The 57,671-nt window shown below is 38.6% G+C and carries 48 protein-coding genes, 5 tRNA genes and 2 riboswitches (1 of these 55 running past the window's edge); of the genes, 15 read left to right on the forward strand and 38 right to left on the reverse strand.

Annotated elements, in window-relative coordinates:
* Positions 1-191: 191 nt before the first annotated feature.
* Positions 192-264 (reverse strand) — tRNA-Phe (locus ELS83_RS15025).
* 252 nt (positions 265-516) lie between these two features.
* Between ELS83_RS15025 and ELS83_RS15030 the strand changes: the two genes are divergently transcribed.
* Positions 517-1,815, forward strand: a complete 1,299-nt coding sequence (locus ELS83_RS15030) for a S41 family peptidase (protein ID WP_171596379.1) — start codon at positions 517-519, stop codon at positions 1,813-1,815.
* A gap of 56 nt (positions 1,816-1,871) precedes the next feature.
* On the opposite strand, the gene ELS83_RS15035 is transcribed toward ELS83_RS15030, so the two are convergent.
* Positions 1,872-1,944 (reverse strand) — tRNA-Phe (locus ELS83_RS15035).
* A gap of 29 nt (positions 1,945-1,973) precedes the next feature.
* Positions 1,974-2,046 (reverse strand) — tRNA-Phe (locus tag ELS83_RS15040).
* 127 nt (positions 2,047-2,173) lie between these two features.
* On the opposite strand from ELS83_RS15040, the gene ELS83_RS15045 reads away from it, so the two are divergent.
* Positions 2,174-3,394: a M16 family metallopeptidase gene (locus tag ELS83_RS15045; protein ID WP_171596380.1), complete on the forward strand. Its 1,221-nt coding sequence runs from the start codon at positions 2,174-2,176 to the stop codon at positions 3,392-3,394.
* 2 nt (positions 3,395-3,396) lie between these two features.
* On the forward strand, positions 3,397-4,038 hold the full coding sequence (locus ELS83_RS15050) for an O-methyltransferase (RefSeq protein WP_171596381.1): 642 nt from the start codon (positions 3,397-3,399) through the stop codon (positions 4,036-4,038).
* A gap of 46 nt (positions 4,039-4,084) precedes the next feature.
* Here the strand turns inward: ELS83_RS15050 and ELS83_RS15055 are convergent, their stop codons facing one another.
* Positions 4,085-4,834 (reverse strand): histidine phosphatase family protein, encoded by a 750-nt coding sequence (locus tag ELS83_RS15055; RefSeq protein WP_171596382.1) that lies wholly within the window; start codon positions 4,832-4,834, stop codon positions 4,085-4,087.
* Positions 4,835-5,044: 210 nt separating this feature from the next.
* Here ELS83_RS15055 and selD point away from each other — a divergent pair, with 210 nt between their 5' ends.
* The 4 genes from selD to ELS83_RS15075 all read left to right on the forward strand — a co-directional run bounded on the left by selD (position 5,045) and on the right by ELS83_RS15075 (position 9,250).
* A complete protein-coding gene (selD, locus tag ELS83_RS15060; protein WP_171596383.1) occupies positions 5,045-6,085 on the forward strand; it encodes a selenide, water dikinase SelD in 1,041 nt (346 codons plus the stop codon).
* 2 nt (positions 6,086-6,087) lie between these two features.
* Positions 6,088-6,429, forward strand: coding sequence for a sulfurtransferase-like selenium metabolism protein YedF (yedF, locus tag ELS83_RS15065; RefSeq protein WP_171596384.1), 342 nt, complete (start codon positions 6,088-6,090; stop codon positions 6,427-6,429).
* 113 nt (positions 6,430-6,542) lie between these two features.
* Entirely contained in the window at positions 6,543-6,911 is a 369-nt protein-coding gene (locus ELS83_RS15070) for a hypothetical protein (RefSeq protein ID WP_171596385.1), read from the forward strand.
* A 104-nt stretch (positions 6,912-7,015) separates the two neighbouring features.
* Complete coding sequence (locus tag ELS83_RS15075; RefSeq protein WP_171596386.1) at positions 7,016-9,250, forward strand: TonB-dependent receptor domain-containing protein; 2,235 nt, start codon at positions 7,016-7,018, stop codon at positions 9,248-9,250.
* A gap of 22 nt (positions 9,251-9,272) precedes the next feature.
* On the opposite strand, the gene ELS83_RS15080 is transcribed toward ELS83_RS15075, so the two are convergent.
* The 19 genes from ELS83_RS15080 to mutS form a co-directional block, all read right to left on the reverse strand.
* Positions 9,273-10,697 (reverse strand): bifunctional metallophosphatase/5'-nucleotidase, encoded by a 1,425-nt coding sequence (locus ELS83_RS15080; protein WP_171596387.1) that lies wholly within the window; start codon positions 10,695-10,697, stop codon positions 9,273-9,275.
* Between the two features lie 93 nt (positions 10,698-10,790).
* The gene (cbiD, locus tag ELS83_RS15085) at positions 10,791-12,623 is read right to left on the reverse strand and encodes a cobalt-precorrin-5B (C(1))-methyltransferase CbiD (RefSeq protein ID WP_171596388.1); all 1,833 of its coding nucleotides are present in this window, start codon (positions 12,621-12,623) and stop codon (positions 10,791-10,793) included.
* 131 nt (positions 12,624-12,754) lie between these two features.
* Complete coding sequence (cobM, locus tag ELS83_RS15090) at positions 12,755-14,527, reverse strand: precorrin-4 C(11)-methyltransferase (protein WP_171596389.1); 1,773 nt, start codon at positions 14,525-14,527, stop codon at positions 12,755-12,757.
* 28 nt (positions 14,528-14,555) lie between these two features.
* Positions 14,556-15,746 (reverse strand): precorrin-6y C5,15-methyltransferase (decarboxylating) subunit CbiE, encoded by a 1,191-nt coding sequence (gene cbiE / locus ELS83_RS15095; protein ID WP_171596390.1) that lies wholly within the window; start codon positions 15,744-15,746, stop codon positions 14,556-14,558.
* Positions 15,747-16,033: 287 nt separating this feature from the next.
* The gene (locus ELS83_RS15100) at positions 16,034-16,411 is read right to left on the reverse strand and encodes a GxxExxY protein (RefSeq protein WP_171596391.1); all 378 of its coding nucleotides are present in this window, start codon (positions 16,409-16,411) and stop codon (positions 16,034-16,036) included.
* A 307-nt stretch (positions 16,412-16,718) separates the two neighbouring features.
* On the reverse strand, positions 16,719-18,122 hold the full coding sequence (gene cobJ / locus ELS83_RS15105) for a precorrin-3B C(17)-methyltransferase (protein ID WP_171596392.1): 1,404 nt from the start codon (positions 18,120-18,122) through the stop codon (positions 16,719-16,721).
* Complete coding sequence (gene cobI, locus ELS83_RS15110; RefSeq protein WP_171596393.1) at positions 18,115-18,804, reverse strand: precorrin-2 C(20)-methyltransferase; 690 nt, start codon at positions 18,802-18,804, stop codon at positions 18,115-18,117. Before cobI ends, cobJ begins: the two co-directional genes overlap by 8 nt.
* Entirely contained in the window at positions 18,801-20,120 is a 1,320-nt protein-coding gene (locus ELS83_RS15115; protein ID WP_171596394.1) for a cobyrinic acid a,c-diamide synthase CobB, read from the reverse strand. Before ELS83_RS15115 ends, cobI begins: the two co-directional genes overlap by 4 nt.
* Complete coding sequence (locus tag ELS83_RS15120; RefSeq protein WP_171596395.1) at positions 20,113-20,916, reverse strand: nitrilase-related carbon-nitrogen hydrolase; 804 nt, start codon at positions 20,914-20,916, stop codon at positions 20,113-20,115. The genes ELS83_RS15115 and ELS83_RS15120 overlap by 8 nt, the downstream gene beginning before the upstream one ends.
* Before the next feature lie 4 nt (positions 20,917-20,920).
* The gene (locus tag ELS83_RS15125; protein WP_171596396.1) at positions 20,921-21,925 is read right to left on the reverse strand and encodes an ABC transporter ATP-binding protein; all 1,005 of its coding nucleotides are present in this window, start codon (positions 21,923-21,925) and stop codon (positions 20,921-20,923) included.
* Positions 21,926-21,936: 11 nt separating this feature from the next.
* A complete protein-coding gene (locus tag ELS83_RS15130) occupies positions 21,937-22,983 on the reverse strand; it encodes a FecCD family ABC transporter permease (protein WP_171596397.1) in 1,047 nt (348 codons plus the stop codon).
* Complete coding sequence (locus tag ELS83_RS15135) at positions 22,980-24,095, reverse strand: ABC transporter substrate-binding protein (protein ID WP_249414461.1); 1,116 nt, start codon at positions 24,093-24,095, stop codon at positions 22,980-22,982. The genes ELS83_RS15130 and ELS83_RS15135 overlap by 4 nt, the downstream gene beginning before the upstream one ends.
* Complete coding sequence (locus ELS83_RS15140; RefSeq protein ID WP_171596398.1) at positions 24,092-24,826, reverse strand: hypothetical protein; 735 nt, start codon at positions 24,824-24,826, stop codon at positions 24,092-24,094. The genes ELS83_RS15135 and ELS83_RS15140 overlap by 4 nt, the downstream gene beginning before the upstream one ends.
* Positions 24,810-25,688 (reverse strand): sirohydrochlorin cobaltochelatase, encoded by an 879-nt coding sequence (locus ELS83_RS15145; RefSeq protein ID WP_171596399.1) that lies wholly within the window; start codon positions 25,686-25,688, stop codon positions 24,810-24,812. Before ELS83_RS15145 ends, ELS83_RS15140 begins: the two co-directional genes overlap by 17 nt.
* Positions 25,685-27,115, reverse strand: coding sequence for a PepSY domain-containing protein (locus ELS83_RS15150; protein ID WP_171596400.1), 1,431 nt, complete (start codon positions 27,113-27,115; stop codon positions 25,685-25,687). The genes ELS83_RS15145 and ELS83_RS15150 overlap by 4 nt, the downstream gene beginning before the upstream one ends.
* A 56-nt stretch (positions 27,116-27,171) precedes the next feature.
* The gene (locus ELS83_RS15155; protein WP_171596401.1) at positions 27,172-29,355 is read right to left on the reverse strand and encodes a TonB-dependent receptor; all 2,184 of its coding nucleotides are present in this window, start codon (positions 29,353-29,355) and stop codon (positions 27,172-27,174) included.
* A gap of 115 nt (positions 29,356-29,470) precedes the next feature.
* Positions 29,471-29,688, reverse strand: a riboswitch (cobalamin riboswitch).
* 157 nt (positions 29,689-29,845) lie between these two features.
* Positions 29,846-29,932: transfer RNA gene (locus ELS83_RS15160), tRNA-Leu, on the reverse strand.
* A gap of 16 nt (positions 29,933-29,948) precedes the next feature.
* Positions 29,949-30,021, reverse strand: a tRNA-Gly gene (locus tag ELS83_RS15165).
* A gap of 225 nt (positions 30,022-30,246) precedes the next feature.
* Complete coding sequence (mutS, locus tag ELS83_RS15170) at positions 30,247-32,826, reverse strand: DNA mismatch repair protein MutS (RefSeq protein WP_171596402.1); 2,580 nt, start codon at positions 32,824-32,826, stop codon at positions 30,247-30,249.
* Between the two features lie 220 nt (positions 32,827-33,046).
* Between mutS and ELS83_RS15175 the strand changes: the two genes are divergently transcribed.
* Both ELS83_RS15175 and ELS83_RS15180 read left to right on the forward strand, forming a co-directional pair.
* Positions 33,047-34,378, forward strand: coding sequence for a saccharopine dehydrogenase family protein (locus tag ELS83_RS15175; protein WP_171596403.1), 1,332 nt, complete (start codon positions 33,047-33,049; stop codon positions 34,376-34,378).
* A gap of 127 nt (positions 34,379-34,505) precedes the next feature.
* A complete protein-coding gene (locus ELS83_RS15180) occupies positions 34,506-35,249 on the forward strand; it encodes a hypothetical protein (protein ID WP_171596404.1) in 744 nt (247 codons plus the stop codon).
* Here ELS83_RS15180 and ELS83_RS15185 read toward each other — a convergent pair whose 3' ends face one another.
* The 9 genes from ELS83_RS15185 to glmM form a co-directional block, all read right to left on the reverse strand.
* Entirely contained in the window at positions 35,250-35,969 is a 720-nt protein-coding gene (locus tag ELS83_RS15185; RefSeq protein ID WP_171596405.1) for a tRNA1(Val) (adenine(37)-N6)-methyltransferase, read from the reverse strand.
* 90 nt (positions 35,970-36,059) lie between these two features.
* The gene (locus ELS83_RS15190; RefSeq protein ID WP_171596406.1) at positions 36,060-36,827 is read right to left on the reverse strand and encodes a TIGR02757 family protein; all 768 of its coding nucleotides are present in this window, start codon (positions 36,825-36,827) and stop codon (positions 36,060-36,062) included.
* A 4-nt stretch (positions 36,828-36,831) separates the two neighbouring features.
* Positions 36,832-37,485 carry an ABC transporter ATP-binding protein gene (locus ELS83_RS15195; protein WP_171596407.1) on the reverse strand — a complete coding sequence of 218 codons (654 nt, stop codon included), beginning with the start codon at positions 37,483-37,485 and terminating at the stop codon, positions 36,832-36,834.
* Between the two features lie 10 nt (positions 37,486-37,495).
* Entirely contained in the window at positions 37,496-38,431 is a 936-nt protein-coding gene (locus ELS83_RS15200; protein WP_171596408.1) for a calcium/sodium antiporter, read from the reverse strand.
* Between the two features lie 42 nt (positions 38,432-38,473).
* On the reverse strand, positions 38,474-38,701 hold the full coding sequence (gene tatA / locus ELS83_RS15205) for a twin-arginine translocase TatA/TatE family subunit (protein WP_120240810.1): 228 nt from the start codon (positions 38,699-38,701) through the stop codon (positions 38,474-38,476).
* A gap of 279 nt (positions 38,702-38,980) precedes the next feature.
* Complete coding sequence (gene secDF / locus ELS83_RS15210; protein ID WP_171596409.1) at positions 38,981-41,968, reverse strand: protein translocase subunit SecDF; 2,988 nt, start codon at positions 41,966-41,968, stop codon at positions 38,981-38,983.
* 151 nt (positions 41,969-42,119) lie between these two features.
* Positions 42,120-42,545 carry a retropepsin-like aspartic protease gene (locus ELS83_RS15215; RefSeq protein WP_171596410.1) on the reverse strand — a complete coding sequence of 142 codons (426 nt, stop codon included), beginning with the start codon at positions 42,543-42,545 and terminating at the stop codon, positions 42,120-42,122.
* Positions 42,546-42,767: 222 nt separating this feature from the next.
* Positions 42,768-43,706, reverse strand: coding sequence for a malate dehydrogenase (gene mdh, locus ELS83_RS15220; RefSeq protein ID WP_171596411.1), 939 nt, complete (start codon positions 43,704-43,706; stop codon positions 42,768-42,770).
* A 508-nt stretch (positions 43,707-44,214) separates the two neighbouring features.
* On the reverse strand, positions 44,215-45,603 hold the full coding sequence (glmM, locus tag ELS83_RS15225; protein WP_171596412.1) for a phosphoglucosamine mutase: 1,389 nt from the start codon (positions 45,601-45,603) through the stop codon (positions 44,215-44,217).
* Between the two features lie 205 nt (positions 45,604-45,808).
* Here glmM and ELS83_RS15230 point away from each other — a divergent pair, with 205 nt between their 5' ends.
* A complete protein-coding gene (locus tag ELS83_RS15230; protein ID WP_171596413.1) occupies positions 45,809-46,834 on the forward strand; it encodes a pseudouridine synthase in 1,026 nt (341 codons plus the stop codon).
* 137 nt (positions 46,835-46,971) lie between these two features.
* Here the strand turns inward: ELS83_RS15230 and ribH are convergent, their stop codons facing one another.
* The 4 genes from ribH to ribD are packed head-to-tail and all read right to left on the reverse strand — an operon-like array spanning position 46,972 to position 50,527.
* Positions 46,972-47,433, reverse strand: coding sequence for a 6,7-dimethyl-8-ribityllumazine synthase (gene ribH / locus ELS83_RS15235; protein ID WP_171596414.1), 462 nt, complete (start codon positions 47,431-47,433; stop codon positions 46,972-46,974).
* Positions 47,434-47,467: 34 nt separating this feature from the next.
* Positions 47,468-48,706, reverse strand: a complete 1,239-nt coding sequence (locus ELS83_RS15240; protein WP_171596415.1) for a bifunctional 3,4-dihydroxy-2-butanone-4-phosphate synthase/GTP cyclohydrolase II — start codon at positions 48,704-48,706, stop codon at positions 47,468-47,470.
* A 24-nt stretch (positions 48,707-48,730) separates the two neighbouring features.
* Complete coding sequence (locus ELS83_RS15245) at positions 48,731-49,387, reverse strand: riboflavin synthase (RefSeq protein ID WP_171596416.1); 657 nt, start codon at positions 49,385-49,387, stop codon at positions 48,731-48,733.
* A gap of 39 nt (positions 49,388-49,426) precedes the next feature.
* A complete protein-coding gene (gene ribD, locus ELS83_RS15250) occupies positions 49,427-50,527 on the reverse strand; it encodes a bifunctional diaminohydroxyphosphoribosylaminopyrimidine deaminase/5-amino-6-(5-phosphoribosylamino)uracil reductase RibD (protein WP_171596417.1) in 1,101 nt (366 codons plus the stop codon).
* Positions 50,528-50,724: 197 nt separating this feature from the next.
* A riboswitch (FMN riboswitch) is annotated at positions 50,725-50,843 on the reverse strand.
* Between the two features lie 231 nt (positions 50,844-51,074).
* Between ribD and era the strand changes: the two genes are divergently transcribed.
* The 5 genes from era (at position 51,075) to ELS83_RS15275 (ending at position 56,272) form a co-directional block, all read left to right on the forward strand.
* Positions 51,075-51,956, forward strand: coding sequence for a GTPase Era (gene era, locus ELS83_RS15255; RefSeq protein ID WP_171596418.1), 882 nt, complete (start codon positions 51,075-51,077; stop codon positions 51,954-51,956).
* 21 nt (positions 51,957-51,977) lie between these two features.
* The gene (gene der / locus ELS83_RS15260) at positions 51,978-53,285 is read left to right on the forward strand and encodes a ribosome biogenesis GTPase Der (protein ID WP_171596419.1); all 1,308 of its coding nucleotides are present in this window, start codon (positions 51,978-51,980) and stop codon (positions 53,283-53,285) included.
* Positions 53,286-53,415: 130 nt separating this feature from the next.
* Positions 53,416-54,693, forward strand: a complete 1,278-nt coding sequence (locus tag ELS83_RS15265; RefSeq protein ID WP_171596420.1) for a tetratricopeptide repeat protein — start codon at positions 53,416-53,418, stop codon at positions 54,691-54,693.
* A 247-nt stretch (positions 54,694-54,940) separates the two neighbouring features.
* Positions 54,941-55,669 carry a hemerythrin domain-containing protein gene (locus ELS83_RS15270; RefSeq protein ID WP_171596421.1) on the forward strand — a complete coding sequence of 243 codons (729 nt, stop codon included), beginning with the start codon at positions 54,941-54,943 and terminating at the stop codon, positions 55,667-55,669.
* A gap of 72 nt (positions 55,670-55,741) precedes the next feature.
* On the forward strand, positions 55,742-56,272 hold the full coding sequence (locus ELS83_RS15275; RefSeq protein WP_171596422.1) for a LuxR C-terminal-related transcriptional regulator: 531 nt from the start codon (positions 55,742-55,744) through the stop codon (positions 56,270-56,272).
* Here the strand turns inward: ELS83_RS15275 and ELS83_RS15280 are convergent, their stop codons facing one another.
* Entirely contained in the window at positions 56,273-57,049 is a 777-nt protein-coding gene (locus ELS83_RS15280; RefSeq protein ID WP_171596423.1) for an MBL fold metallo-hydrolase, read from the reverse strand.
* Positions 57,049-57,671, reverse strand: partial view of a sensor histidine kinase gene (locus tag ELS83_RS15285; protein WP_171596424.1) — the 3' portion only. 3,043 nt of this gene lie beyond the right edge of the window; the window shows 623 of its 3,666 coding nt (coding positions 3,044-3,666); the start codon falls outside the window, past its right edge; its stop codon occupies positions 57,049-57,051. The genes ELS83_RS15280 and ELS83_RS15285 overlap by 1 nt, the downstream gene beginning before the upstream one ends.

Here is a 57,671-nt window from a genome sequence, read left to right on the forward strand (position 1 = left end):
GGTAGGTCATTTCCCCTTCTTCAACTTGACGTACAACTGACAATTTAAAGGATAAATTATAATTTCGTTGGGTACGCCTTGCTACAGTCTTTCTCAATATTTTCATAAATAAGTCGATTTACTGTCAACTTATTTCAGGACGGGACATGCAAACAAAAAAGAGGAAAAGATTAATATCTTTCCCTCTTTCGTGGTACCACCTGGAATCGAACCAGGGACACATGGATTTTCAGTCCATTGCTCTACCAACTGAGCTATGGTACCCTTTTGTTTTGGTGATACAAAAGTAAGCAAAAATACTTTCCTGCAAAATAAATTATGCCAATCTAAATCTATTTCTACAAGGCATTATATCGAAAAGCATTCACTATCAATTTTTTTCTGTCTTTTTAGAATTAATTTAAATAACGAAAGTATGATAAAAGCAATACAATGAACTTTGTTTCGTTAAAATTAAACAAGGTATGGTTTTTGTTACTTAGCATACCACAGATTAATCACTAAATCAAAAGATCAATGACTGAAAATATATTCGTTAAATCAAGCAAGTTCTTTCTTAGTCTTTTAATTGCTTCATCTTTACTCATTTCTTGTAGCGACGACAATGATGATGGTGCAATAAGAGAATCCAGCACCATTTACGATACCATTGATGAAACCATGAGCGAATGGTATTTATGGAACGATGATCTTCCAAATATCAATTCAACATCGTATGCTTCGGTAAATGATTACTTCGAAGCTTTACTGGTATCGCAGGACAGGTGGAGTTATATTGCCAACCTTGATGAACTTTTAGCTTATCTCGAAAATGGAACCTATGTTGGTTATGGACTTGCTTTTAAATATGATGCAAATAATGATTTGAGAGTGAAACTCATTTTTGATGAATCGCCACTTGCTGCCGAAGGAATTACACGCGGTTGGAAATTGATCGAAATTAACAATCAGGAAATTGCTAATTTAAGCGATAACCAGGTGCTGAATGAACTGGATAAAAGTTCATCAACATTTGTATTCGAAAACAACCTGGGCGAGCAGAAAGAAATTAGTGCAAACCAGCAAGAGATCGATCAGAACTCTGTTTTATCTCAAAAAGTGATTGATTATGAAGGAACAAAAGTTGCTTACCTTGCATTTGACAGCTTTTTAGGAAGCTCGGAGAATGCTCTGAATGAAGCTTTCAATTTCTTCCGCACAGAGAATGCAGAAGAACTTGTTCTTGATTTGCGATATAATGGTGGTGGAAGCACCTACATTTCGAACCAATTGGCTGGCTTAATTACTGGCAATATTTACCAGGGAGATATTTATTCCAAAACGCTTCACAACCCTTCAAAAACAGGAGAAAATTTCTCTGAAGCATTTTTTAACCAACCATCAGCCTATGGCTTTAACAGGGTGTTTGTGATCACCACTTCAGGAACAGCCTCGGCAAGCGAAATGGTAATTAACGGATTAAGACCCTACCTGGGAGAAGAAAATGTGGTATTAATTGGTAGCAAAACCCACGGAAAACCCGTTGGAATGTATGTATTCGAAGAACCTGATTTCAACCTGGCGATTGTACCCATTAGTTTTTCGATTACCAATGCCAACGACGAGGGTAGTTATTTTGATGGTATTCCGGTAGATTTTGAAATATCAGACGATTTAAGTCGTGATTTTGGGGATATCGACGAAAGCAATTTCCAGGCTGCACTGCAATACATTAGCCAGGGTAGTTTCCCGGTTGTTACAGCTGCTAAATCTTTATCGACTACCGAGAGAGAATTTAAAAAGAAAGGGTTCGAATTGCTGATTGATGCAAATTAGAATCTAAAATGAAAGCAATAAAAAAGGGAAAAACTTGATGTTTTTCCCTTTTCTTGTGGTACCACCTGGAATCGAACCAGGGACACATGGATTTTCAGTCCATTGCTCTACCAACTGAGCTATGGTACCAGACCATTATGCATCTCAAAAAAAGAAAGTGGTACCACCTGGAATCGAACCAGGGACACATGGATTTTCAGTCCATTGCTCTACCAACTGAGCTATGGTACCCTCTTTACTTGAGCGATGCAAAAGTACGTAAAAAATTTACATCACCAAATAAAATTGCGAAAATTAGAAAGGATTTTTTAAGCTATTGTAAACTTCTTCTTACCTTTGCAGCCTAATAAAAAAGTATATGGTATTCGAAACTTACACATTATCAAATGGTATCCGGTTAATTCATCGACCGGTAAAGGCAAATGTTGCCCATTGCGGAATTATTTTGAATACCGGTTCCCGTGATGAGAAAGAGGACGAATGGGGGATTGCTCACTTCATAGAGCATGTAGTATTTAAAGGGACAACGAAACGTAAAGCATATCACATACTTAGCCGTATGGAAGATGTAGGTGGCGAATTAAATGCCTACACCACCAAAGAAGAAACATGCATTTACACTACTTTTTTGGACAAAGATTACAAAAGAGCTCTTGAACTGATTAGCGATATTACCTTCAATTCCGTTTTCCCTGAAAAGGAGCTGGAAAAAGAAAAAGAGGTAATTCTTGATGAAATTAATTCCTATAAAGATTCGCCTTCGGAACTGATTTTTGATGATTTTGAGGAATTACTTTTCAAGAAAGATGCAATTGGCAGAAATATTCTTGGAACTCCTAAACACATCAAAGCTTTTAAGCGTAATGACATTCTGAACTTCATTCAAAACAATTATCACACCGATCAGATGGTGATTAGTTCGGTAGGTAATATTCCATTTAAGAAGCTGGTTAAAATGGTGGAGAAGTATTTTGGGAGCATTCCGGAAAATTCTCGTATCGACAAAAGAAAAAAGCCAAATTCTTACAAGCCAAGAACTCAAACTTTGGTAAAGAACACTTATCAGAGGCATTGTGTTTTGGGAAATATCGCATACGATGCCAATGATGATCGTAGAATTCCTTTGTCTTTGTTGACAAATATATTGGGCGGACCAGGTATGAATTCTCGCTTGAATCTTTCCCTTCGTGAAAAACATGGATTGGCTTATAACATTGAAGCCAACTATACTCCTTATGCCGATACCGGCGTATTTAGCATTTACTTTGGCACCGATAAAGGTTACCTGGACAAATGCCTGAATCTGATCCACAAAGAGATGGATTTGCTTTGCACGAAAAAGCTAGGTCCGGGACAATTGGCAAAGGCCAAAAATCAAATGATTGGTCAGATTGCCATCTCGTCGGAAAACAATGAGAATTTAATGTTGAATGTTGGTAAAAGCTTCCTGCTTTACAATCGTGTCGATTCTTTGGAAGAGATTTACCAAAAGGTTGAGTCGATCACATCGGAGCAATTGATCGAAGTTGCCAACGAAATTTTAAATAAAGAGAAATTAACCACTTTGATGTATAAATAGTCATGTTGGAGATTAATAAAGAGCTGGAGGAATACATCCTAACACATACCGAAACAGAAGATCAGATCTTAAAAGATCTTACTCGGGAAACACATGTTAAAATGCTACGTCCGAGAATGCTTTCGGGGCATATGCAAGGTAAATTTCTGAAAATGATATGCCAGATGATGAATCCAAAACGGATTCTTGAAATTGGCACATATACCGGTTATTCGGCAATTAGCATGGCTATGGGAACTTCTGATGATTGCGTAATCCATACCATTGATTGCAATGATGAATTGGAATATTTCACGCGTAAATTCATCAAACAATCGGGTCATGAGAACAAAATAGTGTTCCACATTGGCGAAGCTTTACACATTATTCCAAATATTGATGAAGAGTTTGATTTGGTCTTTATTGATGCCGACAAAAGACAATACATCGAATATTTTGAAACCATATTTCCAAAACTAAAACAAGGTGGTTTTGTTTTGGCCGATGATGTATTGTGGGATGGTAAAGTTTTGGAAGAAGTTGAATCAAAAGATAAGCAAACACAAGGTATTCTTGCGTTCAATGAGTTCATTCAAAGAGACGAAAGAGTGGAAAATTTAATGCTTCCAATTCGTCATGGTTTAATGATGATTCGAAAGAAGTAAAGCTTCAAAGAAACTTACAATAAACCATACAGGAAAACACACTCATTCACTCATTCACTATTTTTACCAAAACCGTTGCTCCCAGGTTGGTTTGTCCGTTTTTCTGAATGACTTGCCAGCCTTGTTTTTTCAACTGCTTTTCGAGTCCATGGTTCAACATGCCATGGGCCACAAGAACAGCTGTTTCCTCTATATGTGCGACTTTAATTAGATTCTCGGCAGCTTGTTGTACTCTTACTTTAGCTTCCTTTCTGCTTTCGATTCCCCGATGATTGAATCCCAATAGCCAACTTCCACGACTAAAAAATTGCCAAATCGGCAATGGTAGTTTAATAATACTGTTAGCCTTGACCATTTTTATTTCGTACTCGCGAAAAATGGAATCGGAAACCACATGAAATTCCTTTCCAAAAATCGCCAAAGCAGTCTCCTGCGAACGTGGTAAATTTGAACAGTAAATGATATGATCAGGTTTTAAATTCACTTTTACCAACTCAGGATCGAAAGGAATAATAGGAACCGAGTTATAATTGTGAACATACTGTTGCGCCTCTTTTGCGGAATAAAACGTTTCCTTTTTCAAATCTGGCTTGGCATGTCGGATCAGGTAGATCTGTAATTTCTTCTTGCCCTGTTTTTTGAGATCCTCCTGCTCTTTTTCATCCACCTCATTCACACAAGTAAAAGCATCACAGCCGTTTACCGATTGTAAATATTTTTTCTGCGTAAGACAAGAGGTCATACACAAAAGTAAAAACACAAGGATCAGATGATATGTAAAAACTATTTTCTTCAAGATGTATGAATTAGTCAGAAATTCAAAATAAAGGAATTAGCTCTTCTCTTGCAAAATATTATTGTAAAAATTAGACCCCAATGTTCATGACAACCAATCCTAAAAAGTAATATCTTTGCCGGATCAATTCATAGCCTGTTCTAATTTTTAGTACTTACAGGTAATCTGCCGAATATATTTTAAGTACATCGGTATCAAAGAATAAACGTAATGGAAACAAAGAAACTAACACAGTTTAGTCCGGGAGCCGGATGTGGATGTAAAATCTCACCCAAAGATTTAGAATGCATTTTAAAGAGCAGTACACCAAGAATTCCTAATCCAAACTTACTTGTTGGTAACGATACGAAAGATGATGCCGCAGTTTACGATTTAGGAAATGGACAGGCATTAATCAGCACTACTGATTTCTTTACCCCAATTGTTGATGATCCTTACGACTTTGGAAGAATTGCTGCAACAAACGCCATTAGCGATATTTATGCTATGGGTGGAAAACCTATTATGGCTTTGGCGATTTTGGCCTGGCCCTTGGAAAAACTATCTACCGATATTGCTCAAAAAGTAGTGGAAGGCGCAAGAGATGTTTGTGCAAATGCTGGAATTCAATTGGCTGGTGGTCATTCTATTGATATCGGCGACCCTGTTTTTGGTTTGTCGGTGAACGGAATTGTAGCTACCGAAAGAGTGAAGAAAAACAATACGGCCAATCCAAATTGTACGCTTTTCCTTACCAAACCTCTTGGTATTGGTGTATTAACCACTGCCGAGAAAAAGAATCTAATTGCTCATGAAGACAACCAGCTTGCGGTTGATTTAATGTGCAGTTTGAACAAGGTTGGGGTTGTTTTTGGAGAACAGGAATACATTAAATCCATGACCGATGTAACAGGTTTTGGATTGCTTGGTCATCTAAGCGAAATTTGTGAAGGAAGTAATGTAAATGCGGTAATACAGTATAAAGATGTTCCAAAAATTGAAGGAGTTGAGGCATTAATCCAACAGGGAAGTACTCCAGGAGGAACCCGCAGAAACTGGGCATCTTACGGACATTTAATTGGTGAGATTACCGAAGATCAGAAAGCATTACTATGTGATCCGCAAACCAGTGGAGGATTACTTGTTGCTGTTGATAACAATCATATCGATGAATTTATCGGCCTGGCGAAAAGAGAAGGATTCGACCTGCAGCCAATTGGACATTTAGAAGAGAGAAAAAACAGTACAGAACCCTATATCAACGTAAGATAATTATGCACAAAAATACATTGATTCAAGTCAACCAGTATGGAATGGGAGCAGGCAGTGAAGAACTGGGTGTAAAACTTGCCACCAATTACTTCACATTGCTCGATGCAGAAGGAAGATTGCCAAAAATTATCGTGTTTTACAATGCTGGTGTAAAGTTGATTTGCGAAGGCTCTCCAGCATTGGAGGCTCTAAAAAATCTGCAAGAAAAAGGAGTTCGAATGCTGGCCTGTAAAACTTGCCTGGATTACTTCAATTTACTCGATAAAATAAAAGTTGGTTCGGTAGGCAGTATGCCTGATATTATTACCCTGCAAGCCGACGCTGATAAGGTAATTAACTTGTAAAAGCACAAAAAATATAATGAAGCTCACATTTAAATGTGAGCTTTTTTTTATTTGATTTGATTGAATTAAAACAAGCTTTGTATCTTTAGTATAACATTCACGATTACACCTACTTGAAGAAAATACTTACATATTTTTTTATTCTCTTGTTTACATCCCAGGTTTGTGAACAGGCTCTCATTTTGTCGCATTTTATAATCAAACAAGACTTTTACGCTGCAATTTGCGAGAACAAAGACAAACCAGAAATGGAGTGTAACGGAAAGTGTCATCTTAAAAAACAACTAAAGCAGCAAGAGGAGAAAGAGTCGAAAAAAGAAAAAATCAGTATAGAAAAAGAGAGTATTAGCTTTATAGCAGCTTATTTCGATCTCATTCCTAAACCAAAAATATCAATCGCTAAAGCTGATATTATTCCTTCTCAATTTCTACTCTTAGAGGAACATTTCCAAGATATTTTTCATCCCCCACAGTTCGTCTAATTATCATTAGCTGATAGAGTCAATATTGTAATCTCACAATATTGCAATGTTTTGTGCACCAGGAATTCGGATGCTCAATAGTTTCGAACACATAAAAATGAAGAATGAAAAAATCACTGACCGCCTGTATGCTATTGATTTGCATGCAGGTATATTCTCAAAACACAATCCAATTACTTGATAAGGATACGCAAGACCCCATTTCTTTTGCACATTTTCTTTTTGAAGATCAGAAAGGAAGTACAAATGAAATGGGCGAATTTACCATTGCACTTATCCAAGGCGAAACACTTTACATTTCGCACGTTAATTATGGGAAAATTACCATTCAACCTGACGCTTTAACAGAAGCGTTAAAAACAGGCAAAATTTTCTTGTCCAAGTCATTTGTCAGTTTATTGCCAACAACTGTAATCGCAAGAAGAAGTGCAGGAGAAGCTGAAAAAATGACAATTACATCAAGTGATAAGCTCTCGCATGATGCAGGTGAATTCCTAAATCAGTCGGCAATGGTAGGCGGAATTCGAAAGAGTGGAAGCTATGGTTTCGACCCGGTAATCAGGGGGTTTAAGTACGATCAGTTAAATATTGTAATGGATCATGGAATGGCTGCCACAGCAGCTTGTCCAAACCGAATGGATACACCAATTAGCCAGGTGCCTTTAAACATGGTCGATCAGGTAGAAATTGTAAAAGGTCCACACTCCTTGCGATATGGTAACGCCTTTGGTGGAAGCATTCATTTTAAATCTTCCCCTATTGATTATACCGATCGAACCACTGCTTTTGGACGTGCTACAGGCAGTTATGAAAGCAATGGTGAGATTTTCAGAACTGAAGCTTTGGCTGGTGCAAAAGGCAAGTTCTACAAGTTTGGAATTTTTGGTGCTTACAGCGAAGGTTCTGATTACGAAGATGGCAATGGAGAAAAGGTAGCTGCAGGCTTTAACAGGAGAAATATTGGATTCGCAGCCAATTTCAAACTCTCCGATTCTCAGAATTTACAGTTCTCAGCCAACAGCAATTTTGCCGAGGATATTGATTTCCCTGCCTTGAACATGGATCTTCGCGAAGATGACACCAAATTAATCAGCCTTGGTCATAAAATTACTTTTAAAAATTCTCCCCTGGCTTCTATTTCAACTGCTGCTAACGCTTCATTTGTCGACCATGTAATGGATAATCTGACTAAAAATTTAAATCCCAGAAAAGTAAATGCCATTACCGAAGCCGAAACCAAAAATTATGCATTTCGAACGGAGGCTGCGTTCCAGTTTAAAGAAAGTTCATTGTTTGCAGGAATTGATTACAAATCGGAGCAAGCCGAAGGAGAGCGTTCCAGGGAAATGTTGATGGGACCAATGGCGGGCAACACCATGTACGACAACATTTGGCAAGACAGTAAAATTGAAAAGCTTGGCCTTTTTGGAGAATATCATTTTTCGATCAATGAAACCTATTTTATAGCATCTACCAGAATCGAGAATAATTCGGCAAAAAGCAGAGACAAAGCAGCTAATTTTTCAAATGCCAATCCAAATGATCCATCAGATGAAATCAATTTCTCCTTTAGTATTGGAGCCAACAAAGATTTATCGGAAACATTGCGAGCAGGCATTTGGTTTGGAAGAGCTGAAAGAAGCGGAAGTCTTACTGAAAGATTTATCAATCACATTCCTGTTGATGTTGATCCGTATGAAAGAATCGGAAACACAGAATTGAAACCCGAATTGAATTATCAGATTGATGTTAATGTAAACTGGAAAACGGAGCATTTTTCTGTTGATTTCAACCTCTTCCATTCATGGCTTAGAGATTACATCAGTTCGGAAATCAGATCAGATATTTCTCCTTTAATGGCAACAGCCCCAGGAGTAAAACAGTTTGTGAATATTGATAAAGCCGTCATGCGAGGTTTCGAAATTCAATTCAACCAGGTCATATCCAGCCACATGTATCATGGCTTAAATTTGGCTTACACTTATGGTAAAAATTTGGAAATTAAGCAGGCATTGCCTGAAATTCCGCCATTGGATATCAGGTACAAATTGGGTGCTCATTTATGCAAACAAAAATTTACTCCTGAACTAAGCCTTCGCTATTCAGCCAAACAAAATAGAATTGCAGAAAACTATGGAGAAACAGAAACACCTGATTTTACTGTTTTTGATTTCAAAGCAAAATACCAGCTAACCGATTACTTTCAAATCATCGGAGGCATTCGAAACCTTTTCGATGAAGCTTACTATGAACACCTAAGTCGATCGGTTAAAGGAAGTAATAATGCAATCTATGCACCGGGCAGAAATTTTCATCTAACCCTAAGCCTTAGCCTTTAATTCATTTAGCATTCAATAAATACTACTCTCTTACAATTTTAAATCGTCCTTGTATCTTCGGATGCAAGGACTTTTTTTCTTCTCCATACAAACGTAAAACCTCAAAATCTTCAATGGCAAGCGCATCTTCTTCGTCAACCAACAATTGAAAATCGACATCCAACTTGTTCAAAAAATAATTGTTTATCGATACACTTAGCAAATCATCATCCTGTAGTTCTTTACCCTTCCAGTTAATGTAAATTGAATCTTTACTTTCGTGATATTCATAGCTTAAACCCGACACATGTAACAATTGTCCTTTGGTATTCGGAGCATTCTTTTTTAGTAGTGCTTTAAGCTCATTCCCCTTGATCAGGATTTGGCAAATTTTATTTCCAAATGGCAAAAGCGAACGAGCCGATTTCAAGGTAAAATTCCCTGCCGGAACATCTGCTCTTATTCCACCACCGTTAATCAGGCCAATATCCGATTCATGATACCATCTAAAAGCATCACTAATTACATTCCCTGCCAGACTTTCACCTGCAATTCCACTTTTAAAATCGAGAGGAACTTCCAAATCACAAATCTTCTCCGATAATTTCAAGTCCATATCCTTCTTGTAGTAGATTTCCATATCGCGAAGGTATTTCTCAGACTGAATTGTACTGTCGAGTGGCACAATCTCTATCCCAATTCTTCCGCTCTTTTCCAAACTGATTCTGCCTACAGAGCTCATATTTCCAGCAGTAGCTACAATGGGTCTTTTCCCTTTATAAAAAACATTACTTTCATACTCATATTGTTCCTCGGTAAGTATCAGATCAATATCAGGAAACTGTTCCAAAATTTTTCGGTTGGTATGTAAATCGGTTTGGGTAAGAGCAACCAAAAAATCATATTCTTTTACATCTTCCATTACCTCAGCAATGGCAATCAATAAATCTTCCTGTATTACCCGATTTGTTTTCATGGTGGAATTCATGGCATCGGTTAAGGCAATAAAAGCAATTCGTACGCCACCCATTGTCTTTATCAGATATCTTGGCACTAAAGCAAAGGATCCACCATCGCGGTTTTTCAGGTTGGTGCTCATCCATTGAAATTTCGATTTACTTAGCAATTCAAGGGTATGATCTACTCCAAAATCGAATTCGTGCTGACCAAAATTGCTGATATCAACAGGAATTTCGTTGAAAGCCTCAATCATCGGGAAACCTTTGTACATTCCTCCAAATAACACTCCACCACACAAATCGCCACCATGAATCACTAATGTGTTTGGGTTTTCCGATTTTGTATGGTCCACCAGGCTTTTCAATCGGGCTACACCACCTCTTCCTCCCTCCACATCTTCAACAGGGAAAATTCTGTGAGCATCAGTAAAATAGAGGATTTCTGCCTTTTGGGCTGATAAATTGACATTTAGCAGAAGCAGTATGAATAAAATTTGAAGCCTGTACATTGGAAAATATTTTTTTCTAAAATTACAACAATGTAAAATATGGCAGGCAATCACACGCAAACTAATCTTTAATTTTCTGTAAATCTGTCAAAATTATTCTTTGATAATCATTCCCTCATCTCCAAGCAAAAGAAACAATTGCAGCGAACCCGACTCGTGCAAAAGTTGCTTACAAGTCTTGTAACATTTCTGAGCCACCAAATGGTAGAAAGCTTCATTTTGCGAAAAAGGAATGATATCCAGAATGGCATTGGCCAGTTTCAGCTTCCTGATCTTCCTTTGAACCTCCTCGGAATATCCTGTTTCCTTTGCCAGATTGGCAACAAAATCACCATTAAAAACCACATTTTTACTGTGGGTATCCAAATGTCCTTCGGCCAGTTTCACCGATTTGCCAAACATGATGGCCACATTTACTTTTTCGATGCCTTCTGCTACAGCCAGCTTGATGGTATCACCCACTAAATTGCCAAAATGAATAAATGCTACCTGTGGCAAATTAGGAAAATCCTTTTTTAAACGATTCTCACTTCGTTTGCCGGATGTTAATACAATTTCGGAGCAATTATTTCCTTTGGCGACTTTCACCTGCTGGGCAATACTGGCCAAAAAAGCCTCATTCGACAAGGGTTTAACAATGCCGGTTGTCCCGATAATGGAAATTCCTCCTTCCACACCAATCCTGGGGTTAAAGGTTTGCTTTGCCAGCTCTTCTCCTTCCGGGATAAAGGCTTTCACATCAAAAGCCAGGTCTGTTTCATATTCTTCCGATAAGCGCTCCAAAACAGTCGAAACCATTTTCCGGGGAACCGGATTAATGGCTGGTTCACCAACAGATACCTGCAAGCCGGGCAAGCTAACTACCCCTAATCCCTTTCCTCTTAGGAAGTGAACACCTTCTCTGTCAGAGAAACTCAGTTCACAGCCAATTTCCTTTGCATGCGTAACATCAGGATCATCACCTGAATCCTTAATGACAACACAAGAAGCCGAGGCTGCAGTTAAATTTTCAGGAAAAATAACATATTGGGCTTTTTCTCCAGCTGGCAATTCAACTTCCACCCATTTTGGAAATTGTTGTTCGATTAAGGCAATAAAGCAAGCTTTTGTTGCTGCAGTCAGACATGTTCCTGTTGTAAATCCGCTTCTTAATTTCCCTTCTACCTGTAAATGTGTTTTCTTTATTTTGTAAAATTGTTGCAGGAAATCCTTTGGGTCATCCACCACATAATCGTAGGAAGGCAAATCAGGGCGTTTCACCACCCATAAAGGGATATTCTGTAGCTCAGCAACTTTCACTTTCGCCTCAAACAATCCTGATTCTCCACTCTCTTTTGAAAGCAAAATATCAGCCTTTAACCTCTTGCTCAAAATGGCCAATTCTTTTGCACCTGCCTTGGGATCCATTGGTATAACAAACCTCTTGTCTATTCCGGTTTCTTTTGCCTTTTCCCGGCTAAGATCAGTATCTAAAATTCTGAAGAAACAATTTCTATGCTCACCTAACACTTTCAGCTTTGTTATGGTCTGCACACCTGTAAGAGCCAATATAGTTTTAAATTCCTGATTGAGAAGTTCGGAAATCATATCCTGGTAAGAATCGAAATATCGAAGTTTTTGAGAGGATGTTCTGGCTGGGAATTTACGTTCGTATCTGATGCTTACAATTCCCAGCTTTTGAGCTGTGCGAGCGATATTCTCATGAAGTTGAACGGCAAAAGGATGCGCTGCATCAACAATCAGGCGAATACGATTCTGCTGGCAAAATTCCTGCATTTTATCAAGCTTCATATCTCCAAAAATCCGTTCGCCCTTAATTTGTTTGTGCGAATCGCTTCTTGTTGAATAAATATATTGCTGACCTATAATATCAAATAGCTCAGCAATCTTCTTCCCTTCTGTCGTTCCTCCAAAAATCAGGATCATAAATCTATAAAATTCGTTCTTGCTGATATTTCTGATTTACATGATTTGACTTCTCGCTGATCTTATAAACCTTTTAAACGCAGATCAATAAAATTTCTGCGTTAATCTGCGAGAAAGCATTTTTTCACCTTTTATTTTCCCTCACGAAAAGCATGGGTAAATTCCCTGTCATATAATTTTGAAAATCCTGAACGATTGTCAATCGCCTTCCCAACCACAATCATTGTGGTCATCTTCAAATTATTCTCTTCCACAGTTTTTGCCAGGCTTTCAAGTGTACATCGGTAAATTTTCTCATCCTTCCAGGTGAGCTTGTAACAAACCGCTACAGGCGTTTCCGGCGGATAATGCTCTGAAAGCTGAGCCTGAACCTTTTCTGCAATAGAAGCGCTCAGATAAATGCACATGGTGCTTTGCGATCTGGCCAGTTGATTCAGCTGCTCACGATCTGGCATTGGTGTTCTTCCTTCGCCGCGTGTAAGGATAATGGTCTGTACCTCTTCAGGAATGGTAAATTGGGATTCCAGTGCAGCTGCCGCCGCCTGAAAGGATGAAATCCCAGGTGTAATATGATAGTTCCACTTCAATTGATCCATAATGGCCATTTGTTCCTGAATGGCACCATAAATACAAGGATCACCCGTATGCAAACGCACCACAAACAATCCTCGATCGTAGAATGGTTTCATGCTTTCAATTTGTGTAATCAGATCCATACCTGCCGAACTTTTTACCACACAACCTGCCTTGGCATAATTCGTCAATTCCTTAGGAACCAAGCTACCTGCGTACAAAATCATGTCGGCAGTTTGCAACATTCTTTTGCCTCGTACCGAAACCAGTTCAGGATCGCCAGGACCAGCACCAACAAACTCTACAAAACCTTTTCTTTCACTCTTTTTATCCATGGCCAGGGCAAATGTAAAGTACTTACCACCAGCTTTTGCTTTGCTTTTCTCTACCAATAAAGAGTTGCCTGAAAGGTGCATGGCTGCCGCTTCCGATACGCTATAGCTCCCTGTAACCTCACTTACTTTTTCCGATGGGTTTGGAATATCATAATCCGCTAAAATATCATCAGCTAATGCTTTCAAAGGAATGTTCCATTTCTTAGCCAGTTCAATCAGCGCAGTTTCATCTGACTTTAAATTAACCGTACCAATTGCAGCTACAGCCAAAGGCGAAATTTGCTTCGATCTTAATTGTGAAACCAACTCTTTCTCAAAACTTTCAAACGGAAGGTTTCTCTGACAGCCTACACCCAATTGCAAGACTTTTGGACGATAGTAAATCGCCTTTTTTCCAAAATCATGAACAAAAGGAGTTACGGCCAAAATAAGCTGGTAATGTTCTGCATGAATCTCGTCGGCATTGAAAAACACATCTACATGATCGGGCTTTTCTGTTTCCAAAAAAAGGCTTCCTTTGTCTCTTACCTCTAAAAGTAAAGCTGTTTTCTTCTTGTTTACAAAAGCGGCCATTAATTGGGTTAATTGGCCTTCACACTCTAGTGTCCAATTGTGCTGCTGCGGCAATAAATCCAAAGCCCATAAGCCTGATGTATCGCTCACCGTTGTAACAACAGGAGTGGCACCTAATAAACGGGCAAGATCTTCCGACAATTGATTTGCACCACCCAAATGTCCCGAAACTACGGGCTGAACAAATTGTCCATTTGCATCGATATTAATGACTGCCGGATCGCTTTTCTTGCTCTCTAAAAATGCTGCAATTTCGCGAACACAAATGCCAAGAGCTCCAATAAAAATCAAAGCTTCGTATTTGTTCCATAGCTCCTCGTAGTTCTTGGGAGAGCGTACAATGCTCGCATTAAATCCGTTATTGATAATGCTATTGGCTAAATTTTCGCCTTTATCGGAATGAGTTATTATTATTTTTGACATGATATATGATTCAGTTTTGTCTAATGATCTACTTTCTTTCTCCTTTTTGGGCAACAAGTATGGTAATGGGGTTAAATTCGTCAACGCTTACAAGCATTTCCTGTGTTTTTTTATAATGATTTCTGATACACCAATTGGTAAAACCATTTTTACTTTTTTCACTTACCGAATTAAAAGCGATAATGCCTCCATTCAATAATTGCTGGTGAATATCATCTAACACCTCATCCATTTTTCCTCCGTATCCTCCCAGAAAAACAGCATCTGGTTTTTCGATCTCCGTTTTATCAGCTTGCAAATAATCACCAATAAAAATATCAATACCCGGCGCTTGGAATTTTTTTGAATTGCGTTCTATAATCCCTTTTGATTCATCACGAATTTCGAATGATTTTACCTTAAGGTGTGGGTGATTCAGTCGTGCTTCGATAGAAACACTGCCAGTACAGGCGCCAACATCCCAAAATACTTTTTTCGATTGCAATTCCATCAGCGAGAGCGTAGCCAAGCGAATGGGCATTTTGGTTATCATTTTTGGTCTGCCATTCAGAGGTTCAAAATCGCACTCGGGAATGCCTTTTTTTGGAATTGCATCATCGATTTTTTCCAAATAAAAACAGTTTGGATGATTAAAATCGAAAAGTACAGCATCCTCCAGACTCAACTCGCAGGTTTTTTCCCTTTCGCCTCCAAGACACTCGCCATAGTACATTTTATAGTTCGAATAGCCATATTGTAACATTCGCTCGGCTATGCTTTTGGGCGTATTTTTTCGATCGGTAAGAATGCCCATTCTTTCCGTTCCACTGATCAATGCCTGGTCGAATCGATCAAAAGACCTACCCGTAAGCGTAACAGTCTGAAATTCTCCGTAAGGCAATTTGAAACGATGCGCCAAAAGCTGTAGAGAATTAAAATCGGGAAGAATCTCAATTTCAGCACCAGGGAATTCCCTTTGTAAAGTGATTCCTATGCCATAGAACAATGGATCACCGGAGGCAAACACAATCCAATCGCTTTTGGACTGCTGAATTGCATCGTAAAGACCTGATAATGGCACTACAATATCATGCCAATGAGATTCTTTCGGTAAAAATTCACTTACCAACTCCCGATGACGATTTCCTCCTGCAAAATACTTTCCTGCCTGAATCAGGGCAAGTTCTTTGCTCTTAAAATCAGGTTTTAAATCTGATATTCCTATAATCCTTATTTTCATAAGATTTTAATTCCTGTAAAACTTTTTCTCTCTGCTTATATCTGCGATGACAATCTGCGTAAATCAGCGTGAACAATTTTATAGATACTCTCCAAACATCACTGTTATACCTTTCTCCTGCATAGCGAATTATTAACATTAATTTCTCGCAGATAATCGCGGATATCTTTCGCTGATTCTCGCGAATATTTCTATAATTTTTGCACAAATCTGCGATGACAATCTGCGTAAATCAGCGTGAACAATTTTTAAAGGTTATTATCCTTAATTTTATTAATCCGCTTGATTTAAAGCTTATTTACGATTCGTTTTATATTGGCACTCAGGTTTGAAGCATTAAAGTTTATCAATATCCCTAATCTCTTATCTGTTAATTTGAGATAGGTCAATAATTGCTTATAATGAACATCAGCCAAATTTTCCACCGATTTAATTTCAATAATAACCTTATCATTAACGATAATGTCCAATCGAAATCCAATATCAAATTTTATATGCCTATAATTCATTGGAATAGCTTGCTGACATTGTACGCAATATCCCATTTCTTTCAGTTCATAAGCCAATGCTTTTTCATACACACTTTCAAGTAAACCAGGTCCTAGTTCATTGTAAATTTTAAATGCTGCCCCACGAATATCATACGAAATATCATTCTCCTTCATAGCTAATTATCAATTAATTTTAACCTTCTAATTTAACATTAAATAATTAATATTAATTTCTAGCTGATATTTCTAATTAATTTTGCGCAAATCTGCGATGACAATCTGCGTAAATCAGCGTGAAAGATTTTATGGAAACTCCTCGAATATTAGAAGATATATTACACTCCTTAATAGCTAATTCTTAATATCAATTTCTCGCAGATATTCGCTGATATCTTTCGCTGATTCTCGCGGACATTTCTATTTATTTTTGCGCAAATCTGCGATGACAATCTGCGTAAATCAGCGAGAACCATTTGGTAATTTACAACCCTTCACCCGGATGCATTTCTTCTGCTTCCTTCCAGCTTAAAATTGCATTGATAATGGTAGCTGCAACATTGCTTCCACCCTTTCTTCCGTTTACGAAAACTGCCGGCACATCGGGACAACCATATTTCAACTGCCACTTGCTTTCCTTCACATTCACAAAACCAACAGGTGCAGCAATTACTCCGGCCGGATTGGCTTTTCCATTGCGAACAAGTTTGATCAACTCAATTAATGCAGTTGGAGCGTTTCCAAATGCAAAAATCGCATCAGGATGTTCTTCCACTGCCAATCGAATTCCTGCCTGTGTTCGTGTAATGTTCTTTTCTGAAGCCATAGCGGCAACGCGCTCATCATCGAGATAACACTTAATCTGAAGCCCCAATTTATTGGCGGTGGCTCTTCGAATTCCCCTGGTTACCATCGATACATCAGTAACAATTACAGGTGGTTTTCCTGAATAAAATTTCTCGTGAAGTTGCTCTACCACACCATTAGTCAGCTCTACCGATTCGTTCAGTTTAAAATCTGCCGTAGTATGGATGCAGTGCAAAGCCACCCAAATATGGGCCAATGATTTATCCGAAATATCAATATTCTCCAAAATGGTTTGGAAACTTTCATTCATGATTTTTCGGCCCAACTTGTCATTACTCTCATTTTTATTGGCATAATAACCTCTTGGCGTAATCATTTTCCCTTGGTTTCTGAAAGTTTGGCTGTTACCGATTACAATTACAGTAAACATATCGGCCTTGCTAGTATCCAGTTCGGCTAGTGTAATCACCTCTATGCTCTCATCTTCTCTTCCAACATTTCTGGCAATACCTACAGGAGTTTCCGGCGAACGCACTTCAAGAAATAATTCTCTCAATCTCATCAACTGCCAAAATCTTCCCTTGCTTAAAGGATTGTATACTGTAGTCACAAAATCGGCCTCAGCCGCAGCAACAATTCTTTTTTCGATTTTTTCCCATGGTGTCAACAAATCAGACATGGAAATGGAGCAAAAATCGTGACCCAGGGGAGCACCCAATTTCGATGCAGCTGCAAACATGGCTGAAATTCCAGGAATCACTTCTAAGTCAACTTCAGAAACCTTCTCTGCTTTCATTTCCCAAAGTAGCGGAGCCATTCCATAAACACCTGAATCGCCACTGCTTATTACCGCAACAGTATTTCCTGCCTCGGCCAATTCAAAAGCCTTTGCTGCTCTTTCTCTTTCCTTTTTCATACCGGTATCAATCAGCTCTTTTCCTCCCGACAATTGCTTAATGTGTTCGAAATAAAAGCTGTAACCAACAATAACTTCTGATTCCTGGATAGCTTGTAAAGCTTGTGGAGTTAGAAATTTTTCATTCCCTGGTCCTATTCCTATGCTGTATATTTTCTTAGCCATAAATGATAATTAATGAAAAGTAAGGTATTGTGCGCATTTGTAAATCCTTCACATCAGATGTGGAATACTGTTGAGCTGTTCCTACGCGTTCGATGTAAAAAAATGATCTGTTCTGCTGTTGTAAAAAATCGCTCCATCCGTCTAAAACACTCATCTTCATTACTACAAGTGTTTGCTTTTGATTCAAGGCTTCTTCTATTTCTTTAAAATCTTTAGGTCGGGCAATTACTTTTAGAGCCTGATTGCCTTCGGTAACCGGGCGTTCGCCTTCGGCCCCGCTGGCAATAAATGCCGGAATTCCTGGGATAACATCACAATCTAAATCTGCTTCCTGGGCCAATTTCAACAAATAACCAAAAGTGCTATAGAAAAGAGCATCCCCTTCCGAAACTACAGCAACATCTTTTCCTTTCTGCAGTTCTGAGTGTATCTTTTCGAATGCCTTCTGATAATGTTCATCCCTGTTTTTTCCTGTCATTGGAATACACAAAGGCAAACAGTTGGTATCCACATTTAATTGCTCCAAAATCTGCAATGAAAATGAAGTTGTTTTTGATTTTTGTACCTCCGATGCCGGATAAAAGATCAGGTCTACATCCTGTAGCGCTTTTAATCCTTTTAGGGTTATTAGTTCAGGATCACCCGGCCCCAATCCTACACCTATTAATTTTCCCGTACTCATAAGTTTAGTTCTTTTAAAAATGCACACATTTTATTCTGCTCTCCCAGGTATAGATGCATATAGGAAGCCCAGCAATTCTTTTTTCTATACACTGGCATTTCGATATCTTTCCCTCTGGCGGTTTTTGCCTGGTATGCTGTACTGGCTTCTTCTTCACCAATTAAATTGGAATAATGGAACTCATGTCCCTTAATATTGGTTTCATCGCCTACCAGTTCGCGATATCCCAAATGGAGTTTCATATTTTCAAATGAAGTATCGAAATCAAAAACACCAGTCATTTTATAAATTTCACCTGCTTTGGTAATGATATTTTTCCCCAGGTACATCATTCCTCCACACTCTGCAACTACGGCCTTACCTGCTTCGATATAATCAGCAATAGCTTGTTTCATCCTTACATTTTCAGCCAATTTTTCTGCAAATAGTTCGGGATATCCACCAGGCAACCAAAGCAAATCGGCAGCAGGTAAATCTGTATCGCTCAATGGGCTAAATTCTGTTACTTCTCCCAATTCAGCCAGTACGTCCCTGTTGGCCTGGTATGAGAAATTAAAAGCCTCATCGTTTGCCAGGGCAATTTTCAAATGCTTTTGCTCGGTCTTAGATTGAACTTCTGATTCTGAAATTTCCTTGTTTGTGATCTGCAAAAGCAGATCTATATCTACATGTTTCTCGAGCAAACCAGCAGCAATATTTACAATTTCGCGATTCTGATTTTCGCCAGGAAGGTGTAAACCCAGGTGTCTCGATTCTATTGCCAGTCTTTGATCTCTTGGCATGTATCCTAAAGTGGGAACTCCCGCGTCAATGGCAGCTTCTTTCAGAAACTGAAAATGCGATTCACCGGCCACCTTGTTAAAAATGACTCCGGCCAAATTAATTCGTGAATCGAAATGCTTAAACCCATACAACAATGGAGCAACAGAATAAGCTGTGCTGGAAGCATCAACCACGAGGATAACAGGTAGATTAAGCATTCTGGCCAATGCAGCAGAACTGCCCTGGTCTTTTTGGGCGCCATCAAACAAGCCCATTACTCCTTCTGCCACCGAAACATTGGCTTTGGAAGCTTCTCGTTCAAATATTCCTTGCACATGGGCTTCATTTGCCATCCACAAATCCAGGTTATAGGATGGCTGACCTGCAATTTTTGTATGGTGCATCGGATCGATATAATCCGGACCACATTTAAATGGCTGAACCTTAAACCCTCTATCAACGAAAGTTTGCATTAAGCCAAGGGTAATCATGGTTTTGCCCGAATTACTTTTAGGCGCTGCAATTAAGAAGGCATTTGTTGTTTTTTTATCCATAATATTTCATTAACCATTCGGTTCTTTTGGCTTGATTAAAATCTGCCATTTTCGATTTTTTAATCTTTTGAATCTGATGAAAATCCAATTCTGCAATTGAACAAACATCAGCAGAGAGCGATTCACACAGCAATTCTCCTTTTGGATCGAGAACAAAGCTCAATCCTGGAAACAGAGTGCCGTTTTCATTTATAGTTTCCTGGTTGCAAAGCATTATAAAACAGCTGTTGTCATAAGCTCGGGCAGGTATATACCTTTTTAATCTATTGATTTTTGCAGCTGAACTTTCCCTTGGCGATGCAAATGCCATTGCCAATACATCGGCTCCTTTTCTTTGCTGGATATAACTCAATTCGGGGAAGTGCGTTTCGTAGCAAAGCTGAATGCCTAGTATCATTCCTTTCACCTGAAAAACACTAATTTTGTCTCCCTCCGAAAACACCTCTTTTTCATTGGATGACAGGTGAGTTTTCCGATGTTTCCCAAGCAATGTTCCCCCTTCAAATACAAAGTGGGTAATAAAAATTTTATCTTCTTCCCACTCAGGAAATCCAATGGCAAAAGCAGAATTTACAACAGACGATAGGTCAAGTAATTTCTTAAAAAGCCAGGCTCTTTCTTTGCAAGCAGTCTCTAAAACGTCAACATTTCTGGTAAATCCAGTCAAATTCAGCTCTGGAAACAAAATAAAATCCACTCCTTGGGCATTCAACTTTTTTATCCAACTCATTGTAATGGATAAATTTTGATTGAAATCGCCTATTATGCTTTTTGAACCGACCGCTGCAACCTTCATTCCTTTATAATTTTAGCGTTAATGCCAGCACATCTTCTATGCTTTCCTCCTGACCAATGCATTCTCCATTTTGGAAATATTTGAAACTTAACTTTCCGTTCCTGCACACTTCCAACCATTGCGAGTCCTCATCCTTTTTTCGAATGGTTTTAATTCCATTTCTGGCAAATGCCCTTCGAAGCAATACATATTCAAAGCCATGACCCTTTACAGGGATTTCCATATTGTAATCGTAACCCACTCTGAAAAGCCCGGTTTTATTATCAAATTCAATTCCCCTGTTTTGGAAAATACTCTGAAATTCATTTTTCAGCAACAAATCTTCAGGAGTTCCGGTGAGTAAAGCTTTTTGGGCCGATAACAACCAGAGTTTATCTGCCATTTGCAAAGCCAGGTCTAAATCGTGGGTCGACATTAATACCGATTTGCCCGATTGACTGGCAATTTGTCGGAGCAACTGCATAATTTCTACACGTGCAGGCATGTCAAGAAAAGCTGTTGGTTCATCGAGAATAATGATTTTGGTATCCTGAGCCAGCGCTTTAGCGATAAATGCTTTCTGCTTTTCTCCATCGCTCAGGTTTGCCAATCGCTCTTTCTTCTTGTGCAAAATCCCACATTTTTCAATGGATGTATGCACAATCTGCTTGTCTTCATCGTTCAAAATTCCAAATGTTCCTGTGTATGGACTACGGCCTAATCCGACCAGTTCTTCAACCGTTGCATTTGGAACAATTACACGATCGGTGAGGACTACAGCGGCCATTTTGGCCAAATCTTTTTCCGATTGTTGCAAAAGATTCTTTCCCAACATGCTGGCCTCTCCATCCAATGCAGGTTGAAATCCGCAAATGGTTCTGATGAGTGTACTTTTGCCCGTTCCATTTTCGCCCAACAGGCAAACCAGTTCGCCTGCATACATTTTGGCATCGAGCTTTTCATGAACAATTTTAGCTCGCTTTCCCTTGCCGTAACCAATACTTAATTTGTTGATTTGTAAGATTTCCATGCCTGCTAATTTTATTCGAGTCTATTTTCTTTTCTTCGTTTCCAGATTACCCAAATTACCACCGGTGCACCAATAAAGGCGGTTACCGAGTTTATTGGCATTTCCTGTTCCATTCCAGGCATCCGGGCAATCAGGTTACACAGCAAAGCGGTAGCTGCACCCAGCAAGGCAGCATTCAATATCAGGTAAAAATGATTGGATGTTTTCGATAACAGTTTAGCCAGGTGAGGTACTGCAACCCCAATAAAAATGATTGGGCCGCAAAATGAGGTGACAATGGCTGTTAAAAATCCCGCAAAAGCGATGATGAAAAAACGTGCTCGCTTGATATTCAATCCAAGGTTGGCAGCATATCGATCTCCTAATGCCAATAGGTTTAATGGCTTGCTTAAAAAGGTAGCCAATAGCGATGGAATCACCGTTATGAGGCAAAACATCAAAGCCCGATCTGAAGTGAGGCGACTGAAACTTCCCAATCCCCAGATTACATAGTTGTGCACATCTTCTTCAGGGCTGTAGAATTTCAATAAACTAACCAATGAACTACTCAAATAGCCAATCATTACCCCAATTATCAGTACACTTAAGGTTCCTCCTATTTTGTGAGAGATAAATAGAATTAATGCCAATACCAGACCGGCACCAATTAAGGATGAAAAGACAACAGCAAAATCGCCCCAGCCTCCTAAACTGGTGAAAGTAAATCCTAATATATTCCCGGTAAAAAGCATTACAAAGGCAACTCCCAGGCTTGAACCTGAAGAAATACCTAAGACCGATGGTCCGGCCAGAGGGTTTCGAAATAGGGTCTGCATTAACAAACCTGATACGCCCAGAGCCATTCCCGCACCTAAGGCAACTATGGTTTGTGGCAGCCTGGTTTTTAAGATGATATTTTCGAAAATTCGATTTGCTTCATCGCCCGTAAACAAGATGGCTTTGATTTCGGATATTGGAATATGTATGGATCCCAAAACCAGGTTCAATAAAACAAGAAATGCCAGCAACAAAGTTGCCAGCGTCATTACAATCGATATCCTACCTAGTTTATGAATCATTTCAGCTTGTTATAAAAATAGGGTTCGTGTTCGGGTAATAATTCCGGATGAAAGAAGTGTAAGTAGTCAGCAAGCAATACATCTGGTTTCATTCCTGCTTGTTCGTAATAGGGTTTTTCCCTGATATTACAAAGAATTACATTTTGATTTTGGAATGCCTTAAAATCTGTGTATCGAGGATCTTGTTCTGCCAAATCTTTCAGACTGACACCCAATTTTTCCGGGTGAATAATTCTCCAGAAATCGCAATGAGATGCTTTGCTGTAGATGCTTTCAAAATCGACCGGATAGGCTCCGGTTTTGTTATCTTTAATGATATAATCAGCTCCGGCATCACGAAAATAGTGGGCATAAAAGCTATTCCCGCCAGGAACATACCAACTTCCCGATCGCATTTTACCAGAAAAAACTGTTGGACGATGTTTTACATTGGCTGCAAGTGATTTTAAATTCTGATATCTCGATTCGATGGCATTAAAAATAGAGTCGGCTTTTGTTTCCTGTCCTACAAAAAGAGCCAGCATTTTAATCCATTCTGCTCTTCCCAGCGGCGTTTCTTCATTGTAGGCAGCCATAGGCACCAATGGAATTCCAAGGTTTCTAATGGCATCGAATCCTCCCACTTTAAATGGGGAAACAAAGATTACATCGGGATCGAGGGCCACAAGCATTTCCAAATTAAAATTACCTTCCTTGCCAATTCGTTTTACTTTACCCGACTCAAGTAATTTTTTCATGCCTTCATGTCTTAAATAGCGACTGCTGTTAATAGCAACAATGTCATCAATATCGTTCAACTCGAAGAAGTAACATAGCTGCGTACTCGACAAGCACACAATTCTCTTGCAAGGAATTGGAATAGTGCTGGCAGATTTCTCCGAATCATTTTGAACCAGTTTGAAAGAATCAAAAGCTCCTTCCTCTCCTTTTCGATAAATTTTTAAGATGGAGCTGCCATCTAATTTTTCGACGCTGAACTCTTTGGCATGTTTTAATGCTAACATTGTACCTGCAAGCTGCTCTTTATCCTTCGAAACTTTAGATGATTTGTCGTTACAAGCAGAACAAATCAACAATACATTTACAATCAGAAAAAACAGATTTCTTTTCATTGTTTTGTGCTTATGAATTCATATACTTTGGAACCAACACATTGTCCTTTGGCATTGTATTGATAGAACCTCTTTTTATTGCTTCGTTTAGAAGAAACATAGCTATTCGAATAGCTAACTTTCCTGCCTTTTTTATCGAATAAATATGTGGTGGTTGATAACAAATTATCAGCTCCCGAGAATTTTTTCTTCTCAATTATTCTATGATTTTGATACTTATATTCAAAGTGATTTTCACTTGTTAATTCTCCATCTTTATTGAAATTTTTACGAGAATCAAGCTCACCTTTATCAGAATATAATAGTTCGGTGTATTGTAGCAATCTACCTCCACTATAATAATTGGTTCTGGAAATTTCACCTCTGCTGTTATGCAGGTAAACTTTACTGCTTTCCTTCCCCTTTATGTAATCACATTTGATACTTTTTACCTTCTGATTTTCCAAATTGTAAAAGTAGACGTATCGCTTTTGAATAATCGAATCGCTTTGGTATTTCAGACTTTCAATTTTGTTCCCATTTTCATCGTACTTATAGTGAACAAAACTCAACAAGCTGCCTTTTGCGTTAAAAGTACGTTTCTCGATTCTCTCTCCTTTGGAGTTATATGCATACTGGCGTGAACCCACAAATTGAAATCCCTCAATTTCCTGGGCACAAGCAGCCACTGAACTCCAAATCAGGAAGAATGCGAATATCGCCTTTAGGCAAAAGTTACTTTTGAATCTCATGATAAACCTCATTTAGATGCTCCACCCAAATTTTAACTGCATCATCATATTCAGCCAATCCTGTCATTACAATTTCTGTTGTAAAACCTTCTTTTTCAAGTTGCGATTTCCAGCTATCCTCTTCATTTCCTGCCATATCATTTCTGGCATGATCGCCAGCAACCGACATAAATGGTGTTAACACCACTTTTCGGATTCCCTTCTTTTTTAACTGAGGAATAATTGCATCCAAAAGAGGAAATCCTTCAACCGTTCCCATAAAATACTGATCTGAATGTTGTTTTAAATAGTATTCAAATCCTGGATAGTAAATGTTCGATTGGTGATGACTACCGTGTCCCATAAAGAGAACTGCAGTTTTCGAACCAATATGATTTTGAAATTGTTGATGAAGAATTTTTGCCAATTGAGTGTGATCACGATCTAAAAACAAAAGTGGTGTACCCAATTTTGCTACCTTAATTCCTTTAGGCATTCCATCGAATGCATCTACTGTAATTTTAAGGTTATCGTATTCTTCACCCGGAATAATGTGCAAAGACTGAACGGCTACATGTGTGAAACCATCTTCTCCCATTTTTGCCAAGGCTTCGGCCGGAGAATCAACTTGCCCACCACGCTTGCGAATAATTTTTCGAATCATCTTCGAAGTGTAGGCCCATCGGATCTCTACCTCTGGAAATTCAGCTTTTACGATTTTATCAATATTCTCAAAGGCTAGCCTGGTTTCAGGATAACTGCTCCCAAAAGTAACCAGTAATATCCCTTTTTTATCTTCTTGTTTCTTGTGTGCAAATACCATATCAATTTGGATAAACATGAATGACAAGAGCATTAGCAAACTCATGATGTACTTTTTCATATCGTTTTGTATTTTTTTGGTACTGATTTTTTAAAATTTCGCTTGAACCACTTTACAGAAATAACCAGGCCGGTAATACTCACTGCCAGGCCTGCAAATGACAGCAGGAGTAAAATGGTTTTTCTGATCCAATCATATTTTTTCAGAATTGGAATATCGAAAGTGTGCAGAAAGCGGTACAACCATCGTCGAACCCGAGAGTTTTTCGTTAGTTTTTTAATGCGCTCACCGCTAGCAGGATCGATGTACAACCAGGTTTGAGCAGCATCTGACAATTCTATTTTATAGGCCGTAGATGGCAAATAATGCATGGCCGAACCAGAGTAATAGTTATCGTAATTTGCTTGATGACTTAGCGTAAATGGCAGATCTTTACAAATTACCTTCGCCTGATTTTCGATATCAGACAGGCTAAATTTCTTTTGCGGAACGACATTCCCACCCTTCAAACAATACACTTCGGATTGCTGATAGTCATGGTAATAGACTCTAAATTGAGGCTGTCCGAATACTGTTTTCCACTCAATTTTACGAATGCCTGTTTTGTTTTTAAGGCCTTTAAATATTTCCTTTGGTGTTGTATTTTCAAAAGCAGCCAGATCCAGCTTCTGATTCCATGAAATCTTCTTCTTCTCTTTGGAATTAACACCAACCATCCAATCGGGGATGTTAGCAACGGAAATCAGCCCGCTCAAAATAAAGGTGAAGACGAATAGTCCAAAGAAAAATCCCGTAAGGTGATGCCATTTGTACCAGAACTTCTTGTACGGACTAATGCTTTCTTTTTTGCGTTTTCGAATGCGCACTATTCCGGCATAAATCCCCGTAAGGGTCATTAAAATTCCAATAGAAGACAGGATAATCACCACCAATCGCCAGGTATCTTTGGCCATTCGGAGCTTTTTAAAATAGATCCAATGAGGAATTGCTCCGAAACGTGCACTCCACCTGGCCCTTCGATTGGTTTCCTGTACAATTTCTCCTGTTTTTTCTGAAATGTATAAAACGCTGTGAGCCGGATCGCTCATGCTACATTTGTAAAATGGCAACAAAGGCTTGTAGTAGGACCAAGGGGTCCAATCATCCAGTTCATCAATCTTTTCAATTTTCTTTACAGGATATCCATTGAAAGAAGAGCTCAGTTGTTTGGCATGATCTTCACCAAAAGAAGCAATTGGTTGCAAGCTTACAGCATCGTAGGTTTTCTGAGCTTTTTTACCGGTTTTTACTCGGTAAACGGCTCGGCCTTCGCTTAACTCAAGACTTACTTTTCCTTTAAAACTGGCTGGAGGAGCTTGTATTACTTCAAAATCCGCCTCCTTGAATTCCTCCAGATGTAAGAACCTCCCTTCACGGGATGCATGCGGAAATCCGTCGAATATGAGTACGATTCCCGAAACGAACCAAGCCACAAACATCAGGCTCATAATTGAACCTGATAGATTGTGGATTTGAATTAGAAATTTATTGACTCGCTTCACGATTATTTTGCAAAATTGATTGTGAAACCAGCAAAGAATGTACGACCAGGGCTAAGTGTTCCGTAATGCGAACCATACGGACTGTCATCTACCTGATCGAAAATATTATCGATACCCAACTGTGCTTCGATGATAAAAGATCCCAGGTTCATAAACCTGTGGTTGGTGGTTAGTTTCCAGATATCATATGCTTTTGCATTGTCGGTGTTATTGTCATATGATTTTTCATCCTGAATACGGCCAACAATATTGGCATTGAATGAATAGTTTTTCCATGAACGATCGTAAGCCAAACGCACATTTCCATAGTGTTGTGCCACACCATCCAGGCGCTCATCCGTTGTTAAATCTTTGGCATCAACATAGCTGTAACCGCCACCAAGGGTAAAGCCCGCGCCTAATCTTGCATTCAATAAGAAATCAATTCCTTGCGATCGCGACTCCTCAACATTGTAATGCTTCTTTCTGCGTTTAATTCCATCTTCTGCATCACCAGCTTCAAGGTCTACACTTTCATATGCTATCAAATCATCTACATTATTAATATAACCAGTAATGCTTGCAGTTAAGAAATCGTTATGGAATTCAATTCCCAAAGAAGAGAATTGTGACTTCTGAGGATCAAGATCGGTGTTACCCAAGTATAGAGTTCCTCTTTTTTCGTAAGCGTAGTACAACTCCTTCACCGTAGGAGCTTTAAAACCATAACCGTAAGTTCCGCGGAAATTGAACTGATCGAGCTTATAAAGCAAAGATACTTTTGGTGTAAAAGCGCTACCAAACTCTTTGTGTTTTACAAAACGAGAACCTGCAACAAGTTCCAGTCTTTCCAACAATTTAATTTCTTCCTGCGCATACAAGGCAAAGGTGTTGGCATCCGCTTTTCCATCAACCAATCGATCTTCCGACACCATTTCCTCTTGCAAATAATCGGCACCAATGGTTAATGTATTTTTATCAGAAAGGCTATTCACATATTTAAAGCGAAAGTTGTTCATTCGCTGATCGTTATTGATCGACTTATCACCCTTCTGATAATCTTTATACTCCTGGTTGTATCTGTAATAGTAACGGAATCGGTCGTAATTGTAATCTACAGAAATGTAATCCTTCTTATTTAGCAGATATTTTGCACCTGCTTCGAAAGTTTTATCTGTAAAGTGATAGCCATATTTTCCAACCGATTGTGGTCGGTACATGTCTTTTTCGTAATAGGAGTTTCCTGCGTAAACTTCCAGTTTATCTGTTGCTCTGAAAGTTAAAGAGTGGCTGAAGGTTTTATCTTCATATTTGTTCTGAGCCATGGCTTCAGTTTCCACCAATTCATCATCGTCAATTTCGTACGGACTCAACTGCCAACCATCGCTACTTTTACGATTAAAATTACCGTTCCACGAAAATTTACCCAAATTCAAATCTATTGTATTGCTCTGCTGAATGGTAGCATATTTACGAATACGGGTTGTGTTAGATAGGTTGATTTTCTGCTTCGATTTCTTGGTAATCACATTTACAACACCAGCAATAGCATCCGAACCATAAAGCAAGGAAGCTGCACCTTTTAACACCTCAATTCTTTCAATATCGTCAGGGTTAATTCTGTTCAGGTCGGTATTGCCACCAACATCACCATAAACGCGCTTTCCATCAATTAACACCAAAATGAAATCGTTCCCCAAACCGTTAATGGTCATGCGGGCTCCCATTGTGCTAGGGTTAAAGTCGAATGATGGACTCACACTCATCATCAATTCATTAAAGTCAGAAGCTCCAGTGCTTGCAATTGCTTTTTTAGAGATCAACTCGGTTTGTACTGGTGCAGTCTTTAAATGATGAGCTGTACCTGTACCGGTAACAACAATTTCGCCCAACTGACTTTTGGATTCTTCCATTGTAAAATTCAGGACATTGTTCCCTTCAGTAAGAGCAACGCGTTGTTTCTGGCGACTATATCCCGAAAAGGAAACTACCAGGTCGTATTCTCCTGGCTTTACATTTTTAATCTGGAATTCACCTTTGTTATTGGTTGCTGTACCTGTGGTTGTACCTGAGAAATACACACTGGCACCTGGCATAGGTTGTTGGTTGCTTTTTTGGGTAACCACTCCTTTTAGCACAGCGTTCTGTGCATTAGCGAAAGCCACTGAAATCAGAAGCAATACTGCTACAAAATAAATCTTTTGCATCGTAAGATATTAATAATTAATAACTTCACTTTGCAATCCTAATAAACGACAAGAATAATTCAGAACATTATAAACCGATAAGTCCTAAACACAAACTTCTGTCCCGGAAGCAAAATGTTTCATTAGCGCGATGGCAGGTCTTCTGACTTATCCTGATTTTTATGCCTTCCCATTCAATCTCGAATCGAACAGTGGCTGTAGTATAAAAATCGCGATTCCAGGCTAACTGGAACCAGACTTACAGCAGCGGGAACTGTTGCAGATTTTCACTGCATTCCCTTTTAATCTATTGCATAAGAATATGCAAACAGAACCATTACGTGCGCAAAAGTATATATTATTTTTCTACGGAAGCAAATTCTGCAAATATTTTATGGTATGTTAAAGAATAGTCTTGGGTGCTATTTACAAGATAGCTTAAAAGGAAGGCTTGTGAGCTCAATTATAGGCATAAAAAAAAGCCGTTTCATTTCTGAAACGGCTTTTATCCTGGTACCCGGGGCGGGACTTGAACCCGCACGGCCAAAAGGCCACTGGATTTTAAGTCCAGCGTGTCTACCAATTCCACCACCTGGGCATCCTTATTGGATTTGAGCGAGAAACGAGACTCGAACTCGCGACCCTAACCTTGGCAAGGTTATGCTCTACCAACTGAGCTATTCTCGCATTTTGCAACCTTTAGGAGTGAACCGTTGTTCTCTCAATTGCGATGCAAATATATGCGTATTTTTTTATTCCGCAAAAGAAAAAAAACATTTCTGTCATTTTTTTTTAATCAGTTGAAAAGCTTTTTCTTTTTAACATTTCCTGATTGTTTGAAAGTCAGACAGTAGACACCTGAGCCTTTAAAAATGCAGGATGCGTATTTTTTTTAAAAGATTTTCCTTTTTTTTAAATTCCAGAGATCTTTTTGATCTCATTTAATTTGTTCAAGGCTTCAATTGGGGTAAGATTATTAATGTCTAAATCTGTAATTTCTTCCCTGATTTGTTGTAAAACCGGATCATCGAGTTGGAAAAAGCTCATTTGATAGCCTTCTCGCTGTTGAGCAATTTCACCAACAGGCTTGGCCAGCGATTCTCCATTTTTGTTTCCTTCGAGTTGTACCAAAATTTCATCGGCACGTTTTACAACCGATTTTGGCATTCCGGCCATTCTTGCCACATGAATTCCAAAGCTATGATTTGAACCACCTGGCACCAATTTTCTTAAGAATATTACCTTGTTATTTACTTCTTTTACCGAAACGTTGTAATTCTTTACCCTATTGAATGATTTCTCCATTTCGTTGAGCTCATGGTAGTGAGTTGCAAAAAGGGTTTTGGCCTTCGATTTTACATTTTCATGGATATACTCTACAATAGACCAGGCTATGGATATCCCGTCGTAGGTACTGGTTCCACGTCCCAGTTCATCTAAAAGAATCAAACTTCTCGACGATAAATTATTCAAAATGCTGGCTGCTTCGTTCATTTCAACCATGAAAGTAGATTCTCCCAAGGAAATGTTATCCGATGCACCCACCCTGGTAAATATTTTATCTACATATCCAATCTTAGCCGATTCGGCAGGAACAAAGCTTCCGATTTGTGCCATCAATACAATAAGAGCGGTTTGTCGAAGCAAGGCCGATTTACCTGCCATATTTGGCCCGGTAATGATAATCACTTGTTGGTTTTCATTATCAAGGAATACATCGTTGGCAATATACTGCTCGCCTATCGGCAATTGTTTTTCGATTACAGGATGTCTTCCCTGTTTGATATCGATAAGCTGGCTTTCATTAATTTCAGGACAGGAGTAATTGTTTTCCCTTGCCAATCGTGCAAAAGAAAGCAAACAATCCAAACGTCCAATCATGGCAGCATTTAACTGGATAGAAGAAATGTAATCGGCGATACTCAAAACCAAATCATTGTACAATCGGGTTTCCAATGCAAGAATTTTTTCTTCTGCGCCAAGTATTTTCTCTTCGTACTCCTTTAATTCCTGGGTAATATATCGCTCTGCGCTAACCAGGGTTTGCTTCCTGATCCACTCTTCAGGAACTTTGTCCTTATGCGTATTTCTTACCTCTATATAATATCCGAAAACATTGTTAAAACCAATTTTTAGCGAAGGAATACCTGTTCTCTCACTCTCGCGAACCTGCATCTGAACCAGGTAATCTTTTCCTGAGAATGCAATCTTTCTCAGCTCATCCAACTCCTGTGAAACGCCTTCTGCAATTACTCCTCCTTTGCTTACCATATTTGGAGGGTCGGCCTTTATCTCTTTCTCAATTTTTTCGCGAACACTCAGACAAGGATTCAACTGCTCCCCGATTTTTATCAGTCCTTCGTTTCCTGAACCTAAACAGAAATTCTTAATGGGTTCGATGGCAAGCAGTGCATTTTTTAACTGTACTACTTCTCGCGGACTTACCCTCGCAACCGCAACCTTAGAAATTATCCTTTCCAAGTCGCCAATTTGCCTGATTTCATCTTCAAGCTCTAAAGCCTCATTTTCTTTTTGGTAAAAGAATTTCACCACATCCAATCGGCTGTTAATGCGAGCTGTATCTTTTAATGGTAAAGCAATCCAGCGTTTCAACAAACGCGATCCCATCGGACTCAAGGTTTTATCCATGATTTGCGAAAGCGTATGAGCACCATCGTTTAAAACTCCAAACAATTCAAGGTTTCGAACTGTGAATTTATCCAACCACACATATCGGTCTTCTTCGATTCTGGAAAGTTGGGTAACATGTCCTGCCTGACTGTGTTTCGTGATATCAAGGTAATGAAGCACTGCTCCCGATGCGATAATTCCATTGCGCAAATTCTGTACTCCGAAACCTTTCAGCGAGCTTGTTTCGAAGTGTCGCAGCAATCGGTCCTTGGCTGCACTTTCGGTAAACACCCAATCGTCCATGGTAAAAGTATAGAACTTGCCACCAAACAATTCATGGAATATTTTCTCTTTTCCTTTCTGATATAAAACTTCTTTTGGCTGAAAGTTCCCCAGCAATTTATCGATGTATTCGAAATTTCCTTCAGCAGTTAAAAACTCTCCTGTCGAAGCATCCAAAAATGCAATTCCTGCCGATTTTTTTTCCAAATGCACACAAGCCAAAAAGTTATTCTCGCGGTGTTCCAATACATTATCGTTATAGGAAACACCAGGAGTTACCAGCTCAATAATTCCTCTTTTTACCAGCTTTTTGGTTTTTTTAGGATCTTCCAATTGCTCGCAAATGGCAACTCTCATTCCTGCTCGCACCAATTTTGGCAAATAAGTATCTATGGCATGGTGCGGAAATCCGGCTAGTTCAACATAGGAAGCAGAACCATTGGCTCTCTTGGTTAAAGTGATCCCTAAAATCTCCGATGCACGAATGGCATCATTTTCAAATGTCTCATAAAAATCACCCACTCTAAATAACAATATTGCATCAGGATGTTTTTCCTTCATCTGGTAATATTGTTTCATCAAGGGCGTTTCGACTGCTTTCTTCTGTTTTGCCAAGGGAATACTATTTTGTGTGTTTGGAACTCTATTCTTTATCTCGAACAAATATACTCATTCCACAATAAAGAAATTGCGAGAATTTATGATTCAACAAAAGAAAAAAAGCTAAAATCTCATGGGAATTCAATATACAATGTTGTAAATTTAAACTGATCACATCTAAAATTTGACATTAGAAATCATGACTAATATTCTAATCATTGGAGCAGGTCTTTCGTCTACAGATCTCATTCAATATCTGCTAAAACACTCAGATAAATACAATTGGAGAATAGCCGTTGGCGATATGTCTCTGGAACTTGCTCAACAAAAAGTAGGCAATCATCCTAATGGATCAGCTTTTCGTTTCAACTTAAAAGATTTGGAACAACGTGCTTCCGAAATTTCTGCTGCTGATATTGTAATCAGTATGGTTCCTGCCTCTATGCATATTATTGTGGCTCGCGAGTGTCTCCAGTATAAAAAACACATGCTTACACCATCATATGTAAGCCAGGAAATGATGGATTTGCACGAAGAGGCAAAAGAATTGGGCTTATGTTTTTTGAATGAATTGGGTGTTGATCCGGGAATCGATCACATGTCGGCCATGCAGGTAATCGACCGCATTAAAAGCGAAGGTGGAAAATTACTATCCTTTAAATCGTTTTGTGGCGGATTGGTAGCTCCTGCCTGTGACGATAATCCATGGCATTACAAATTTTCCTGGAACCCAAGAAATGTTGTTGTTGCCGGTCAGGGAACAGCTCAATTCAAAGAAAATGGTCATTACAAATATGTTCCATACAACAATCTATTTCACAAGCTTACAAAAACTTCGGTAAACGGATATGGAGAATTCGAGGTTTATCCGAATCGCGACTCGCTGCAATATTGTGAATTATACGATATCACTGGTATTCCAACCATTATGCGTGGAACCATGAGACGCCCTGGATATGCCGAGGCCTGGAACATTCTGGTTCGTTTGGGTTGCACCGATGATTCCTATGTCATGAAAGATTCGCATAAATTATCGAACAAAGATTTTATCAAAAGTTTTCTGCCTGAAAATGGCAGTTGTGCAAAAGAAAGCCTGGCAAAATTCGTGGGTATCGAATCAGAATCTCAAATTATGGAGAAACTAAACTGGCTTGAGTTATTCTCCGATGATGTACTGGAATTAAAAGAGGCTACTCCGGCCATGTTTTTGCAGAAAATATTGGAGAAGAAATGGGCCTTGGGAGATGATGACCGCGATTTATTAGTGATGCAACACCAGTTTGAGTACGAAAATACAGGCATGAAGAAAAGAATTATTTCTTCGATGACTTACGAAGGTAAAGATCGTGATCATACTGCCATGTCGTATACTGTTGGAACACCTCTTGCCATTGCCGCAAAACTTCTTGCCACCGGCAAAATTAATATGCCTGGGGTTCATATTCCAACCATGCCCGAACTTTATGAGCCAATTTTAAAAGAATTGGAAGATTTAGGCGTTCGTTTTGTAGAAGAAGAAAGTATAATTTAATTTTTAAATCTTGATAAATTCAGAACAGTTACCTTAAAAAAGTAACTGTTTTTTTTATTTGTAAGATATGGTAAAAATCGCAATACTATAACTAGATTTGTTAGCATTCAAGATTTATGATCCAGATATGATTCAGAAATACATTTCTCTTATTATTTGCGCAGTGTTATTGCAAGCCTGTGCGGGTTCTGCCAAATTCACATCTTATTGGAACTCGGAGCAAAATGCACAACACAGTACATTTTCCGAGCAGGAAGCTTTATTCTACCACTCGACTGATAAAATCTCGATTAAGCTGTTCAATAACGATGAATTTGTAGATATCATCCTGGAGACAAACTCTCCGCGTACGCTGAGAAAAATTTACAATTTGGGTTTAAGCTTGTGGATCGATCCCAATGGAACATCGAAAAATATATACGCTGTAAACTTTCCTATGCCTGCCGAAAATCCTTTTACCGACCAAGAATTTAGATCTTACCTGCAAAGATTTAGCAAAGTGGAATACCAGGAGGAACTGATTGATCGTTTTCAGGCCTATGAAATAATCGATACCAGGATAGATGAAAGTGTTTTAACCAGCACCACAGCATTGGCAGAGAAGGTTAAAGTCGAATTAAAAACAAGCAATCAAATTCTGTTTAGTTATCATACCCGAATTCCTATGGATATCCTGTATCCTGAAAAAACAGAGCAGAAAATCATAAGCATTGGTGTAAGTAGTGTAAACGAAGCAACGGAAGAGTATTATTCGGCCATGAGTAGCAAACAGGTAATTCAGAAAAACCTTGACGAATTAAAAGCTGGTGCTTACCAAAGTAAATTTGAGCTGGAAGAGTGGTGGGTGAATTTTAAACTGGCTGAACGCTAACTAAAATTTCAAATAAAATTCTTTGGTTAAGTTGATATATTGAGGTGAATAAACATGACGCTGGCCATTTTCAACAATGAGTTCTTCGTTTATGGTCTCACATTCCTGTACAGAAAACTCCAGTAAATATCTTTTGGCCGCTTTTCCCGGATTTGGTAGAACTTTACACTTTCTTCTCAGGCTAAAGCCTGATAATTTTGCCATGCGTATAAAGTAACCACCCTCCTCGATTGGCAGAACAACCGATAAGCTTCCTTTCGGATTTAAAAGTTTCATAGCACCCTCCAGCAACTCCTCAAATGGCAAATGATCGGCATTTCGTGCCTTGGTTCTCGATTCTTCTTTGGCATCCAAACCATTCATAAAGTAAGGTGGATTACTAACGATGGCATCGTATTGTTCAGGAGTATTTGAACAAAATTCCTGAAAGGATTGATGGATTGCCTGAAGCTGGTCAGTCCACGGACAGGCATTGATATTTTCAAAAGCTTGCTGATATGCCGAATCATCAATTTCGATGGCATCAATTTTTGCTTTGCCCTGACTTCGCTGGGCCATCATAATAGCGATTAGGCCTGTTCCCGTTCCAATATCCAGTATTCGTTGCGACTGTTCCACATTGGCCCATGCACCCAACAGCACACCATCGGTTCCAACTTTCATGGCCGAACCATCTTGAAAAATTGTAAATTGCTTGAATTTGAAATAGTTGTTTGCCATGATAGTCAATATATATTCATTAATTCATGACTTTGGAAAAACGTGCACTCTTTCCAAAGTCACAAATTTGCAAAATAACAAAATTACGAATTAAAATTTTTCGAAGATTCCCAGGCCAAAAAGAGCATAGTCATACTTAATTGGATCATTGGCATCCATAGTGCGAAGACTTTGTGTAATTTCTTCAACCGCCGGCCAATCGCTCTGCTTGCGTGTTAACAGTCCCAATTTTCTTCCCACGTTTCCGGTATGTACATCGAGTGGCAAGTATAAATCTTTCGATTCAATTCCCTTCCAAAGGCCAAAATCAACCGCTCGTTCATCTTTTCGAACCATCCAGCGCAGGTACATATTCAAACGTTTTGCTGATGATTTTTTGAGCACATTAGAAATGTGTTTTTGTGTTCGTGGCAGATGATCAATCTCGAAAAATACAGTTCGAAAATGAGCCAAAGCAGATTTAATATCGCCCGCTTGCTGAAAACCTTCGGTAAAAACGCGCTCCAAACCACCATGTTTGGTGTAGATATTTTTCAAGGATTTGATAAAGAAAATACAGTCGTCGCCATTAAAGGTTCGATGTTTAAATTCTTTGAACACATACAGATCTGTTTCCGATGCGCTGATTAGAAATTCGTAGGGTTGATGATTCATCCATTCCATCAATCGTTTTGCATTGCGAATAATGGTTGGTCTTTGTCCCCAGGCGATACTGGCACTTAAAAAACCAGCAATTTCAATATCCTCTTTTCTCGAGAATTGTTTTGGAATTTGTATGGGATCTGTTTCGATAAAAGATTCGCGATTGTACAAGTCGTACTTTTCTTCCAGGAAATCCTTTAGGTCGGTAGAATTCATACTTTTAGTTTTCTATCAATCCGTCTGATATCACAATTTTTCGATCGGACATTTCGGCCAATTCCAAATCGTGTGTTACAATTACAAAGGTCTGATTGAATTGATCTCTCAGTTCGAAAAACAATTCGTGCAGCTCTTGTCGTGTTTTGGAATCGAGATTTCCAGAAGGTTCATCGGCAAGAATTACCAGTGGATCGTTAATGAGCGCCCTGGCAACCGCTACTCTCTGCTTTTCTCCTCCCGACAATTCGGAAGGTTTGTGATCGATACGATGCCCAAGCTTCAACATTTCCAAAAGCTCTTTGGCTCTTGCTGTAGCTTCGGTTTTCGACTTTTTAGCGATATAGGCAGGAATACAAACATTTTCTAATGCTGTAAACTCTGGCAGCAGATGATGAAACTGAAATACAAAACCAATATTTGAGTTACGAAATGCAGATAATTCTTTCTCGTTGAGGGAAGCCACATTGGTTCCATCGTACACAATATCGCCGCTATCTGGCTTATCGAGTGTTCCAAGAATTTGCAGCAAGGTTGTTTTTCCTGCTCCACTGGCACCAACCACCGAAACAATTTCACCTTTTTGAATGCTTAGGTCTACACCTTTCAGCACATTTACTTCTCCGAAACTTTTTTTGATTTGTTCTGCACTAATCATAGCTCATCAATTATTTCATGAAAACCAAATATACATAAAATAAGTAGGAGGAAAGTAACAAAATGCCTTTCCATCGGTGTAGTTTTCCTTTTTTTAATGGTAATATGAGCAAGAACAAAAGCACAGATACTGCAAGCATAAATAATGCATCGAAGGAAATAATTTCCTGGCTTACGCTGATATTCTTAATGATAGAGGTTACGCCCAATACGCCAAAGAGGTTGAATATATTGGATCCGATAATGTTACCAATGGAGATATCCATTTCTTTTTTGTAGGCTGCCACAGCCGATGTTGCCAACTCGGGCACTGAAGTACCGAAAGCCACGATGGTTAATCCAACTACGCGTTCGCTTACTCCAAAATCGATGGCGATGCTTTTGGCGCTACCTACCAGTAAATTTGCACCGAAGTATAGGCCTACCGAAGATGCTGCAATTAGCAATACTGATATTGGAATTGAGTATTTGGCAGGTTTTGGCTCTTCGGATAAGTTTCTGTTTTCTCTACGTGAATTCCAGATGGTCCAAACCATAAAGGAGATTAACAGGATAACGAATACAATGCCTTCTATGGTTTGAAGTTTCCCGTTTAGGGCAAATACATAGAAGAGTATGGAAGCACCCATCATTACGGGCCAATCGTATTTTATGGAGTTGCTTCGAACCGGCAAAGGCAATAAGATAGCTGTAAAACCTAGCACGAGTGCGATGTTCGAAATGTTCGATCCAACAACGTTTCCTATAGAAATATCGGGACTACCTGAAAGAGCTGCATCCAAACTTACAAAAAGTTCGGGTGCCGATGTTCCGAAAGACACAACGGTAACTCCAACAACCAAAGTTGAAATTTTAAAATGCGATGCAAGGGCAACCCCACCTTTTACAAGTAAATCGCCACTGTACAACAGGATTATAAATCCCAGTAATAAATAGATATAGTCCATTGATATGAGAATTTATCCGGGAAGGATAAGAAAGGCAAATGCCTAAAGCTTTTTATTGATATCATCTTTAAAATCCTTGATGTTATCAAGAATTTCGGTTTCATCTTTTATTTCCTTTTTGATATCGTCGGCCGCTCGCTTGAATTCTTTCATTCCTTTTCCTAATCCCTGTGCTAATTCAGGAATTTTTTTCGATCCGAAAAGAAGAAGAATTACTACAAGTACGATAACGATCTCGGCTCCACTAATAAATAAAAGTATGCTTTCCATTTGATGATTATTTTGTACAAATATACCTAAGAAATTTCAAATTAATGCGATAGTTGGGCATACTTGTATGGGAAAGTCTTATTTAGAAATGAGAAGTGCAATTGGAATGACAGCAGCTTTGCGTTAGGGATTGGAGTGGATACCCCACAGCGACGAAGGAGCGAGGAGTAGGAACGAAAAGCCCGACCGACGAAGGAGGGAACGCCCTTCTTAAAGAATGAGGGGTAAAAAAAATCCCCCGAATCGACGATCCGGGGGATGAAAACTATAAGAGTTCAATTATTTTTTTCTCTTGTCTACTGCTTTTTGTACACGTAAGCTTGTGTCGTAAGCAATAGGTGATGCAATAAATAGTGATGAGTATGTACCTACCATAACACCAACTAATAATGCGAATGTAAATCCTTGGATAGATGTTCCACCGAAGATAAAGATTGCCAACAATACAACCATTGTAGAAAGCGATGTACTAAATGTACGACGCAATGTACTGTTCAATGCTCTGTTTACTGTTTCTTCGCGGTCGCGCTTAGGATATAGTCCTAAGTACTCACGGATACGGTCGAATACTACCACGGTATCGTTAATTGAGTAACCTACTACCGTTAGGATTGCAGCGATAAATGCCTGGTCGATCTCTAATGAGAATGGAAGAATTCCATAGAAAATAGAGAAGATACCCAATACAATAATAGAGTCGTGAGCCAATGCAGCAACTGCACCTAAACCATACTGCCAGTTCGAGAAACGAACCATGATGTATAGGAAGATCACAACAAGCGCACCTAAGATAGACCACAATGCTGATGTACGAATATCATCGGCAATGGTTGGACCTACTTTCTGAGACATCTTACGGTTGTTATCAAGGAAGTCAACTTTTGTTGTTCCATCAGCAAGGTATGGTTTCAATCCTTCGTATAGTAATCCTTCAACTTCGTCGTCAACCTCGGTTCCTGACTCGGCGATTTTGTATTTGGTAGAAATTTTTACCTGATTGTTACCACCGAAAGTTTTTACTTCTGGAGCGTGACCATATACGGTTTCCAATGCTTTTGCAACATCTTCAACTTCTACTGCCTGATCGAATGCAACTACATATGTTCTACCACCGGTAAAGTCGATACCCTGGTTCAAACCTTTTGTTGAAAGCGATACAACACTTAAAGTGATAGCTACTGCAGAAACTACATAGAATACTTTTCTTTTTTGAAGGAAAGTAACTGCAGCATTTCTTAACCAGTTATCGGTAAATGAAGTTGCAAAGGTCACTTTACGGTTACGAGCAGTTTGTGCTTCGAAAATTAATCTTGTAATGAAGATTGCAGCAAACAATGACGAGAAGATACCGATTACCAATGTAGTAGCGAAACCTTTAATTGGACCTTCACCGAATAGGTAAAGAATGATACCAGTTAATAAGGTTGTGATATTACCATCGATAATTGCTGAGTATGCATTTTTGTAACCATCGCTAATTGCAAGGCCTAATCCTTTTCCTGCTTTCAACTCTTCCTGTATACGCTCATAGATAAGTACGTTCGCATCAACCGACATACCGATTGTTAAGACGATACCTGCGATACCTGGTAAGGTAAGAACGGCTCCTAATGAAGCTAAGACACCGAAAATAAAGAATAAGTTGGTAATCAATGCGATGTTAGCAGCTAAACCAGCTCCTCTACTGTAGAAGAAGAACATATAAGCCAATACCAACACGAAAGCAATGATAAATGAGTACATCCCTTTCTGGATTGACTCTTTACCTAGAGATGGACCAACAACTTCGTCGGCAATAATTCTTGCTGGAGCAGGAAGTTTACCTGATTTAAGGATGTTTGCCAAGTCTTTTGCTTCAGCAACAGAGAAGTCACCGCTAATGCTTGACTGACCACCTTTAATTTCGCTGATTACGTTTGGTGCAGAATATACATATCCGTCCAATACAATTGCAATTGCACGGTTTACGTTGTCTTTGGTTAAACGAGCCCATGTTTTAGCGCCTTCACCACTCATACTCATCGAAACTTCGTATTTCGCAGTATTTTGGTCAACTTGTTCGCGAGCAGCAGTTACTGCATCCCCATCAAGTGGAGCTTTACCATCGCGGCTTGTTACTTTAATTGCAAATAATTCGAAAACATTACCTGCTTCATCGATAGGCTTAACACCCCAGAAGAATTTTAGGTTACGAGGCAGTACCGATTTGATTGCCGGCATAGCCAATACGTTGTTCACCTCGGCAGTATCTTTGATGTGAGCCATACCCACAACTGCTTTTGAAGAACCACCTTGTTGTGTTGGGTTCAGGATTGAGAACAATGGGTACATTTTCGCCAATGCTTTTGCATCTTGCGAAGTAGCCAATGAATCCTGCGCACCTTCTTCTTCGATTTTATCTAAAAGAGCAACTTGCTCATCTTTAATTTCTTCTTCTTTTGCTTCTTCGGTAGTAGCTTCTTCTGCAACTTCTTCGCCTGCATTGTTAATTTCTGCAAGTTTTGTGTTTGCTGCATTCAGGTAAGGCATTACTTCAGGAGCGCTGTAAGTTTCCCAGAACTCAAGACTTGCAGTTCCTTGTAGAAGCTTACGAACACGAGCAGCATCTTTAATACCTGGAAGTTCGATAATGATACGACCCGATACATCAGCTTTTTGGATATTTGGCTGTGCAACACCGAAACGGTCGATACGAGAACGAAGGATGTTGTAGGTATTATCGATCGCGCCATCGGTTTCTTCCTTGATTACCTTTAACACCTCTGCGTTAGAAGCTCCGAAAGGAATCTTGTCTTTCATCTCAAGAGTTCCGAAGATATCTGGAGATGATAACTGAGCGTTAGGATCGATTTGTTCGAAAGCTTCGCCGAACAATTCAACGAATCCTTTACCGCTGTTTGCCTGCATTTCTTTTGCTTTGGCAATGGCAGCATTAAAAGTTTCATCTTTTGTGTTGTTGGCCATCGCTTTGATGATATCAACAACAGAAACTTCCATTGTAACGTTCATACCTCCCTTAAGGTCAAGCCCTAAGTTCATTTCCAACTCCTTACACTCTTTGTAGGTGTATTTTTTCAACCAAAAGAAATTGTAAACCTCTTCTCCTCTAATTGAGTCAAGATAAGTTTGTTCTTTCTTAATGTCGCCAGCTCCAAACTCTCGAGCTTCCTTTTCAACTTTTTTCGTTACGTAAGTAAAAGTCAATTGATACAAACTCACTAACGCAAAGACAATAGCGAGTAGACGAATCGCTCCTTTATTTCGCATGTGTTTAGGTTTAAATAAATTCTTATTCTATGTGGTATTTTATATTTTCAACCGCAAATTAACGCACAAATATATTAATTTTTTTCAAATTCCTTTGTTCAATAATAACTAGCATTTTATGGATTTTCAGTCTATTGTAAATCCTCTTGCTTTAGTCTTTGCTCAATTGTAAAATTCTTCGACGGTAATCAATAATTCCATTGTGTTGTAACAGGAAGTCGCTACCGAGTAATCCACAAATCTCGCGATTGCAATACTGGCGGTACATTTCGTTAATTCCCGACAAGTCGATTAATGCACAAGAGAAGTCATTTATGAAGAGATCTCCGATTTGAAAACTATCGATTTTGGCCATTTCGGTATCGATGCTCCCTTCTCCCAATCCTCTTGATTTGATTTCTGACTCTTCCTGTTCTGCTTTTTGATAATCATCAACAAAGTTTTTATCAAGTACTGTTTTGGAGGCACCAGTATCGATCACCATTTCGCCTTTCTGACCTGAGTTAATATCGCACTCAATCAGAAGGTGAAAACTGTTATCTTCCAATTCAACAATCTCTATGGGTATCTCTATCATGATTTCACAATTTCTGCAAAGGATAGCAAATATACCAAAACGAAACTTATTTTGTGCTATGATTAGTAAACAAAAGCGAAAGAGATTAACCAATTGTATGGGCAAATCATTCTTTTCGACTTTTAGACTTTTCGACTTTTAGACTTTTCGACTCTTAGACTTTCAAAAAAAAAGAGGTCATCTCAAATGAGACGACCTCTTCCCTTTAATAAAATGAACTGATTAGGCCATAATGTTCATTTCATCCAATACTTTCATTACCGACTTCACAGCTTCTGCTGAATCTTTCAACAATGCCATTTCGTCTTCGTTTAATTTTACTTCGATAATTTCTTCGATACCGTTTTTACCTAATTTAACTGGTACTCCAAGATAGATATCTTTCATTCCGTACTCACCGTTTAATAGAGCACAAACTGGGAAAATTCTTTTCTGATCGCGAACGATAGCTTCTACCATTTGAGCTGCTGCTGCACCTGGAGCATACCAAGCAGAAGTACCCATAAGGTTCACAAGCTCACCACCACCGAATTTTGTTCTTTCGATAATTGCGTTCAATTTCTCTTCTTCGATTAATTCGGTAACAGGAATACCTGCAACAGTTGTGTAACGTGGAAGTGGTACCATAGTATCACCGTGTCCACCCATTAACAATGCCTGGATATCTTTTGGATTTACATCCAACTCTTCAGCTAAGAATGCACGGTAACGAGCTGTATCCAATACACCTGCCATACCAAATACTTTGTTAGATGCTTTTTTCGCAGTTAAGAAAGCTGCATAAGTCATCACGTCAAGTGGATTCGAAACGATAATGATGATTGCATCAGGAGAGTGAGCAATTACATTTTCGGTAACTGATTTTACAATTCCAGCGTTAGTAGCGATTAAGTCATCACGACTCATACCCGGTTTACGAGGAAGACCTGAAGTAATTACAACCACTTCCGATCCGGCAGTTTCAGTATAATCGTTAGTTACACCTTTTACTCTTGTGTCGTAATAGTTGATAGGTGCAGTTTGCCACATATCTAATGCTTTACCTTCTGCCAATCCTTCTTTAATATCAACAACGATAACTTCGTTAGCAAGCTCTTTTTGAGCGATACAATTTGCACAGGTTGCCCCCACATTACCTGCACCAACTACGGTAATTTTCATATCAGTAAGTTTTTAGTAAGGCGCTTTACAATTCACTTCAAAAGATTCAATTTTTGAAGCGTAAATTGATTCAGCAATATTCATTGATTATTATTTTTTTCTCGATTTAATGGAGAATTTTTTCTTTATTGTGACAACAAATATAGACACAAAGCCATATTTCGAACCACAAAACTACCTGCTTTTCAACAGCTATTTCTAAATATATAAAAAATCCTCAACAAATATCGAACTCCTGACATATTTAGAGGTTTTAAAATTGGGTAAAAACACCCACACAGTGCGTTTGGTGAATAAACGATAATCGGGTCTTCTAGTATTATCAGCAATTCCGGCTCTAAATGCAGCTTGATTTTTTGAATTATTTGCTGATCGAAAAAATTGAAAATTTGAGTTGTGAAGGCAGAATCTACAATACGCAAACGATTACGGATATTTTTCCGTTATCCACAAAAAAAGTGCATTGAAATGAATCAATGCACTTAACTTAAAAAGAAGTTATCTTTTCTTATTTAATAATCTCTTTAATTTCAGAAATGATTTTTTCAGCCAATTGATTTGCTGTTTCTTCATTTTCACTTTCTGAATAGATTCTGATGATCGGTTCGGTATTTGATTTTCTCAAATGAACCCATTCTTTTGCAAAATCAATTTTAACACCATCAATATCATTCACTTTTTCGTGCTGATATTTCTCTTTCATTGCCACAAGAACTGCATCAACATCAATTTCTGGCGTTAATTCGATCTTGTTTTTAGAAATAAAGTAGTTTGGATAAGAAGCTCTTAATTCAGATGCTTTCATTCCTGTTTTTGCCAAATGGCTCAAGAATAAACCTACACCAACCAATGCATCGCGTCCGTAATGACTTGCCGGATAAATAATACCACCATTACCTTCACCTCCGATTACCGCATTGTTGGCTTTCATTTTGGTCACCACGTTAACCTCACCCACCGCCGAAGCTTCGTAATTACCATTGTGCTTTTCGGTAACATCTCTCAATGCTCTTGTTGAGGAAAGGTTCGAAACTGTATTCCCTGGTGTATTGGCCAATACATAATCAGCGCAAGCTACAAGTGTATATTCTTCGCCAAACATGCTTCCATCTTCGTTTACAATGGCAAGTCGGTCAACATCCGGATCGACTACAAAACCAAGATCGGCTTTGCCTTCTTTCATTACATCGGCAATGGCAGTAAGGTTTTCAGGCAGTGGCTCCGGATTGTGTGGGAAATGACCATTTGGCTCACAGTACAATTCCACAACATTTTCAACCCCCAATGCTTTTAGCATTCCTGGAATTGCAATTCCTCCAACCGAATTTACGGCATCCACTGCAACCGAGAAGTTTGCCTTTTTAATGGCCTCAACATCTACCAAATCCAGCTGACAAACATGATCGATATGCTTTTGGGTATAGTCATCAACGTAAGTAATTTGCCCCAGGTCATCCACATCTGCAAACAAGAAATCTTCCTGATCGGCAATGCTTAGCACAATTTTTCCATCCTCATCGTTCAGGAACTCACCTTTTTCATTTAACAACTTAAGTGCATTCCATTGCTTAGGATTATGACTTGCAGTTAAAATAATACCTCCGTCGGCTTTTTCTTCTGTTACTGCAAACTCGGTGGTTGGAGTAGATGCTAATCCAATTTCGATAACATCAATCCCTAAACCGATTAAGGTTCCTACGACCAACTTATCTACCATTTCGCCTGAGATACGTGCGTCGCGCCCCACAACAACTTTAATCTTTTTACCTTCGTGTCGGCGCAATGCCCAAGTTCCATAAGCTGCAGAAAACTTGACTACATCAAGAGGACTTAATCCTTCTCCAACTTTTCCGCCGATTGTACCGCGAATCCCGGAAATTGATTTAATTAATGCCATGTTATAATTTTTGTTTAATGTTTACAGTCAATACAATTTTTGGCTTTTCGAATAATCTGTCATACAAATTTTTCACTTCGCACAAATGTAAAAAATCTATAACGGATACGAAACAACTAAAATCAACTTTTTAACATGTTACTCAAATATATTCTTTGATAATTAATACCTTTGCAAGTTCAAAACATTGATCATACAGTCAAAAATGGAAGAAAAGACTTACGGTAGACCAAGAAGAGGAAAGACGAACTACCGATCAAAAAAATATAGCGGAAATAAATCTGAAGAGTCGAAATCGGATTTTAAAGGTGATTCGGAAGGAAGAGAGAAAAGAAATAAAGATTTCTCTGAAAAAGCAGGTGGAAAGAAAAGATTTTCAAGACAATCGGATCAAAAGAAGCCATTTAAAGCCAGATCGAAAAAAAGATTTGATGAAAATGGTCCTGATAAAGAGTCATTGCAAAAAAGACATTACAGCAAAAAGAAACAGCTGGAACATGCCAAAATGATGGGGCCAAAAGATGGAATTCTAAGGCTGAACAAATACATTTCGAATACCGGGGAGTGTTCGCGACGAGAGGCTGACTCAAGAATTGCTGAAGGGCGCGTTACTGTAAACGGCAAAGTGGTAACCGAAGTTGGTACTAAAGTGAACCTTAAAGATAAGGTGTGCATGGATGGAGTACTGCTGCATCCGGAAGCAAAAGTGTACCTGGTTTTGAACAAACCAAAAGATTTTGTGACCACTTTGGATGATCCAATGGGAAGAAGAACCGTAATCGACCTGATTAAAAATGCTTGCAAGGAAAGAGTTTACCCTGTTGGAAGGTTGGATAGAATGACAACTGGAGTTTTGTTATTTACCAACGATGGAGACCTGACCAAACGTTTGACTCATCCGAGCTACAACAAGAAAAAAATCTACCACGTATTCCTGGACAGAGAGATTTCTCAGGAAGAATTGGATATGGTAGACAAAGGTTTGGAGCTGGAAGATGGATTCATCAAGTCGGATGCCATTAGCTTTGCCGATCCGAAAGACAAAAAACAGGTTGGAATTGAAATTCACTCGGGCAGAAACAGGATTGTTCGTAGAATTTTCGAACACCTGGGATATACGGTTGAAAAATTGGATCGTGTATTCTTTGCTGGCATTACGAAGAAAAATATCCCGAGAGGAAAATGGAGATTCCTTAGCGAAGAAGAAGTTAGAATGCTAAAACTTTTTTAGATGGCATTCAGCGCCAGGTAATCACAATCATTGATACATAAATAAAAAACTGCAATCAACTATTGAGAATGAGACTCAAAGTCGATTGCAGTTTTTTTATATCGCTTACAGCGAATTGTTGAAAGCTATAATCTGGATTATAACTGCTTCAACAAGTTTGCCATTTCAATTCCTGAAACTGCTGCTTCGTAACCTTTGTTTCCAGCTTTTGTACCTGCACGCTCAATCGCTTGTTCGATAGTATCAACTGTTAATACACCGAAAATAACAGGAACTTCAGAATCTAAAGAAACGCTTGCAACACCTTTAGTTACCTCGTTTGATACATAGTCGAAATGAGGAGTAGAACCTTTAATTACAGCGCCCAAACAGATTACAGCATCATACTTTCCGCTCTTCACCATTTTCTTTGCAATCAATGGAATCTCGAATGCGCCAGGAACCCAGGCAACATCCACATCATTTTCTGATGCGCCATGACGCTTGATTGCATCCAATGCACCACCTAATAATTTGCTTCCAATAAACTCATTAAAACGACCTGCAACGATCCCGAACTTAAGACCTTCGGCAACTAATTTTCCTTCAATTGTATTCATATGTTTAACTTTTTTATATTCTATTTTTTATGCGCTATTTTATTTCTTTATCGTCGTTCTGAAGGTTCCACTTCACATCCTGGTGTAACATATGACCCATTTTCTTCATCTTGGTCATCATGTAAAATTCATTCTTTTCGTGATGTGTCATCTCAATTTCTTCGCGATCTACAATCTTGATACCATAACCTTTTAAGCCTGCCACTTTTAGCGGGTTATTGGTCATTAGCTTTAAGTTCTTAACTCCCAGATCGGCAAGAATTGCTGCTCCAATACCATAATCGCGTAAATCGGCTTTAAAGCCTAAAGCAAGGTTTGCCTCAACAGTATCCATACCCATATCTTGCAACTGGTAAGCACGCAGCTTGTTAATTAAGCCAATACCACGACCTTCCTGTCGCATGTACAACAATACACCACGACCTGCTTTGTCGATTCGTTTCAATGCTTCCTGCAACTGCTCTCCACAATCGCAACGAAGAGATCCAAAGGCATCACCAGTTAAACACTCCGAATGAACGCGTGTAAGCACAGGTTCATCGGTATCTACATTGCCTTTTACAAGTGCAACATGATGTTCGCCAGTAATTTTATTCACATAACCATGAGCTCTGAATTCACCATGCTGGGTTGGCATTGCCGTCTCCGTCACCTTTTCAATCATGGTTTCTGTCTGTCGACGATATTCAATCAAATCGGCAATGGTAATCATTTTCAAATCGAACTTCTTGCAATACTCCTTCAATTCAGGAACGCGAGCCATGGTACCATCTTCGTTCATGATTTCACAAATTACACCAGCAGGGTAACAACCTGCCATTCGAGCCAAATCTACAGCTGCTTCGGTATGACCTGCACGCACTAAAACCCCGTTTTTACGGGCCACCAATGGGAAAATATGCCCCGGACGAGTAAAATCATCAGGTTTTGCATCTTTTTCCAAAACTCTTTTAATGGTGTGCGCACGTTCGTGAGCAGAAATCCCGGTTGTACAATCAGCCGCATCGATACTAACAGTAAAGGCTGTTTGCTTGGCATCGGTATTGTTGTAAACCATCATATCGATATCCAATTCATCCAAACGCTCCTTTACAATTGGCATACAGATTAATCCTCCGGCCTGACGAGCCATAAAATTAATTGCCTCAGGAGTTACCATCTCGGCAGCCATTAATAAATCACCTTCATTCTCGCGATCCTCATCATCCACCACCACAATCATCTTACCTTGTTTGATGTCTTCAATCGCCTCTTCAATAGTATGAAATTCCATTACTTATTTTGTTTGTTGTCCTTTTTATACAAATCCGTTTTCTCTTAAAAAATCCATCGAGATATCCGATTTCTCTGATTTTTCCTCTTCCTCTTTGTGAAACATGAATTTTTCGATGTATTTCGCAGTCATGTCACACTCAAGATTGACTTTTTCCCCAGCCTTTTTCGATATTAAAGTAGTATCATCCTGTGTTAAAGGAATGATCGACACCTTAAAAATTTTCTCATCTACGTAGGCTACTGTCAAGCTGATTCCATCAATGGCAATTGAGCCTTTCTCAATCACATATTTCAGGATATTTTTTGGTGCTGCTATGCTTACCCAAATGGCATTATCGTCCTTTTCCTGCCCTACTATTTCTCCTAATCCATCAACATGACCACTTACCATGTGACCGCCTAGCCTGTCTCCAACTCTAACGGCTCTTTCCAAATTCACTCTCCCTCCAACTCCAAGCGATCCAAAATTGGTTCTGCTCATGGTTTCAGGCATTACATCGGCTGTGAATCCAGAAGAATCGAAGCTAACCACCGTCAGACAAATTCCATTGGTCGCAATACTATCGCCCAATTTCACATCATCCATAATTTTATTGGCAGCAATACTCAAACGAATCGATTTTGCCCCTCGTTGAATGGCTTTTATCTGTCCTATTTCTTCTATTAGTCCTGTAAACATTATCTGTTATCAGTTTTCAGCAACAGTCATCACAAACTGTTATTTTTTTATTTTTCCCTGGAGCATCAGGTCTTGTCCCAATTGCTCATATTTTACGTCATCTAACTCAATGGCATTTTTCATCAATTCAATGCCCTCTCCTCCTACCGGCGATTTTGCTTCTGCCCCGCCTATAATTTTCGGTGCAACAAAGGAAACTACCTCATCCACAATTCCCGATTGCAAAGCTGAAAAGTTAAGAGTTGCTCCACCTTCCAACAGCACACCATCAATATTTTGTTCTCCAAGCTTAAGCATTAAGTTGTTCAGGTCAATTTTTTGATCTTTTGCTTTAACTTTGATCACCTGGTTCCCTTTTTCTTCAACCTTCTGAATTTTTTCCGGATCAGCACTTTCTGTCACCGCTAAAATTGTCTTTGCCTGGTCGGAAGTATTTAAAATTTTCGAATCCAAAGGAATTCGGGCTTTGCTATCTACAACAATTCGAACCGGATTTTGCCCATTGGCATCTTCCAACCTGGTGGTTAAAAGAGGATCGTCGGTAATTACCGTATCAACACCAACCATAATGCCTGCCAGTTCATTTCTTAACTCATGAACTTTTGCTCTCGACTTCTCATTCGACACCCAACGTGAATCTCCTGTTTTGCTAGCAATTTTTCCATCCAGTGTCATGGCAGTTTTCATCACCACATAAGGCGTTTTAGATTGAATAAATTTCAGAAAAGTGCGATTCATATCACTCAACTCTTCGCACAGGTAACCAAAATTCACTTCGATACCATTTTCCTCAAGAATTTTAACACCACGACCTGCTACCAGTGGGTTTGGATCGAGCATGCCAATTACAACTTTCGAAATTTTATTTTTTACAATGGCTTCGGCGCATGGAGGGGTTTTACCGTAATGAGAGCAAGGTTCAAGTGTAACGTACATTGTAGCACCTTCAACCGATTCTTTAGCAGAAAGAAATGCATTGACTTCGGCATGTGGACCACCAAAAAATTCATGATATCCTTCTCCAATAATTTTGTCATCTTTTACAATTACTGCACCAACCAATGGATTAGGATTAACCCTGCCAATTCCTTTTTTGGCAAGCTCAAAAGCCCTGTGCATATACTCGTAATTTTTGCTCATCTAAATCGTGAATGTGTTAATGAGTGAATGTGTTAATGAGGATTACTAACCCTTAGAATCATCCACGCATTTTTAATTCATATAATTTTAATTACAAAAAAAGCCCTGAACAGCATTCACTATTCAGGGCATTTATTATACGGTCTGCCAATTGGAATCAATTTTCCAATGACATGAATCAATCAAATCGATCAATTGTTTTTCTTCTCCCATCCAGACTTTACTGTCGGTACTGGAATCTCACCAGTTCAATCTTTTTACAGATTCGCGGACTATCACCGCCGGTCGGGAATTTCACCCTGCCCTGAAGAAACAATAAAATATTTAATCACAGAGATTTCACCTCTGTTTCTGCTACAAATATAGATGTTTAAGTTTTAAAAACAAATGATCCCCAACATGCTTTCCCCAATATTAACAGTTCATTAAATTTTTTATTCTGAATAAAAATCCAAGTATCAAGCTTAATGATTGTTAGACATTTTCGTAAATGGCATTAATTGTTCTATATTTGCAAAAATTTTTAAATCACTAAATTGGAGTAAGTATGCCTCATAAGTCAGGTTTTGTAAATATCATTGGAAATCCGAACGTTGGAAAGTCAACCTTAATGAATAATTTGGTTGGTGAACGCATTTCGATTATTACCTCGAAATCGCAAACTACCCGCCATAGAATTAAGGGAATTGTAAATGGTGATGATTTTCAGATTGTATATTCAGATACTCCGGGAGTTTTAAAACCGAACTATAAACTTCAGGAATCGATGATGAAGTTTTCGACATCTGCATTGGTTGATGCTGACATTATTTTATATGTTACCGATGTTGTTGAAACCATTGACAAGAATGAAGAATTTCTTAAAAAAGTTCAGAATACAGACATCCCGGTCATCCTGATTTTGAATAAAATTGATTTGACCACACAGGATAAATTGGTTGAGTTAATGGATTTGTGGAAAGAAAAATTACCGAATGCCGAAATTTTCCCAATGGCGGCAAAAGAGAATTTTAATGTATCCAATTTATTTGATCGAATTTTAGAGCTATTGCCTAAAGGACCTCCTTACTTTGCAAAGGATGAATTAACCGACTTGCCTTCCCGTTTCTTTGTGAATGAAATCATCAGAGAAAAAGTTTTGATGAATTACGACAAGGAAATTCCATATGCTGTAGAGGTGGAAGTTGAGGAGTTTAAAGATGAACCTAAAATCATCAACATCATGTCGGTGATTAATGTGGAAAGAATGTCACAAAAAGGAATCATCATTGGTCACCAGGGAAAAGCACTTAAAAAAGTTGGAACCGAAGCCAGAAAAGATCTTGAAGCATTCTTTGGTAAAAAAGTATTCTTGAAGATATACGTTAAAGTTGCCAAAGATTGGAGAAACAAGGAGAACAAACTAAAAGGATTTGGTTACAACCAGTAAAACAGTTCACAAGAAAGAGTTATGAGTAATATTGTTGCAATAGTAGGTCGTCCAAATGTTGGAAAATCTACACTTTTTAATCGATTAATAGGAAGCCGAAAAGCCATCGTAAACGAAACTGCAGGTGTAACCCGCGATCGCAATTACGGAAAAGCCGACTGGAATGGACAAGAATTTTCGGTAATAGATACAGGTGGATATTCTATCAACTCGGAAGATGTGTTTGATGAAGAAATCCGCAAGCAAGTAATGCTGGCCATCGATGAAGCTGATGCCATCCTTTTTGTATTGGATGTACAGCATGGCATCACCGATTTGGATGAAGCAGTAGCCCGAATTCTAAGAAAAACAAGCAAAAAAGTATACCTGGTAGCCAACAAAGCAGACAATAGCGATTTGATTTTTGCTGCCAACGAATTCTATTCGGTAGGCGTTGGTGATTTTGTTTACCCAATTTCGTCGGTGAATGGTTCGGGAACAGGAGACTTGCTTGATGCTGTAGTAGCCGATTTTGAAGAAAAACCAGAGGAGGAAGACAGCGACTTGCCAAGACTTGCATTTGTGGGTCGTCCAAATGTTGGAAAATCATCTACAGTAAATGCACTTATTGGTATCGAAAGAAATATTGTTACCGATGTTGCAGGAACTACAAGAGATTCGATACACACCAGGTTCCAAAAATTTGGACACGACTTTGTAATGGTGGATACTGCCGGTGTTCGTAAAAAACCAAAAGTAAACGAAGATCTTGAGTTTTATTCGGTAATGCGTTCGATCAGAACCATCGAAACTGCCGATGTTTGCGTATTAATTCTTGATGCAACACGTGGTGTTGAAGCCCAGGATTTGAGCATTTTTGATTTAATTATCAAAAACAGAAAAGGGGTGGTAATCATGGTAAACAAATGGGATTTGATTGAAAAAGAAACCAATACCATGAAGGAGTTTGAGCAGGAAATCAGAAACCGAATTGCTCCTTTTAATGATGTACCAATCATTTTTACCTCGGCCATTTCGAAACAACGTTTGTTGAATGTATTGGAAGCAGCACTTGAAGTTCACGAAAACAGAGTTCGCAAGATTCAAACTTCAGAACTGAACAAAGTAATGCAGGAATCCATAGCTGCTTTCACACCTCCATCGGTAAAGGGAAAATTTATTAAGATAAAGTATGTGACCCAACTGCCTACTTTGGCTCCAACTTTTGCATTTTACTGCAATTTGCCTCAGTACATTAAAGACCCATACAAGCGATATCTTGAAAATCAGATTCGTAAAAACTGGAAATTTACAGGTGTTCCGATCCAGATTTTTATGAGAAAAAAATAATTGCCCAAAGGCAGTAATACAAACCGATCCAGAACTTCTGGGTCGGTTTTTTTTGTTTCATTATTGAAAATAATTTTTATAAACTAATCATTTAGTTATTTTTATATGATAATTATAAAATTAAAACCCAATGAAGCGATTTCTTTCCACCCTAATTTTATTGAGTGTTATTCTTAGCTCAAGTGCATTTTCCCAAAGAACCAACAAAGTTGATCAGCTACTTTTTACCGGGCAGTATGAAAGTGCAATTCCTTTGTTGAAACAACTCATTGCAAAAGACAGCACAGATAGTAAATTATATTTCCGATTGGGTAAAGCCTATCAAAACCTTAATCAATACATCCCTGCCATCGAAAATTATAAAAAGGCACAGCAATTCAATCCAAATTCAACAGCCAATCTTTTTAATTACAGCAACTGCTTGTATTTATCGGGAAACTATCCGGCCTGCCAAAAAGAGCTAATCAAACTACAAAGTATCGACTCTATGCATTACCAGGGCAACTTATTACTTGCTAAAACCTATGCTAACCTAAGCAATTATAAAAAGGGGCTCTCCATATATGAAAAGTTAATCGAACGCGATTCGCTTAATCCATACCTTCACAAACAGGCAGGAAATTTAAAAGATCGAATGCAAAATTACATCGGCTCATTGGCTTCCTATATTAAGGCTTACCAGCTTAATTCTAAAGATCTATCAGTAATTCTTAATGTGATTCAGAAATTTTATGAAATGCAAGGTTACGAGCAAGCATTGGAATTCTGCAACAACGGACTTGAAGCATACCCAAATAATCATTTGATACAAAAAAAGAAAGCACAATGTTTGGTTGGCTTGGAATGGTACGAAAATGCCTTAAGCATTTATTTGGATCTTGAAAAAAGGGAAAAATTAAACCTTACAGGATACAAACAACTTGGAATTTGTTTAATGCAAACCAGACAGTATCAGAAAGCCATTGACGCTTTTCAAGTATGCATGGCAGATGAAAAATTAGGAATGAATTTCGGGAAAGATCCAATGCTGAATTTCTATTTGGGAGTTTGCTTTTCACGATTAGATGACTACAAAAATGGAATAATGTATTTAGAAAACTCATTGGATTATATAATTCCTCCAATAAAGTCATCTATGCATTTGTATTTGGCAAAGGCATATAGCGCAACCCGCGAATTCGAAAAAGCTGTAACTGAATACAAAAATCATTTCGATATGGATGAAACAAATCCAGAAATCTTATACGAAATAGCAACTACATACGAGGAGTTTGGTGATAATAAAAAGAAGGCGCTCAAATACTACTCGCAATACATTAACCAAACCGAAGATGTTGGAGGTGAGCGTTATGAGTATGCCAAATCAAGAATTCTGCACATTAAAGAAAAAATCCATTTCGAAAAATAGACACAAATAAGAGTGGAATTATACCTAAATGTTGGTATTGCAAACACAGGCAATGCTCATTAAGTTTGTATTGACTTAAAAAACGAGCTCCCGAAACTGAGATCAAATGAATTCGAGAAATCTTTTGCCATAATATTTCTTTTTTAGTGTTTTTACTCATTTGATTTCGGTTTTCGATTGCTTTTTCGCCTTGTACTCGTTAAGATCTCTAAATTTTTACTAATTTAGATCAAATTTAAATACAGACATGCACATAAAGGAGAGTATGAAAATGGCAGATGTAATTCAAATGAATTACATGCTAATACCTGTTATTCATCGATTTGGAATTGAATTAGGATTTGGAGATAAAACAGTTACTGAAGTTTGCATAGAGAATGAGGTTGATTTGAACTTCTTCCTTCAGCTGGTAAATGCTTATCACGATCAGGATTATTTTCCAAAAGAAGAATTACAAACTATACCTGTACATGAAATTGTTGCCTACCTGAAAATGACTCATGCAAGTTACCTAAACAATACGGTAACCGAAATAGAGCAAAAAATCAAAAGCCTTGAGCTGGAAGGTAGCGAAGACAAGAAATACATCGCATTAATCAGAAACTTTTTTGAAGGATACAAATCAGAGCTTACCGAACACATCATGAGAGAAGAGGATGTTGTATTTCCCTATGTTTTAGCTGTTGATGAAATCATTAAAACAGAAAAAATTTCAGAGGAAAACAAAGAAATCTTCGAACAATTTTCGATCGAGGAATACGAGGAAGATCATGACGACGTAGAAGAAAAACTTTTGGATTTACGCACCATCATGATCAAATATGTAACTCCTCCATCAAACTCCACACTTTACCATAGCATTATTCAAGATTTGTTCAGGCTTGAAGAGGATTTGAATTATCACTCCAGAATTGAGGACAAGGTTTTAATTCCAAAGATTATTCTTATGGAAAAATCGATTCAGAACCTCTTTTAATTCTCGCACATGCCAAGAACGTCGATACTTATTGCAGAAAATATTTGTTTGATCCGTAAAGGGCTCCGCTCCGTGATTCAAAAACTTGGAAATGCTGAAATCCTTCAGTCAATTTCTAATAAAGAAGAGTTGTATGATATCGCGAACAGGTTAAAACCAGATGTTTTAATTGCAAATCCTAACATGCTAAATTCTACCTCTGAAGATTTGAAAAGGCATTTTTTGAATGCAAAGAAAATGAGCCTGGTATTGATTTCTGATGATGAATCGATAGATACAAAATACAAGGCCGACGCTTTTCTTCATTATAATGACAATCAAAACAAGATTTTAACGACCCTGGAAGAGATTATTGACAGAAAGGCGAAAAAAGAATCGAACAACAAATCCAATGAAACTTTGAGTGCGAGAGAGCAAAATATCTTAAAACACATTGCCCTGGGACTCACCAATAAAGAAATTGCAGATCAGCTTTTTATAAGCATTCACACTGTAGTTACACACCGTAAAAACATTACCCAAAAATTGGGCATTAAATCTGTTTCAGGTTTAACGGTATATGCAATTCTGAATAACCTAATCTCCATGGATGAAGTAAAGTAGTTAAAGCTCTATGACTGCACCGGCTGCCAATTCCATTACATTAAAATACCTGGCAAATTCCTCTCGCACCTTAAAGCTCGTGCAGTGCGTAGGTCCAAGTATTTTGACCTTTTCTGCTTGCATATAAGCAATGGTTTTAAGGGTAATTTCATCAATTTCTTTCAGGTGGAAACCGCCAATCACCGCAAAAATCTCATCACAGTTCGAAATCTCTTTGGCGTAATTAATCGTATTGCAAATGCCTGCATGAGCACAGCCACTAATTACAACCAAGCCTTTATTTGTTGTAATTGCTATGGCCGAATCATCAGGAACAAAATCAGGTGAATTATCTGGCAATAAAAAAGGGCTTACTTTTGATTCAAAATCATTCCTTCTCGGGATTTCTCCAAGAAAAACAATTTGCTTTGAAATCCATAAAGGCTTACTGGATTCCTGTAAATCGAATAATTCAGATAATTCCTCTTTGGATTTCGACAAACCCACATTGGTCCTGTTTCGTTTTCGATACCTTCTTGCAAAACAATTGGGATGCAAGATCAGCTTCTTCCCTCGAATATGCTCTAATCCATCTCCATGATCCCAATGTCCGTGACTCAGAACAAGGGTTTTTATATCCGAAAAATCCTCACCAAGCCGATTGGCATTCTCCAGAAACAAACTATTGGGACCAAAATCGAACAGAATTTTCTCATCCGCCTCTACAATTAGCGAAAAACCATGAACCGACTCGAAGCCATCCGTGGCAGTGTTATCCACCAGAACCTTGATTTTCATTAATCTTCCTGCTTTTTAGGAATTCTCAAATTAAAGCATGAACCAACTCCTTGCTCTGAATCTACCCAAATATCACCTTTGGCATTTTTTACAATGTTTTTCACAATGGCCAAACCTAATCCCATACCTCCCGATTTTGTCGTAAAATTCGGATAAAAGAGTCGCTCTTTTACCTCTTCACTGATTCCATTCCCATTATCAATCACACAAGCTTTATAGTATTCTTTCTCTTCTTCCAATTCTACAATAACTTGCCCGTCCCGATGATCAGGAATAGATTGAATGGCATTATTGATCAAGTTTACAAACACACGAATAAATTGTTCCCGATCCACAAAAACCTTAGCTGATTCAATCCCATTCAATTGAAGTTTTAAATCCAACTCATCGTTTCTAAACAATGAAATTACATGATGCAAAACATCAACTAAATTAAGCGATTCGTTATTTGCACTTGGCATTTTCGCAAAGTTGGAAAAGGCAGTTGCAATGGAAGATAAAGCATTAATCTGATCAATTAAAGTTTTGCTCACCTGCTGCAAGTGTTCTTCTCTATTTTCCGATTTATCCTCAAATCTTTTCTGCAGAAATTGAATGCTCAATTTCATTGGAGTCAACGGAT

Origin of the sequence: Marinifilum caeruleilacunae (assembly GCF_013141825.1) — a bacterium.
Classification (GTDB): domain Bacteria; phylum Bacteroidota; class Bacteroidia; order Bacteroidales; family Marinifilaceae; genus Marinifilum; species Marinifilum caeruleilacunae.

Bases quoted from the DNA above. Each gene is read 5' to 3' on its own strand.
- ELS83_RS15030 (WP_171596379.1), top strand. From the start codon at position 517: ATGACTGAAAATATATTCGTTAAATCAAGCAAGTTCTTTCTTAGTCTT.
- glmM (WP_171596412.1), bottom strand. From the start codon at position 45,603: ATGGCATTAATTAAATCAATTTCCGGGATTCGCGGTACAATCGGCGGA.
- ELS83_RS15280 (WP_171596423.1), bottom strand. From the start codon at position 57,049: ATGAAAATCAAGGTTCTGGTGGATAACACTGCCACGGATGGCTTCGAG.
- mutS (WP_171596402.1), bottom strand. From the start codon at position 32,826: ATGAAACAATATTACCAGATGAAGGAAAAACATCCTGATGCAATATTG.
- ELS83_RS15050 (WP_171596381.1), top strand. From the start codon at position 3,397: ATGTTGGAGATTAATAAAGAGCTGGAGGAATACATCCTAACACATACC.
- secDF (WP_171596409.1), bottom strand. From the start codon at position 41,968: ATGCGAAATAAAGGAGCGATTCGTCTACTCGCTATTGTCTTTGCGTTA.
- ELS83_RS15080 (WP_171596387.1), bottom strand. From the start codon at position 10,697: ATGTACAGGCTTCAAATTTTATTCATACTGCTTCTGCTAAATGTCAAT.
- ELS83_RS15265 (WP_171596420.1), top strand. From the start codon at position 53,416: ATGAAGCGATTTCTTTCCACCCTAATTTTATTGAGTGTTATTCTTAGC.
- ELS83_RS15115 (WP_171596394.1), bottom strand. From the start codon at position 20,120: ATGGATAAAAAAACAACAAATGCCTTCTTAATTGCAGCGCCTAAAAGT.
- ribH (WP_171596414.1), bottom strand. From the start codon at position 47,433: ATGAATACAATTGAAGGAAAATTAGTTGCCGAAGGTCTTAAGTTCGGG.
- ELS83_RS15140 (WP_171596398.1), bottom strand. From the start codon at position 24,826: ATGAGATTCAAAAGTAACTTTTGCCTAAAGGCGATATTCGCATTCTTC.
- ELS83_RS15230 (WP_171596413.1), top strand. From the start codon at position 45,809: ATGGAAGAAAAGACTTACGGTAGACCAAGAAGAGGAAAGACGAACTAC.
- ELS83_RS15200 (WP_171596408.1), bottom strand. From the start codon at position 38,431: ATGGACTATATCTATTTATTACTGGGATTTATAATCCTGTTGTACAGT.
- ELS83_RS15195 (WP_171596407.1), bottom strand. From the start codon at position 37,485: ATGATTAGTGCAGAACAAATCAAAAAAAGTTTCGGAGAAGTAAATGTG.
- cobI (WP_171596393.1), bottom strand. From the start codon at position 18,804: ATGAGTACGGGAAAATTAATAGGTGTAGGATTGGGGCCGGGTGATCCT.
- ELS83_RS15240 (WP_171596415.1), bottom strand. From the start codon at position 48,706: ATGGAATTTCATACTATTGAAGAGGCGATTGAAGACATCAAACAAGGT.
- ELS83_RS15125 (WP_171596396.1), bottom strand. From the start codon at position 21,925: ATGGAAATCTTACAAATCAACAAATTAAGTATTGGTTACGGCAAGGGA.
- mdh (WP_171596411.1), bottom strand. From the start codon at position 43,706: ATGAAAATTACCGTAGTTGGTGCAGGTAATGTGGGGGCAACCTGTGCA.
- ELS83_RS15135 (WP_249414461.1), bottom strand. From the start codon at position 24,095: ATGAAAAGAAATCTGTTTTTTCTGATTGTAAATGTATTGTTGATTTGT.
- ELS83_RS15150 (WP_171596400.1), bottom strand. From the start codon at position 27,115: ATGAGCCTGATGTTTGTGGCTTGGTTCGTTTCGGGAATCGTACTCATA.
- ELS83_RS15045 (WP_171596380.1), top strand. From the start codon at position 2,174: ATGGTATTCGAAACTTACACATTATCAAATGGTATCCGGTTAATTCAT.
- selD (WP_171596383.1), top strand. From the start codon at position 5,045: ATGGAAACAAAGAAACTAACACAGTTTAGTCCGGGAGCCGGATGTGGA.
- cbiD (WP_171596388.1), bottom strand. From the start codon at position 12,623: ATGATCCTGATTTTTGGAGGAACGACAGAAGGGAAGAAGATTGCTGAG.
- cobJ (WP_171596392.1), bottom strand. From the start codon at position 18,122: ATGGCTAAGAAAATATACAGCATAGGAATAGGACCAGGGAATGAAAAA.
- ELS83_RS15155 (WP_171596401.1), bottom strand. From the start codon at position 29,355: ATGCAAAAGATTTATTTTGTAGCAGTATTGCTTCTGATTTCAGTGGCT.
- ELS83_RS15245 (WP_171596416.1), bottom strand. From the start codon at position 49,387: ATGTTTACAGGACTAATAGAAGAAATAGGACAGATAAAAGCCATTCAA.
- cobM (WP_171596389.1), bottom strand. From the start codon at position 14,527: ATGTCAAAAATAATAATAACTCATTCCGATAAAGGCGAAAATTTAGCC.
- ELS83_RS15120 (WP_171596395.1), bottom strand. From the start codon at position 20,916: ATGAAGGTTGCAGCGGTCGGTTCAAAAAGCATAATAGGCGATTTCAAT.
- ELS83_RS15270 (WP_171596421.1), top strand. From the start codon at position 54,941: ATGCACATAAAGGAGAGTATGAAAATGGCAGATGTAATTCAAATGAAT.
- cbiE (WP_171596390.1), bottom strand. From the start codon at position 15,746: ATGAAAATAAGGATTATAGGAATATCAGATTTAAAACCTGATTTTAAG.
- ELS83_RS15175 (WP_171596403.1), top strand. From the start codon at position 33,047: ATGACTAATATTCTAATCATTGGAGCAGGTCTTTCGTCTACAGATCTC.
- ELS83_RS15130 (WP_171596397.1), bottom strand. From the start codon at position 22,983: ATGATTCATAAACTAGGTAGGATATCGATTGTAATGACGCTGGCAACT.
- der (WP_171596419.1), top strand. From the start codon at position 51,978: ATGAGTAATATTGTTGCAATAGTAGGTCGTCCAAATGTTGGAAAATCT.
- ELS83_RS15180 (WP_171596404.1), top strand. From the start codon at position 34,506: ATGATTCAGAAATACATTTCTCTTATTATTTGCGCAGTGTTATTGCAA.
- ribD (WP_171596417.1), bottom strand. From the start codon at position 50,527: ATGAGCAAAAATTACGAGTATATGCACAGGGCTTTTGAGCTTGCCAAA.
- ELS83_RS15145 (WP_171596399.1), bottom strand. From the start codon at position 25,688: ATGAAAAAGTACATCATGAGTTTGCTAATGCTCTTGTCATTCATGTTT.
- ELS83_RS15185 (WP_171596405.1), bottom strand. From the start codon at position 35,969: ATGGCAAACAACTATTTCAAATTCAAGCAATTTACAATTTTTCAAGAT.
- yedF (WP_171596384.1), top strand. From the start codon at position 6,088: ATGCACAAAAATACATTGATTCAAGTCAACCAGTATGGAATGGGAGCA.
- ELS83_RS15190 (WP_171596406.1), bottom strand. From the start codon at position 36,827: ATGAATTCTACCGACCTAAAGGATTTCCTGGAAGAAAAGTACGACTTG.
- ELS83_RS15075 (WP_171596386.1), top strand. From the start codon at position 7,016: ATGAAAAAATCACTGACCGCCTGTATGCTATTGATTTGCATGCAGGTA.
- ELS83_RS15100 (WP_171596391.1), bottom strand. From the start codon at position 16,411: ATGAAGGAGAATGATATTTCGTATGATATTCGTGGGGCAGCATTTAAA.
- era (WP_171596418.1), top strand. From the start codon at position 51,075: ATGCCTCATAAGTCAGGTTTTGTAAATATCATTGGAAATCCGAACGTT.
- ELS83_RS15215 (WP_171596410.1), bottom strand. From the start codon at position 42,545: ATGATAGAGATACCCATAGAGATTGTTGAATTGGAAGATAACAGTTTT.
- tatA (WP_120240810.1), bottom strand. From the start codon at position 38,701: ATGGAAAGCATACTTTTATTTATTAGTGGAGCCGAGATCGTTATCGTA.